Below are 57,437 nucleotides of genomic sequence, written 5' to 3'. Positions count from 1 at the left end.
TGCCGGAGACAAGCAGGCGCGTCGAGGCTTCACCATCTGCACCGGATGCGGCGCCCTGCTCAGCGGAGGCAGGGATTTCAAGCCGTGTCACTCGTATGCGTGTCCCATGAAAAACAAGGCGATGGAGGATATAGAATCCTCGACATGCCTGTTCTTGTATCGCGAAGTCACTTCTGAGGCACTGCGTCTGCTGGTGCCGGGCATCCAGGACAATGCCGCGGGACGTGGTTCGGCGGAATCCTTCACGGCGGCTGTCATGCTGGGATTGCGTAGCAAGTTCGGCAATGTGAACCATCTCAACGTCACTTTGAGCAACGAGCCGGTGCCCGGAACCGGACTGCGAAAAACCTATCTGGTGATTTACGACACCGTGCCGGGCGGCACCGGTTATCTGAAGCAGCTTGCCGGCAGCGCGAACGCTTTGGCGGACGTGCTGCGCCGAGCGTATGACGTCATAGCCTCCTGCGATTGCCGTAGTAATGGGCAGGCCAACAACGACGGCTGCTACCGTTGCCTTTACGCCTATCGGCAAAGCCGCGACCTTGGCGTGATCTCCAAGAAGACGGCCAGGGACATGATCCGTCCAATCATCGCGGAGGGCACGTCGTTCGATGCCATCGCCACCGTGTCCAAGATTAAGGTTAACCATCTGCTTGACAGCCAGCTTGAAGCGCAGTTCATCGAAGCGCTGGGACGTTTGCGCGAGCATCCGCTGGCAGAGGGGGAGAAGCAGGGACGTCGCGCTCGCGTCCGCGAGGAGATCATCCGCAATAAGGAGGGATGGACCATTGACATTGCGGACAGCCGGTGGGAGATCGAACCGCAGGTGTCGCTCGGACCGGATGACGGCGTGGCAGTTTCCTGCAAACCGGACTTCGTGTTGCACTGCGTCAAGTCCGATGACACAGCGGAAGAACGAAAACAAGTGGCGGTGTTCACTGACGGGCTGCGGTTCCACGCCGACAAGGTATGGGATGACACGTTGAAACGCGAGGCGCTTCGGCGGGCTGGATACCGTGTGTGGACGCTGACCTATGAGGATGTATTCGGATTCGTGGATGGTACGAGCACCGATGGTCTCGCCGACCCAATGCTCGACGTGAACCTGCTGCCCGAAACGGAACGGTACCGCAGCAAGGTCAACAAGGCTCATGCGGATTACTTTGATCCAGGACGCGTCTCGACCATAGCGATGCTGGGTGAATATCTGGCCCGCCCACAAGGTGAACGTTTGTTCGTCGCGCAGGCGGGGGCGCTCAGCGAAGCCTGCATACGCAAGGCGGACATGCGTAAGCCGCCATCGGAAGATGATCGTTCAACTCTGGAACGGATGGAAACAGCACTTACTGGTGAAGCTCAGGACTATACGAGCGTCACCCGGCTGTCGATTGGTTCCGGCATGGCGTTGGCTGCCTATGTGGGCATGCGGATATGTATGGAGGAACGTCGTATTGATCTGACTGTGGGACTGATATTCGATGATGCACAGTATGCCACTCATATGCTGCCGCAGAAGGATGATGCCAACCCTATGGATGGTCTGGACGACGATGATCGCGAATCGTTCCACACGCAATGGGCGGGATTCTGGCATTGGACGAACATCATGCAGTACGCGCCCGTTTCCATGTTCGTTTGTACTACTGGGCTGTTGAACGCGGTCTATCAGGCACTGGCAGATGCGGCGATGGCGGCTAGGACTAATAAGGGAACCGACTCCGACAGGGGATGGGATGTCATCTTCGATGATGAAACGTATTCGTACCTCTCTGAGAACGAGCGTCACGTCATCGAGGAGCTTGCTCAACAGGGCGTGCCTGCTCCCGAGGAATTGGGCTATGAGCTTGAGGATCATGGCGAAGTGGCCGGTGAAGCTACGCTGGCCTGGGAAGACGCGCAGGTTGCGCTTATTGTTGGTGGCGACGACGACAGCGATGATGATTATGCGCGAGAAAACCGTGCCGTTTTCGAACGTCTCGGCTGGACCGTCGTTGCGGACGCGACACCGCAATCGATGGATACAATAAAACAGCATTGCAAGGATAGCAAGGAGCGTGCGGCATGACGGGGAATACGGCGACAGTTCCAGTGGTGGCTATGGGCTCGGAGTTTTTGCCGGCCTTTGCCAAGTTGCCGAAATCGGAGCAGAACAAAACCAATGCGTTCCTCACCAAGTTCCGCAACAATCCGCTTGCGGACGGTATCAATCTGGAAAAACTGCATGTGAGTGACGACAAACTGTTCTCCGTGCGCATCGACCAGAAATACCGGGGCATCATCGCGCACCAGAAATCAACGGGTGTGTACCTGCTGCTGTACGTGGCCAATCATGAGGACGCTTATGCGTGGGCGCAAAAGCGGCGCGTAAAAGTCAATCCTGATACTCAGGCCGTGCAGGTGTACCAGCAGATCGACGGTGAGATCGAGGGACAGCCGGTCAGCGCTGATGTCATACGGAATGATGGTGGTTTGCAGAATGTCGGTAACTCGCAGGATTCGCAGAGCGAATGTGACACTTCCTCCCAACAGGAGACGTTGCAGAAAGATACTTCCGCCATGTCACAGACTGCTCACGTTGACAACACCTATCCGCAAGCCGACGGTGGATACGGGCAGCCGAATGCTGGGCTTGCCATATACCATGCAAGCGGTCCCGTCGCCGAAACCTATACCGCTTTGACGGACATGGATATGCGTCAGCTTGGCGTCCGCCGTGAACTCGTGAACATCATGATGAAGGTCACGAGTTTTGAACAGCTGAATCAATGGTCGCGTTTCCTTTCCGACGATGCGAGCGCGTATCTTCAGCTCGCGGCGGAGGGCACAGGCAAGGATGATCTGCTGGCCATGTCCAAGGGCGAAGATGGCCTTTACGAATCGACTCCAGCTTCTGCTTCAGTGCATACCGAACTGGATCATACGGTGACGGAACAGCCTCAGGATGGTAATCTGCGCGATGCGCTGGGCAGCTATGCCAGTCAGCAAATGTTCGTCGTACTCAGCGATGACGAGGATCTGCGGAGGCTGCTAGATGCTCCACTTGAGCAATGGCGAGTATTCCTGCATCCCTCGCAGCGACGTCTGGTGGATCGCGTATGGCACGGTCCGGCTCGAGTACTGGGCGGAGCTGGAACAGGCAAGACCGTTGTCGCCATGCATCGTGCCAAGCGTCTTTCCAAGCAACTGGTGGCTGAACAATCCAATGACCAGATTCTGTTCACTACGTTTACCTCGAATCTCGCCACGGACATCCGCACCAACCTCAGACAGATCTGCAGTGTCGAGGAAATGAAGCGCATCGAAGTCGTCAACCTCGACAAATGGGTGAGCCAGTATCTTGCAGGCAAGGGATATCCCTATGCCATCGAATATGACGATGAAGCGATTCTGGCACGATGGAAGCGAGTGGTGCGTGAATCCGATGTGGCTGGAGTGCTGGAGTTTGCACCGTCGTTCTACCGTGACGAATGGGAACGCGTGGTACAGGAGCAGGGCGTGACCACGGCGGGCGAATACCTTCGAGTGCTGCGCAAGGGACGTGGCACACGGCTGTCGCGTGTGCAGAAAGTCGGCGTATGGAAGGTCATGGAAGGGTACCGTTCCGCGGCGCTCGCCGACGGGCAGTGCGACAAGGACATGGTCCTGAACATGGTGGCGGGACTCCTGCACAAGGACGGTCCGCAATACCGCCATGTGATCGTGGACGAGGCACAAGATCTCTCCGCGCCCGCCTACCGTGTGCTGCGTGCGCTGGTCGGCGAGCATGACGATGACATGTTTATCGTGGGTGATGCCAAACAGCGCATTTACGGACGTCCCGTCGTGCTTTCTCGCTGTGGCATATCCGTCACCGGACGGGCGAGACGATTGAAGATCAACTACCGTACCACCGAAGGCATTCGCGCTGCGGCGGAGGAAGTGTTCGACAGTTCCAGCGAGCATGTTGCGGATTCGATTTTCGATCTGTTGTCGGAAACTTCGGAGCATAGCTACGTTAATATTCCGGTAGAATTCGACGACCTTGACGGCGGCAACGACGAAGCGAACGACAGCCGTTCGCTGGTCAAAGGTCCTCGGCCTGAGGTCCGTAGATTCGGCAACACCCGTGACGAGCACGATTATGTGGCGCAATGGATTGCGGAACTGTGTGGATCAACGCAGACGGACGAGAACGAGAATCGTGTCGATAGCGCCGTTGATGCTGATGCGGCTGATGGAACGAACGCCGGCACTCGCAGAACAGTTGATCCACGCGACGTGTGTGTTGTGGCCCGTACCAAGCGCTTGCGCGACGAGTGGGTCGAAGTTCTTGAATCCACGTTGCCCTACGGCGTCTGCACGCTGGAACGCAACCAGGAGGACGAGCGATCCAAACCCGGTGTGCGTGTGGCCACTATGCACCGTGTCAAAGGCTTGGAATTTGGCTGTGTTGCTGTAGTTGACGTCAGCGAAGAGCACTGCCCCCCGGCCGTCGCGTTACAGGACGCATCCACGGACAGGGAACGGGAGGAAATCTACAAGCAGGAACGCAGCCTCATATATGTATCCCTAACCCGCGCCCGCTACCGTGCCCTCTTGGTGGGGTGCTGATATTGCACTTGAACGATTTAGTGGCGGGGATCTTCCCCGCCAATTCGTTGAACCCGAAAGCTCTTGACGAGTATAACTGTTGTGGATGTGCGTTGTATTCATTTCAAAGGCAGTAAAGAGGAAGAACCGTACTCGGTACCAAAATCCTCACATTTTAAGACGCATGACTCCACAGCCCACGCCCATCGCATACAGTGTGGCTTGAAACCCAATGACGCAAACCAAAGGGAGAGACATGTCGGTACTTGACGAATTGGTGGCGGGAGCCGTCGAGGACGCCAAGGCGCGCGAAGCGCAGGTGAGCCTCGCCGAACTCAAGGAACGGGCGGCCCAAGCTCCCGCTCCGCTCGACGCCAAACGATGGCTCAAGCGCGCCGACGGCATCCCTGTGATCGCCGAGATCAAGCGCGCCAGCCCCTCCAAAGGCCATCTGAGCGACATTCCCGATCCGGCCGGATTGGCCCGCGAATACGAGGAGGGCGGCGCGAGCGCGATCTCCTGCCTGACCGAAGGCCGCCGATTCCTCGGCAGCCTCGACGACTTCGACCAAGTGAAGGCGGCCGTGAGCATTCCCGTGCTGCGCAAGGACTTCATCGTCAACGAGTATCAGGTGTGGGAGGCGCGCGCCCACGGAGCGGACATCATCCTGCTCATCGTGGCCGCGCTCGACGATGAGACGCTGAAGCGTCTGCTCGACCTCGCGCACGAGCTGGGCATGACCGTGCTGGTCGAAACCCACACTCGCGAGGAAATCCAGCGCGCCGTCAAGGCCGGGGCGAAGGTGATGGGCATCAACGCCCGCAACCTCAAAGACCTTAAGGTCGATGTGAGCAAATACCGCGAACTGGCCGACGATCTGCCGGACGACGTGATCCGCGTCGCCGAATCCGGTGTGTTCGGCACGGTCGAATTGGAGGACTACGCCCGCGCCGGAGCCGACGCGGTGCTGGTCGGCGAGGGCGTGGCCACCGCCGATGACCATGTGATGGCGGTGAGCCGTCTTGTGAAGGCAGGAGAGACAGTGAAAGCATCCGAATCCACCCCGTTGAGCGAACACAACGGCCCGTACTTCGGCCAGTTCGGCGGCCGTTACGTGCCCGAAGCGCTGATCCACGCGCTCGACGAGCTCGAAACCGTGTACGAGCAGGCCAAGGCCGATCCCGAATTCCATAAGGAGCTCGCCCGACTGCAGCGGCAGTATGTGGGCCGCCAAAGCCCGCTGACCGAAGCGCCGCGTTTCGCCGCCATGCTCAACGAACGCGTCGGCATCAACGCCCGCGTGTTCCTCAAGCGTGAGGACCTTAACCATACCGGCGCGCACAAGATCAACCACGCGCTCGGTCAGGCGCTGCTCGTCAAGCGCATGGGCAAGACGCGTGTGATCGCCGAAACCGGCGCGGGCCAGCACGGCGTGGCCACCGCCACCGTGTGCGCGATGCTCGGCCTGAAATGCCGCGTCTACATGGGGCAGGTCGACGCGCGTCGCCAAGCCCTCAACGTAGCCCGCATGCGCATGCTCGGCGCGGAGGTCGTGGAGGTCACCACCGGCGACATGATCCTCAAGGACGCCATCAACGAGGCGCTGCGCGACTGGGTCACCAACGTGGCCGACACCCACTATCTGCTCGGCACGGTATGCGGACCCCATCCTTTCCCGTCCATGGTGCGCGACTTCCAGAAGATCATCGGCGAGGAAATCAAAGAGCAGCTCAACGACTGGTACGACATCGACCACCCGGACGCGGTGTGCGCCTGCGTGGGCGGCGGATCCAACGCCATCGGCGCGATGAACGCCTTCCTTGACGACGAACGCGTGAACCTGTACGGCTACGAAGCCGGTGGCCACGGCCCCGAATCCGGCAAGCACGCCATCCGCTTCGCGCCCGGCACCGGCCAGCTCGGCATGTTCCAAGGATCGAAAAGCTATCTGCTGGAGAACGAGGAAGGCCAGACGCTGGACACCTACTCCATCTCCGCCGGCCTCGACTACGCTTCGGTGGGCCCCGAGCATGCCTGGCTCAAGGAGCTCGGCCGCGTCACCTACGACTACGCCACCGACGAGGAGGCCATGAACGCCTTCCGTGATCTGAGCCAGACCGAAGGCATCATTCCCGCCATCGAATCCGCGCACGCCGTCGCCGGCTCCTTCAAGGCCGCCGCCGACCTCAAAGCCAAGGGCTATGAGAACCCGGTGATCGTGATCAACGTCTCCGGCCGCGGCGACAAGGATATGGCCACCGCCGGCAAATGGTTCGGCTACCTGACCGACGAGCAGAGCGCCGCACTGGACGTCACCGGCGCGCACGGCGATGCGGTTGCCTAAACGAACGCGAGCGAGAAGGAACACAACGACAATGACGAACGAAACAGCAACCACCCCGTCCGGCCAGCCCTTGGGAATCAGCCACAAGCCCAGCGCCACCGAAGCCATGTTCACCGCGCTGAGCCCCGAGAACAGGCCCGCCTTCATCGGCTACCTGCCCTACGGCTTCCCGAACCCGCAAGTGTCGCTCGACGCGCTGCGCACCATGGTCGAGCACGGCGTCGACGCGGTCGAAATCGGCCTGCCCTACTCCGACCCGGTGATGGACGGCCCGGTCATCCAAGCCGCCAGCCAGATCGCCCTGCGCAACGGCGAAAGCATCAACGGCGTGTTCAAAGCCGTGGAAACCGTGGCCAACGCGGGCGGCGTGCCGCTCATCATGAGCTACTGGAACCTCATCTTCCATTACGGTGTGGAACGTTTCGCACGCGACTTCGAGAACGCGGGCGGCGCGGGACTGATCACCGCCGACCTCATCCCCGACGAGGCGGGGGAGTGGATCGAGGCCTCCGACCGACACGGACTCGACCGCGTCTTCCTGGTCTCGCCGGACTCCAGCGACGAACGTCTGCGTATCGTCGCCAAGAACACGCGCGGCTTCGTCTACGCCGCCTCCCGCATGGGCGTGACCGGCGAACGCGCCACGCTCAGCGCATCGCCCGAAGCGCTGGTCGAACGCACCCGCAAGGCCGGTGCCAAGAACGTATGCGTCGGCATCGGCGTCTCCACCGCCGAGCAGGGCGCGCAGGTCGGCCGATACGCCGACGGCGTCATCGTCGGCTCCGCGCTGGTGCACACGCTGCTGGGCGACGACAACCGCTCCGCACGCGACGCCGCCGAAGGACTGAAACTGCTCGCCGCCAAAACGGACGAGCTCGCCGACGGCATCCACAACGCGCGCCGCTGAACGCACGGGCACAAACCTCGCGCAAGGACGGAGGGAATTCGCCGGATAAGAACATCCGGTGAATTCCCTCCGTCATGCTGCGCGCCGTCCACCCGCGATACGGGCGGACCTATAGGATAGGGAACCATGAATCTCGCGTATATTCCGTCGCCGACCTTCTCGTCGTTCGACATCGGCCCGGTCACCATCCGCATGTACGCGGTCTGCATCCTCATCGGCGTGTGCTTCGCCGTCTGGATTCTGACCACGCGCTGGAAGCGGGTCGGCGGCACCTTCGACCAGGTGCTCGACACGACGCTGATCGCTGTGCCCTGCGGCATCGTGGGCGCGCGCCTCTACCATTGCATCACCACGCCCAGCATGTATTTCCCGCCGACCGGCGATCTGGTGAACATCCTCAAAATCTGGGAGGGCGGACTGGCGATTTTCGGCGGCATCTCCGTGGGCGCGCTGGCCGCGTTCCTCTGGTGCAGGCACCGCCGCTACCCCTTCGCGCTGCTCGCCGACTGCCTCGCCCCGGGATTGCTGGTGGCGCAGGCCATCGGTCGATTGGGTAACTGGTTCAATCAGGAGCTGTACGGCTGGCCCACCACCCTGCCGTGGGGGCTGAAGCTCAACGACGCGGACGCCATCGGCAAAACCGAGGTGTGCTACACCGGATCGGCCTGCCCGGACGGCGCCGACACGCTGTTCCACCCCACGTTCCTGTACGAGATGATCTGGAATCTCATCGGCGCGGCGCTGATCGTCGTCATCGGCAAGAAGCTCGCCGGCCAGCTCAAGGCGGGCCAGCAGTTCGCCATGTACATGATCTGGTACGGCTTGGGCCGCAGCTGGATCGAGAACGTGCGCATCAACTATTCGACGGTGATTCTCGGCCTGCGCACCAACGTGTGGACCGCGATCATCGTGTTCCTGCTCGGATGCATTCTGTTCGTCACGCTGTACAAATACGGCAGCCGTACGGAGGAATTGGCGGGCCGTCTCGCCGCGGTGAGCGCCGACGAGCTCGAACGCCAGAGGCAGGCCGAAGAGAAAGCCAAGGCTCGCAAGGCCAAATAAACGAAAAGTAGTCGCAAACCAAAGCTAGAGTAGGTAATCATGAGCATTGAAATCGCACCCAGCATCCTGTCCGCCGACTTCTGCAATCTTGAGCGTGACCTCAAGGCCATCGCCAACGCCGATCTGGTCCACGTCGATGTGATGGACCATCATTTCGTGCCGAACCTCACCCTCGGCGAGCCGATCGTCGAGCGCATCTGCCAGGTGACCGACTTGCCGGTCGACGTGCACCTGATGATCGAGGATCCCGACCGTTGGGCCCCCGAATACGCCAAGCTCGGCGCCGCCTCCGTGAGCTTCCACATGGGCGCCACACACGCTCCCGTGCGTCTGGCCCGCCAGCTGCGCGAGATGGGTTGCAAGGCCTGCTTCGCCGTGCGTCCGGCCGAACCGGTCGAGCCGATTTTCGACATCCTCGACGAGTTCGACATGATCCTCATCATGACCGTGGAACCCGGCTTCGGAGGCCAGAAGTTCCTCGACAACCAGATGGCCAAGGTGCGCCGTCTGCGCGACGAAATCACCCGTCGGGGACTGAAGACCAAGATCCAGGTCGATGGCGGCGTGAGCCCCAAGACCGCGCATATCGTGGCCGAGGCCGGCGCCGACGTGCTGGTGGCCGGTTCCGCCGTATACGGCGCGGACAGCCCCGCCGAGGCGATCGACTCGATCCGCGAGAAGGCCGCCGCCGCGTTCAAGGCCTGAACCTACGCCCTGCCGCCCATATCCACCGTCCATACATACGAACGAAAAGAACCGACAACCATGAAGACGTTTGAATCGCTGTTCCAGGAGCTGAGCGAGAAGGCCGCCACCCGTCCGGAAGGCTCGCTGACCGTCGACGAGCTCGACAAGGGCACGCATTTCATCGGCAAGAAGATCGTCGAGGAGGCCTCCGAGACGTGGATCGCCGCCGAATACGAAGGCGCGGACCGCACCGCCGAAGAGATGAGCCAGCTGCTTTACCACGTGCAGGTGATGATGATCAAGCACGGCATCAGCCTGGAGGATGTCTACAAGCATCTGTGAGTTCGCTTCGCCGCGCCGCCGCCAAATGCTTTCGATACCTGACGGCGGCGCGGCGCGCTGGCCGACGACCTGCGTCCGGCATCCGCAAGACGTGTACGCGCGCCGTATGGGTGCGCGACTTTAGGAGGGAAAAATGCTGAGAATCGCCGTGCCCAACAAGGGCATGCTGTCCGAACCCGCGTGGAATATGCTCGCCGAAGCCGGCTACCGTCTGCGTTCCAACCCCCGCCAGCTGGTGGTGGAGGATCCGGACAACGATGTGGAGCTGTTCTACCTGCGCCCGATCGACATCGCCGTGTATGTGGGCCGCGGCACTATCGACGTGGGCATCACCGGCCATGACCTGCTGCTCAACTCGGGCACCGAGGCGCAGCGCCATATGGATCTGGGATTCGGCGCCTCCACCTTCCGTTTTGCCGCTCCGAACGATTCCCCGATCGCCTCGCTTGCGGATATCGAAGGCAAGCGCGTGGCCACCTCCTTCGACAAGCTCGTGCACGACTATCTCGTGCGCAACGGCATCAACGCGGAAACCATCCATCTCGATGGCGCGGTCGAATCCTCCGTGCAGTTGGGCGTCGCCGACCTGATCGCCGACGTGGTCTCCACAGGCACCACCTTGCGTAACGCGGGCCTGCGCATTTTCGGCGATCCGATCATGCAATCCGAAGCCATTCTGATCCGTTCCCCGCGTCTCGACGAGCATGACGAGCGTCTGACGATCCTGAGTCGCCGCCTGCAGGGCGTGCTGACCGCCCAGCGGTATGTGCTGATGGATTACGACATCCCCGTCGAGAAGGTGTCCGCCGCCGTCGCGGTGACCCCCGGCTTCGAAAGCCCGACGATTTCGCCGCTGCACGACAAGCAGTGGGCCGCCGTGCGCGTCATGGTGCCCAAGGCGAAGGTCAACCAGTTGATGGACAAACTGTATGAGGTCGGTGCACGCGGCATCATCGTGACCGCGTTGCAGGCCTCCCGCATGTAGACTGTTGGCTGTTATGAGCAATTCGAAATTCGAGAATCGGTACAGTCCGGAGGCGCGCGACGTCTACTTCACCGTGCCGAACGCCATCAGCATGCTGCGCATCGCGTCGATTCCGTTCATCGCGGTGCTGATCGCCCGCCATGAGATGGTCGCGGCTCTGGTGGTGATTGCCATCTCGGCGATTTCGGATGGTGTGGACGGCATCATTGCCCGCACCTTCAATCAGGTCAGCAAAATCGGGCAGATTCTCGACCCCATCGCCGACCGGTTGCTCATCTTCTGCTCGATTCTCGCACTCGGAGTCGCCGGTATCATCCCTTGGTGGATGCTGATCGTAGTGGGGTTGCGCGACCTATGGATGGCGATTCAGGTGTTGTGTCTCGCCCAATACGACTACGGCCCGCTGCCGGTGCATTTCGTGGGCAAAACCGGCACCGCGCTGCTGATGCTGTCGATTGTGGCCCTGATCTTCGCCGATCTCGGCACGGGGCAGGTATTCTCCATGCTGCATACCGCCGCGCTGGCCACCGGCGTCTGGGGCACCGCCATGTATTGGCTGGCCGGCTACATCTACACCCGTCAGGGCATATCGCTGCTGCGTAAGGAATTGGGGGACCGCCATGGCGCTTGAACCGCTGGCCCCGGGCTCATTCCCCGTTCCACGGGAGAACGAGCCGGTGAAGCGTCGCGCCGTGTTCTCATCCTCATTCGCCTCCCTGGAGTCGCATCACGCCCTTTCCCCGGACGAGGCGCTGGCGACTCCCCGCCGTCGTCGACGCGCGCATGAGGACTCCCTGCAGCTCATCGACAATCTCGTCAACCGTTCCGTCGATCCGATGTTCTCCGACTCGCGTCTGGTGCGCGGGCAGCAGTCCACATTCACGGTGTGGTTCAACCGGTGCGTCGTGTTTCTGATCTGCATCGTCGTGGGCGTGGCGGGCAGTGTATTCGTACAGCAGCTGCACACCGACCCCCGCAAAGCCGTGCGGCAAAGCCTGGCGAGCCAGCTGCAGGAGCGCACCACGCAGATCGAAACGTTAACCGATGAAGTCGAGGAGCTGCGCTCCGAAGTGAACGAACAGTCCAATTCCCTGTCGGGAACGGTGAAATCGCAAACGGCGTTGCAGGACGAAATGGTGAACGGCCAATCGGCGGTTGAGGGGGAGGGCATCACTCTGACCATCGCCGACCCCATCGCGGCCACCCAGTCGGGCAGCGACACGGCGAGCAGCCATATTCGCGTCGTCACCGACCTTGACCTGCAGAATCTCGTCTCGTTGCTGTTCCAGAACGGCGCCGAGGCGATCGCGATCAACGGCAACCGTCTGGGCGTGCAGACCTCGATTCGCGTCGCCGGTGGACACATCCTCATCGGAACCACGGCCGTGGAAAGCCCGTACACCATCGAAGCGATCGGCGACAAGGACGTGTTGGCCGAAGCCATGAGCCAGGAGAGCCAACCGGAATTGTATGAAACCTTCGCACAGGCGGGTATGACGCCACAGGTGCGGAAATCCAATTCGATTACACTAAAGGCAGCGGTAACGAGCGAAGTCTCGTATGCGAGGAGGAGCGAATAATGGCAGCCGTGTTGGGATTGATCGTCGGCGTGGTCGTCGGCGTGTTCGTCAAGCCGGATATCCCCGTCGTGCTCCAACCATATCTTCCGATTATGGTGGTGGCGGCGCTTGACGCCCTGTTGGGCGCGGCCCGCGCGTATTTCGAACGCAGCTTCCACGACCGCGTGTTCGTCATCTCCTTCTTCGCGAACGTGCTGACCGCGACGCTGCTGGTGTTCCTCGGCAACCAGCTCGGCGTCGGATCGCAGCTGCAGACGGCAGTGATCGTCGTGCTCGGCATCCGCATCTTCTCCAACGTGTCGTCCATCCGCCGCTTCATCTTCCGAGGCTGACATGGCCAGACGACGTGAACCGCGCGATGTGCTGGAGAAAATGCACAACCAGCACGCCCAGGACAAAAAGAACGACCGGATGGAAACCGGCTCGTTCCCGCAAGTGCGCAAAAAACCCAAACGCGACCTCAACCGCAACGCCTCGCGCGCCCGTCTGCTGACCAGCGTGCTGGTGATGGTGCTGTGCGCGCTGCTGGGCTTCGGGTACATGACCCAGATCAACAACACCACCTCGACCTATGAGACGATGAGCGAAAGCGAACTCGTGCGTCTCATCACCGAATCGAACACGCAGCTGTCGAATCTCCAACAGCGTAAAAACGAACTGACCAGCCAGCTCAACTCGCTCAAAAGCGCTGTGGACGAGCAGGAGCAGGCCCAACGCATCGCCAAACAGAACGAGGAGACCTCCGGCCTGCTCTCCGGCAGACTGCCCGCCACCGGCGAAGGCGTCATCGTCACCGTCGGCGAAGGGCGCGACGAGAAGGTCGACGCCTCGATCATGTTCAGCATGATCGAGGAGCTGCGCAACGCAGGCGCCGAGGTCATCGCCATCAACGACGTGCGCGTGGTCGCCACCACCTATATCAAAGACAACGACACGGGTCTGATCTCGGACGGCGTGACGTTGACTCCCAGCTATGTGGTGCGCGCCATCGGCAATTCCCAGGACTTGGCGAACGCCGTGAACATCGCCGGGGGAGTGGGCGCCCAACTGCAGGTGAAATACGGCGCGACCGTCACCGTGGAGACGAGCGACACGGTCGAAATCAACCAGGTTCGCGATGATACGCAATACAAGTACGCAAAGACGGTAGAATAGCGATTATGACTGAACCGATTCCAAGCGCAGGCGAGACCACCATCATCGGGTTGCCCGCCATCAACATTCCCATCACCACCAACGGCGACCGTCCGCTGACCCAAGAGGACCTGGACACCATCTTTAAACTGTCCGACGGCACGGCGCTGCTGATCTCCACCAGGGGAGCGGTGTCGGGTTCGCGGTATCTTCTGGACGAGGATGAGATCAGCGTGGGGCGTGACCCCCGTGCGGACATCCTGCTGGACGATTCGACCGTCTCCCGCGCGCATGCTGTGTTCCGCCGCACCGGCGCCACCTTCACGGTGATCGACTCGGGCAGCCTGAACGGCACCTATGTGAACCGTCAGCGCGTCGACCAGAGCACGCTGAAGAACGGCGACGAGATTATGATCGGCAAGTTCCGTCTCGTGTTCTTCACGAAATCCGCCGTTCTCTCCTGACAACCATCACAACCGCCGGGACTACACTGGAGTTCAGGAATTGCAATCGTGTGATTACACCAGTGTGAGTTAGGGGAGTGCGATGGCCGAGAAAAGCTCCGGAGTCGAGTTCCGTCTGCATGTGCCGCTTGAGCAACGCGAGAACCTCAACGACGACGCCATCCAGGGCGAGCTGTTCGCCACCGCGGACAGTGAGGACGCCAAGCGCGGATACCGGGGGACCGTGGCCTCCAAAGTCGCCGGCATCACCTACCGCCAGCTGGATTATTGGGCCCGCAAGCAGATCGTCGAACCGTCGATCACCCCGTCCCGAGGCTCCGGTTCCCGTCGGTTGTACTCCTTTAAGGATGTGGTGATCCTGGCGGTCTCCAAAAAGCTGCTGGACGCCGGCGTCAACCTGCAGAACGTGACGGCGGCCATCGGATTCCTCAGCCAGCGCACCACCAGCCAGCTCGCCAACGTCACCATCATGTGCGACGGCCAGAAGGTGCATGAATGCACCACCAGCGAGCAGATGATCGACCTGCTGCAAAGCGGGACCGCGGTGTTCGGCGTATCCGTCGGCTCGCTGTGGCGCCAGATCGAAGAGGCGCTTGAGCACGAGGATTACGTCGATCTGGAACTCCAGCCGGCGTCCGCCGTTGCTGCCGGCCGCCCCATCGACGAGCTGACCGCCATGCGTATGCGCAAAAAGCTTGAAATGCAGCGCGCCCAGCGCGAGGCCGCCTGACCGGGGCGAACCGCTTGCCGATGATGATGGAGTTGCTGCCTGCGGCCCTGTGGTGTGTGGCCGTGGTCGTTTCGGTGAATGTGTGCGGTGTGTGCGTGATCCGAGGTGGATTCCTGTTGCAAGACAAGCGTCCGCCGGTGCGTCCGGTGAGCTGGGGGATTGTCGGGCTTCATCTTGTTTCGGTGCTGTTGTTCATCGCGCCATATCCGATTTATCTGCTGATCTGCAATGATTTTGACTCCCGAGTGCGGGATTTCTACACGCGTATGGGATGGCCGTCCGTGGTAATCGTCGTGCTGTGCGTCGCCGCGCAACTGGCGTTGATGTATATGCAGGCCAGGCGTGCCATGTTCACCGAAATGGACGAACGGCTCAAGCGCGCAGGCAAATAACACGGTTGTAGACTGTGGAGGTAGCCCGCAGCTACGGGTGGCATGAGCGGGGCATATATTACGTGAGATTATGAGCGAATGGATTCACTCCCGGAATTATAATCTGACATAACGTACATTATCGGCGTAATAAAGATATAAGAGTGGGAAAGCCGTCGATAAGATGTTTGGGTGTCATTTCGCTTCTGATATGCAAATGGCGTGTCCCGTATGTACGGAACACGCCATTATCGATCGCACAAGCGTGCGCATGACGTATCAGGCGAAATACTCGTTCACCGCGTCGCGCAGATCACTGATGTCGTCGATTACACGGTACGCGCCGTGCTGCGCGAGTTCGTCGCCTTCGGCGTAGCCCCAGGCGCAGCCCAAGCAATCCAGTCCGCAGGCGATGGCGCCATCCACGTCGGTCCAGCGGTCGCCGACCATCAGCGCGCGGTCGCCGGCTTCGGCGTCGAATCCGATGTGATCGAAGCAGTATCGAATCACCTGATCCTTATGCAGGCGCGAGTTGTCCGTGCTGGCGCCGTAGATGCCGTCGACCTGTTCGGTCAGATGGAAATGCTCGCAGATCGGCACGGCCTGGTATTCGGGCTTGCAGGTGGCGATGGCGAGCAGATACCCGTCCTCGCGCAAGGCCGCGAGCTGTTCGGGAATGCCGTCGAACACGCTGTTGTACAGGCGTCCGGGAACCTTGTTGCCCGGATTCATCGGATCGTCGAAAATGTTCTGCTTGGCGTAATAATTGCGGTAGATGTCGATGCCGTCTTCAAGTTTGTCTTCGGGAATATTGTTGCGCCGCAGCGATTCGATAATCGCCGGCCCGATGAATCGCTTCAGCTCGGCATCGTCGGGAACCGGATATCCAAGCTCCTCGAAGGTTTTGATCACGCAGGCGATAATGCCCGGCGCCGATTCGGTCAACGTGCCGTCCAAGTCCAGCAGCACGACTTTTTTCGGATGTTCGCTCATAGTCCTCTCCCCTTTTCGTAATTCATACTTAATTCAGGCATGCGAAACCCTGTTCATATGAAATGGCGAGTGTCCGTGTCTACACGGCCCACTCGCCATCAAAAACAATCACTCGTAATCCGGAATCCAACCCTCACGATGCATCTGCAAGCGTTTTTCGAGCAGAACCTTCAGCTCGTCCACCTCGCGACGCTCCAGCAGCATATCCCAGTGGGTACGCGCCGGCTTGGCGAGATCGTCGGCGTTGGCGTCATCATCGCCCTCGCGACGGGCCACAGCGCCGCAACGGCATTCCCATTCGTTGGGCAGTTCGGCACCCTCCGCGAAGGGCAGAATCGTACGATGGCCCTTCGGACACACATACGCCACGTCATTGCGCGCCGCGAAATCCACATTATCGTCGGATTCCAGCGACTTCGCGCCGATGCTCATACCTCGAAGGCTACGTTCAGCCATGTGGTGGTTCCTCCTTAACCTGCGCTAACCGTTCTACGCTACCTAACAGTTCGGACTTGGGGCTTATTCCCGCCTATTCCACGCCGGAATAGGCGACGATGCCGCGGTTGACCAGATCCGCCGCCTCATGGGCGAGCGCGGCGAGCGCCTCTCCCCCGGCATCCGGATACGGTTCCGCCACGGCGACCTGCTGCAGCACATCGGCCAGCCGTTTCGCATTGCGCACGAAGTCGCCGCCGGTCATATCACGATCGCGCAGGCAGGTGGACAGGCTTTCGCCGCCCGCCCATGCGTACATGACGTCCACGAGACCGAAATCCAACTGGCGCGGCGTATCCAGACCATGGTCCTCGCAGATCAGATCGACACGCGTGGAAACCTGCGAAAGACGGGCGCACGATTGGGCGATGGGGCCGCTCACGCCTCCCGGATAATGCCTGGGCTCGCCGCCTTCGCCGCGTCGCGCCTCATACACCAATGCCGAAAGCACTGCGGACAGACCGCGGGCGTCCAATCCGTCGAATACGCCGTCCAGCAGCGCCTCGCAGAGCACCAAATCATGTTCGCTGTAGATTCTGCGCAGAAGCCGTCCGCGGTCCGTGAGCGTCAACGTGCGGTCCGCTCGCTCCGGGGTCTCGTCTTGCAGCAGATAGCCGAGCTGCGCGAGAATGTCGCAGATGCGGTCGAATTGGCGGGCCACCGATCCGGTGCGGGATTCGTATCGGTGGCTGACACGCTGCAGTTCGCGCATCTCCCTCGCCCAGCGATGACCCCATTTGAGATGCTGCTGCAGGTCGGGGCATCGGCGGCAGGGATGCTGCGATTCCTGTGCGCGGGCTTTGCGGATGCGCTCGTCAAGGGAGGCGAAAGCCCGTCTGCGGTCGCGCTCCGATGCGAACACCTCGCGCTTGAGTCGACGCCGACCGTCCTTCTCCAAGTCGGAGAGCGCCATCCGCAGTTCCATCAGCTCACGGAAATCGCCGTGCTCGCAGGTGAAGGCCTGCTCATAGCCTTCGATCGCCTGCTGCAAGGTGGCCATCTGCGCCTCCAGCTGCCAGGCGGACTCGTTGGCCTCCCATTGGGCGAAGGAATGGTCCAGGGTCTGGCGCGCGGTGGCGTAGTCGCTGGTGTTGAGCAGATTCACCGCCATGTTGAAAGTCGGGCGGAAACTGGAATGCAGCGGGTAGACGCGCTTGGACGACAATGCGGCCGCGGTGGCCGGAACGAAGCCGTGATGGTCGACCACGATGGCATGCCCGATGTCGTCGATGCCGCGGCGACCCGCGCGGCCGGTCAACTGGGTGAACTCCCCCGGCGTCAGTCCCACATGGCCGGTGCCGTCGAATTTCTCGAGTTTTTCGACCACCACACAGCGCGCCGGCATATTGATGCCCAGCGCGAGGGTTTCGGTGGCGAACACCATCTTCACCAGACCTTCTTCGAACAGACGTTCGACGATTTGGCGGAACAGAGCCACCATGCCGGCGTGATGGGAGGCGAAGCCCTCCTCCAACGCGAAGCGGAATTTCGAGAACTGCAGCGCCTTGAGATCCTCCTGGCTGAGCTGTCCCTCCACCATCTCGTCCACAATGCGGCGGATGCGGGTCACTTCGGCATCGGTGGTGAGCTCAAGACCGGCGTTGATGCACTGCTCCACCGCCTGGTCGCAGCCGTTGCGGGAGAAGATGAAGAAGATGCCCGGCAGAAGTCCCAGATAGTCGAGCTCGTCGACCACGGCCCAACGGCGTGGGGTATGTCGTTCCGGGCGGGGCGTCCGGACGCGCGACTTGCCGCCGCGCCCCTTGCGCTTATCCGGCCTCTGCTCGCCGCGTCGTCTGGCCGCCTGACGGTCGAGTTGATCAAGACGGTTGACCAACTGCGCGTTGAGTTTCGTCGTCTGCTGTTCCTGCCCGTCCCTGCGGTACAGATCCAGCACCTCCGGCTCGGTATGCTGGTCGGCCTGCACCAGCACATGCTGTTCCAACGGCACCGGACGATGCTCGCTGATCACCAGCGCGGTGTCGCCCCGTACCGAGGAGATCCATGCGGAGAAATCCTCGACGTTCGACACGGTGGCCGACAATCCCACGATTTTGACCTGGGCCGGCAAGTGGATGATCACCTCTTCCCACACGGGGCCGCGGAAGCGGTCGGCGAGGAAATGCACCTCGTCGAGGATCACGTAATGCAGGGCGTTCAATGTGGACGAACGCTCGTACAGCATATTGCGCAGCACTTCGGTGGTCATCACCACGATATCCGCCTCGGAATTGATCGAGGTGTCGCCGGTGAGCAGACCCACGCGCTCCGTGCCGTATTCGGCGACCAGATCATGGTATTTCTGGTTGCTCAACGCTTTGATGGGTGTGGTGTAGAAGGCTTTGACGTTGCGCTCCTGCGCGAGGAATACGGCGAAATCCGCCACCACGGTTTTGCCTGCGCCTGTGGGAGCGGCCACCAGCACATTGCTGTCGTTCTCCAACGCCTCATTGGCCTGCGATTGGAAATCGTCCAGTTCGAACGGCAATGATGAGGCGAAACGCGCGGCGGCCGTACGTGACTGGCGTTGTTTGCGTTGAAAGGACGCGTAGCGTTGCGACGGCGAGGAGGCGGTTTCGGTTTCTGATTGCGCTGCGCCGGAACGGCGGCGGTGACGAGCCATATGCTCCTGTTCTTTCCGGTAGATTCGTTCAGTCGTTGAAGCGGCGCCAAACGGCCCAACGTTCGGCGTGGCGCCGGCGCTTGGCGTCCTGACGGCGAATCACCTCGGCATACGCGTCGATATAGCGCTCGCGGGCCACGTCAAGCGGCTGGGTGAACAGCGGCGCGTCATTGGACTCTTGCGTCTCGCTCTCATCCCCCAGCGCGGCGAACCTCTCACCGATTTTGGCACCGACCTCGCCGGCGTCGCGCAGCGCCCGCAAGCCGTGCAGGCCCGCATAGACCAATCCGGCCACGATCATGGCCAGCATGAACACGACCAGCAGCACCCAGACCCACCATGGCATAGCGGCCGCTCCTTACTCGTCGGATTCGCTCAGACTCAGCTCGCGCTGCGCCCGGGCGACGATCATCGTACGCAGCGTCTCCGGCGCGACCGCGGTGATGTGGCGCGCGTGGGCGATGCAGAAGGCGACGAACCAGGAGTCGGAAGAGACGATAAGATGCACCTTCTCCCCCGTGCCGCAGGATTCCACCTGAGCGCCGGGCAGCGTTTTGATGAACGGCAATCCGCTCTGGTCGGTGATGAACACCGCGGCGGTGCCGTTGTCGAAATTCCATTTGCGCAGTTCGGCCACCGGCACGTCGGGAATGTCGAGTTTGGCGATGGGCTCAACCATCGTGGCATCCTCGATGCGCGCCAGACGCAGCACCTGCCAGGTGCGCGGCTTGCCGTTCGTCTTATCGATGGTCGTGTCTTTGACGACGTGGGATTTCATCTCCTTGGGCGCGGCCTTGGCCACGTCCGTCCACACGGCCGCGTAATACACGCCCTCGTCCACGAAGATCTTCGCCGGCGCAACCAGCTTGCGTCGGGTGCGACCCGCTCCGTCGGTATATTCCATATCGAGCAGGGAACCGGTGGAGATGGCGCGCTTGACGATGGTGAAGCTGCGCGGTTCGATCTCATAACCGGTCAGGCTCAGCCACGGGGTCTGACCCGGCGTGACATGCTTGCGCAGGCGGCGATACAGCGATTCCGCCTGGTCACGCTGGTATGCGGGCAGCAGCGGCGCGTGCGCGAGATAACTCACCGAAGCGGTGAGCATGCTCAGGTACTGCGGCGAAATGCCGGCCAGACGCTCCAAACCAAGCGAATTGGTGGCCGAGACGATGCCCTCGGAATCAAGCAGCGGCCAGTCGATGTCGAAGAACTGGCTGCCGGCCATCTCACCATCGTCCGAGACGGTGGTGAGTGTATTGATGTCCTTATGGATGATGGCGATCTGCTTTTTGAGGTCGTCGTTGCCTTTGGACTTGCCGATGAAGCGTTCCGCCAGTTCGGCCATCGAGAATTCCTCGCCCAGGTGCGCGGAAAGGAACAGCATCAGACGCAGGCGGCGATCCACCTCGCTGCCGGTCTGGAACGAGGAGCTGTTCTTCTTGGCTTGGGCTTTGATCGATTCGGGATCGCCCGGTTCGCTGACGCTGCTGATGGCGTCCGAAACGACGGTGGCGCTGTTGTCGCTGGCGGTTTCGTCGGCCAACGTGAACTGCGTGGCGGCGTGCAGACGACGATGGAAGGCGTCGACCGCCTCCTGAGGGCTCACGATGGACGCGCCGGGATGTTCCAGCACGTACATGGCCAGATCGTCGGAATCCGTGTAGGCGACGTTGAGATGTTCGCCGTCCACATCGACGGTGGCGGCGAAACGACGCGAATCAATCACCTTGACCAGCGCGTCGGGAATGGTCTGCGTGCCCAAGCCGGGCGCGATGGAATCCAGCCCGAGACCGGGAATCGGGGTCTGCGGCACGCGCGGCGTGGTGCGCGACTGGTGGGTGAGCTGCGGCTGCTCGGGCTCGGACGACATGGACATCGAACGGGCCAGATAATTGGCCGCGGCCAGCACCGGCAGGTCCTCAGGCTCGAAATGCAGACGCACACGCGGTTCGTCGCCCAACTGCAGGCGGTAGGACGCGAAATCCTGCCCCTCCGACTTGGACGAGTATTCGGGCTGACGGGATTCGATGGCGATGCCCATGGCGGCGAGCTTGGCACGGTCGCGCTGGAACTGCTTGGCGAACGCGGCCTTGGCCGCCTGATCGGCGAGCTCGCCGTATGAATCGGCGTAGGCCTTGACCCGCTGGGCGATCTGACGTGACGTCAGCCATTGCGGAAAGGCGGATGACAAAACAGCGAGCACATCAAGTTCGTGCTTGCCCCATTTGTCCGAAAAACGCCGGCGTCCGCTGCTACCCTCTGCCATTAGTCCTCACGTATCGTTATCGTTTCGTAGTAAGTGTGCATGCGCTAATCGCACACTTCACTCTATATTAGAGGGTTTTTGCGGCGGATGCTGTCATTTTCCGAAAAAACATCCTTTTTTTGGCTTATCGATGAACGGGTCACACCCAATCATCAGGCTCGATACCAAGCGGACCAACGTATTCGCCGTTGGGAACATAGCTCGGTTTGCCCATGTCTTCGAGCGTGGCGTCCGCGAACATGATCACGTCGCGGCCGAACGTCCAGTCGCCGTGGATGGTCACCGAGTTCGCCGCGGCCAACGACGGCACCGCGTACGGGAAGCGTTCGTCGAAATCGTGGATGTTCTTGTAGTAGCGCTGATCAAGCTCCACGTTGGGGAACTGATAGTTGCCGTCCTCCATCTCATAGGTGTCGGTGAGATGGAAACGGTCGGAGCGCATGATGAACAGGTCGTTCGTGGTTTTCACCGGCAGGAAGCGCATGCGGTCCACCTGCACGCAGATCGCGCCGTTGAACAGGTTGATCGCGGCGCCCATTGCGGTTTCCAGCTGGATCACCGTCTCGGTGTCGGGATTGGTGGGGTCCACGGTTTTGCGGTTGCGAATCACCGGCAGAGGCAGCACGCCGTCGCATTCGGCGAGCTTGGCCTTCAGCGCGTCGATACGCACCCAGATCGAGTTCGTATTGAAATACGGGTGCTTTTTGATGTTCTGGGCGTCCGCCTTGTCATCCGGATGCACCTGGCTCATCTCGCGCAGCATCAAACGGCCGGTGACCTTGTCACGCACGATATGGCCGCCCTTGCGGTCGGCGTAGGTGCGGGTGGCCACCTCGACCATGAACGGCGCTCCCGTGTTCTCGAAATGCTGGGCGAGCGTGCGCGAGGGGCGCGCGCCGAGATTGTCGGAGTTGGAGATGAACAGATATTTGAAGCCCTTTGCCTCCAAGGCGTCCAGCAGTCCGGACTCCCAAATCGTGGAGAACAGGTCGCCGTGTCCGGGCGGGCACCATTCGAGCTCCGGGTTCTCGGGGAACGACACCGGCTCCCCCGTCGCCTCGCTGATCTTCGGCTCGACATGCTGGATGATCTCCACAGGGATGTCGTCCTGCACGAACTTGCGGTTCTGACGGATCACCTTCATGGTGTCCTCGGAGGTGCGGAAGGAGTTCATCAGCGTCAGCGGCAGTTCGACGCCCAGACGGCTGCGGGTGGAGAGCACCTGGCCGAGGATGATATCAATGAAACGCACCTGCTTGGCCTTGTGCCTGCGCACCGGCAGCAGCGACTTGGCGCAGTCGAGACCCATCGAGGTGCCGAGGCCGCCGTTGAGCTTGAGGAAGGCGGTTTTGGCGAAGGCGTCCACGGCCTTGTCGTGGTTGATGGTCTCGTAGACGTCGTGGAAGTTGGGCACGCCGTCCAACGGTTCGACGTCGTCCTCGCGAATCCAGCTGCTGGCCTCCTCATGACGCCACACATCGTACAGGCGCTTGAACTGGCTGATGGCCATCTCGCTCATACCCGCATCGCGCATCTTCGCGGCGGAAACCTCGAACACCTCGTCCTGCTGGTCGCTCACATCGATCCCTTTCTCAAGTCAATACCCCGAACAAGTCTAGCGGACCATGGTGCAGGGCATGTGAATGCCGGCATCAAGCCGGTGAATAATCCGTGGAGAAAGGGGGTATGGAAAAGAAAAAAGACTGGAATCTCTCGATTCCAGTCTTCACCAGTCGGGCCGGCGGGATTTGAACCCGCGACCCCTTGACCCCCAGTCAAGTGCGCTACCAAGCTGCGCTACGGCCCGAACGGAGTGCATCAGCACCGAGTGGATAATTTACCACATCTGTGGATTCATGCAAATTTTATGAGCTTCAAGCGTGTTGTGTCTGATTCTCTAGATTTCACGGGCGCGCTCGCATCGGGCACGTCACCGATACGACGTGGGTTTGAAACAAAAAGAGTTTGGTGTGTCGAATTCGCCGGTTATGGGCGTTTTCGCACACCAAACTCTGAAATCAAACGTTTTACCTGAGCAAGGCTTTTCGGTCCGACACACCAAACTCGAATTTGGGTTTTTCGAGCGGTGCGAAGGGCGTTATTTGCGCTTCTTCTTTTCGCGGATGTTCACCGAGATCTGAATCGGCGAGCCCTCGAAACCGAATTCCTCGCGCAGGGAGCGTTCGAGGAAGCGACGGTAGCCGTGCTCCAGGAATCCGGTGGCGAAGATCACGAAACGCGGTGGGCGTGTGCCGGCCTGCGTGGCGAACAGGATACGTGGCTGCTTGCCTCCGCGCAGCGGATGCGGATGCGCCGCCTGAATCTGCCCGAGGAAGGCGTTGAGCTTGCCGGTGGGCACGCGCTGGTCCCAGGATTGGAGCGCCTCGCGCATGGCCTTGGACAGGCGGTTGGTGTGCCAGCCGGTTTTGGCGGAGAGGTTCACGCGCTGCGCCCAGGTCACGCGGTCGAACTCGGTGGCCCACAGACGTTCGAGACGCTGCTTGTCGAACTCGTCCATCGCGTCCCACTTGTTGAACACAAGCACGATGGCGCGGCCCGCGTCCACCGCGGTGCTCATCACCTTGAGGTCCTGATCGGAGATCGGCTGGGAGGCGTCGAACAACACCAGCGCGAGTTCGGCGCGTTCGATGGCGGCCTGCGTGCGCAGCGACGAATAGTATTCGGCACCGGTGAGCTTGTGCTGGCGGCGTTTGATGCCGGCCGTGTCGATGAACAGCCAATCCTCGCCGTCCATGGTCACGATCTCGTCGACCGGATCGCGCGTGGTGCCCGCCAGATCGTTGACCACGGCGCGTTCCTCGTCGGCAAGCTGGTTGAGCAGCGAGGACTTGCCCACGTTCGGACGACCCACCAAGGCCACGCGGCGCAGATTCGTGGGCGTGAGATAGCCGGAGGTCTTCTCCGCCTTGGCCAGCGAGTCCAGGGCGGCGTCCAGCAGATCGCCCACTCCCCTGCCGTGCATGGCGGAGATAGCGTAGGGCTCGCCGAGTCCGAGTTTCCAGAATTCGGCGGCCATGTATTCGCTGATGGCATCGTCGATTTTGTTGACGGCCAGCGTCACCGGCTTGCCGGAGGCGCGCAGCATCTTGACGATGCGTTCGTCCGTGTCGGTCATGCCCACCTGGGCGTCCACCACGAATACGACGGCGTCGGCCAGCTGCACGGCGATCTGCGCCTGTGAGGCGATGGCCGAGTCGATGCCTTCCACGTCGGCCTCCCAGCCGCCCGTGTCGACGAGTTTGAAGTCGGTTCCGGCCCATTCGGCGTCATAGCTCACGCGGTCGCGCGTCACGCCGGGGGTGTCCTCCACCACTGCGGCGCGACGGCCGAGAATACGGTTGACCAGCGAGGACTTGCCCACGTTCGGGCGTCCCACGACGGCGAGCACGCCGACCTGACGCGGACCGGCGGAGGTGGAATCGTCGGCGAAGCCGCGTCCCTCGATCAACGCCTCGTCGCCCTCATCCAGCTCGTAGCCGGCGAGATTGGCCGCGTACTGCTCGTATTCCTGCTCTTCGATGGCGTCCTCGACGATGGTGGTCAGCACATCCAAAGTCTGGGAGAAGTCCATGTCGGAGTTGTCCACGGTGAGCACGCCGTCGGCGGCGGTCAGGAAGTTCGTCACCTGGGAGTCGGCCTTGTCGCGGGCGACCACATCCTCGGCACCCACGCCGGCGACGGCCTGGCCGGTGCGGCGGGCCTGACGTACCTCCTCGCTGGCGGTGAGCAGGATGCGCACCTCGGCGTCGGGCGCCACCACGGTGGTGATGTCGCGCCCCTCGGCCACGATGCCCGCGCCGCGCGAATACGAGTCGCCCGCCGCCTCACGCGCGATATAGGCGCGCTGCGCGGCAATCAGCACATGGCGTACGGGAATGATGTTCGAAACCTTCGACACGTGCGATGAGACCTCGGACGAGCGGATCGCCTGGCTGATGTCCTCGCCGTCAGCGGTCACGCGCGGATCGTCCGGATCGACGCTGATGTCGAAATGGCCTTCGGTGAAGAAGGCGCCCACCGCTTCGGTGACGGTTTGCTCGTCAACCGTTTCGGCGTCCAAATCGATGCCCTGATTCAGGCACCACCAGGCGCAGGCGCGGTACATCGCGCCCGTGTCGAGATAGGCGAAATCGAAATATTTGGCCAGCGCTTTGGACGTGGACGATTTGCCCACGCCGGCGGGTCCGTCGATGGCTACGCGGATCACAGGCCGACCTCCTTGGACAGCGAACGGATCTCGGTCTGGCTGAGCACACGGTAGGCGCCCGGCTTGAGATCGCCGAGTTTGATCGGGCCGATCTGCGTGCGGACCAGCCGCTTGACCGGGAAACCGATGGAGCCGAAGATACGGCGCACGATGCGGTTCTTACCCGAATGCAGCACGACCTTGACGATGGTGCTGTCTCGGTTGGAGTCGAGAATCGAGCAACGGTCGAGCTTGATCCAACCATCGTCGAGCTGCACGCCCGTGGTCACCAGCCTGCGGCACACCGTGCCGCTGATCTTGCCTTCGAGCGTGGCGATATAGGTTTTCTCCACCTCGTACTTGGGGTGCATCACATGCTGGCTGAGCTCGCCGTCGTTCGTCATGAGCAGCAGACCCTCGGACTCGTAGTCGAGGCGGCCCATATGGAAGATGCGGTCGTATTTATCGCCCACAATGTCGCGCAGCGTGAATCGCCCCTTGGGATCATCCATGGCGGAGAGCACGCGGCGCGGCTTGTTCAACGCGAGCGTGACGTGATTGGTGTTGATACGGACTCGGGAACCGTCGACGCGGATCTGCTGCTTGCTCGGATCTACGCGGCTGCCCAGCTCGGTGACCAGTTCGCCATCGACCTCGACACGGCCGTCGGTGATCATCTCCTCGCATTTGCGTCGCGAGCCAAAGCCTGCCTGAGCGAGCAGCTTCTGCAGACGGATTCCATCGGTATTGTCATCGTGCGCCTTCTGGGCACGGGAATATGCGTGTGGCATCGTTCTCCCAACGTGGCCTGGCAAGGCGGTCGCCTTGCATGGTTTCTTATGCATATGCCGGTGAACCGCCGACTCTTCCAGCGATTCCCAACCTTTCCATTCTATCCTACCGCCGGGTACTGCTACACTGGCAGACGTTCGGCGGGTCCTTTTTCCGCCGTGATCAATAGAACAGAGGTATTCAAACCATGGAAGAAACGAAGCAACAGCCGCTGGCCATCCGAGTGGCCGCAGAATTGGCTGGAAGTTTCCTGTTGTGCTTTGCCATTTACGCGTATTCGACCTGGGGGTCGGCCGTGTTCGGCATCAATGTGGTGTTCGCCGCCCTGGCCACCGGTCTGGCCTACGCGGCCGTGACGGCGATCTTCTCGAAGGTCTCCGGCGGACAGCTCAATCCCGCGGTGACCGTCGCCGCCGTGCTCGCCTCGAAAACCAAGGTGCTCGACGGCGTGCTGTATGTGATCGCCCAGGTGGTCGGCGCCATCGCCGCGGGCTTCGCGGTGGTCACGCTGATCCCCACCAATGAGACGGTGACGATGAGCATCTGGCTGCCCGGTGCGGTCAACGGTTTCGAGGAGGGATCCGTCTCCTACTCCGTGCTCAGCCAGTATGGCATCAGCTTCTCGGTCACGCTGGCGATCGTCGTCGAAGTGATCGCCGCGCTGCTGGTGGTCGCCGCCGCCATGTCGTCCCTGGGCGAGCACGGCGAATCCTCCGACCGCCATGTGGTGGCGATGGGCCTGTCCTACGCGCTCGCCGCCGCCATCACCTACCCGGTGACCGGTTCCGGCCTGAATCCGGCCCGTGCCACGGGTATCGCGCTCGCCGCCCAAGGCCAGGGCCTGACGCAGAATCCGTTGCCCCAGCTGTGGGTGTTCTGGATCTGCCCGGTGCTGGCCGCCGCTGTGGTGGCGCTGGCGATGATCGTCACGCAGATGATCAATGACGCGCTGTCCCGTCCGAAAGCCGTGGTTGCGGTCGAAGGCGACGATGCTGAAACCCTGTCGGGTGAGATGGACGCCGTCGAGGTCGAGGATGGAACGGTTGAAGCCGAGGCGGTCGCCGAGGAGACTTCAGTCGAGGCCGAAGCCTCACATGATGAGGCTGATGCTGAAGTACGTGACGAGCAGTCCGACGCCCAACGCGATGCCGATGAAGGAGTCGAACGCCACTGAGCGCACTTTCCAAGGGCTGCGTTCGCGTAATACCAGACGCAGCACTCCGGTGACGATGGCCGCCGCGGCGAGTACCGCCGTGGCGGCCATCGTGTATCCGAAGAAGGCCGCGACGACGGCAAACGCCACCATGGCGAGCACGATCCATTCGAACCAGGGCTTGCCCTCATTCGTTTCGGAAACGGTCGGATGGTCCTTCATGGTGGTCCTTACCTGTATTGCATTGGACAGCTGGTCTTACGACTGACTGTTGCATTATAGAGGCGTAACGCCCGATGCGGCGAATCGCCGGCGAACACGATATGCGAAGGCCGGCTGGATGGGAATGGCAAATCCCCTCCAGCCGGCCTTAACCGATCAGTGGAAGAAGTGGCGCGTACCGGTGAGGTACATGGTCACGCCGGCCTGCTTGGCCGCCTCGATCACTTCTTCGTCGCGGATGGATCCGCCGGGCTGCACGATCGCCTTGACACCGGCCTTGATCAGAATCTCGGCACCGTCGGCGAAGGGGAAGAACGCGTCGGACGCGGCCACCGCGCCGGTGGCGCGATCGGCGTTGTCAGCCAGCGTGTTGGCGCGCTCGACGGCCAGATGGCAGGAGTCCACGCGGTTGACCTGGCCCATGCCGATGCCGACCGTGGCCTGGTCATGCGCGAGCAGAATGGCATTCGACTTGACGCAGCGGATGGCGCGCCAAGCGAACACGAGATCCTTCAGGGTCTCGGCGTCCGCGGCTTCGCCGGAAACGAGCTTCCAACCGTTCGGGTCGTCGCCGGGAGCGTCGATCAGGTCGGTGTCCTGCACCAGCAGTCCGCCGTCGATGGCGCGGATCTGCTCATGTCCCTTCGGCGGTTCGGCCACCTTCAAGATGCGCAGGTTCTTCTTCTTGGTCTGCAGCAGCTCCAGGGCCTCGGGCTCGTAGGCGGGGGCCACGATCACCTCGGTGAAGATCGGACGCACGCTTTCGGCCATGTCCAGCGTGACGGTGGTATTGCACGCCACCACGCCGCCGTAGGCGCTCACCGGATCGCAGGCGTGGGCCTTCTTATGCGCTTCGGCCGCGGTGGCGCCGATGGCCAGACCGCACGGATTGTTGTGCTTGACGATAGCCACGGCGATGGAGGGGGCCATATCCCACACGGCTCGCCATGCGGCGTCGGCGTCCACGTAGTTGTTGTAGCTCATCGGCTTGCCGCCGAGCTGTTCGGCATGCGCGAAACCGGTCTGGTTCAGCGGATCGAGATACAGCGCGGCCTGCTGGTGCGAGTTCTCGCCGTAGCGCAGCGTGTTGGCGCGGTCCCAGGTGCGCGTGAACTGCGCGGGGAACTTGGCCGTGTCGGTCTGCTCATCGTCAGATGCCACGGTGGCGGGCTTGGGCCACTGCTTGGCGGTCCATTCGTTGATGGTCGCGTCATAGGCGGCGGTGTGCGCGAAGGCCTTGGCGGCGAGCCAACGGCGCTCGTCCAGCGAGAAGCCGGTGCCGTCGGCCACGCGGGAGGCGACCAGCGCGTAATCCTGCGGGTCGGTGACGATGGCCACGGTGGCGTGGTTCTTGGCCGCGCCGCGCACCATGGAGGGGCCGCCGATGTCGATCTTCTCGATGATGGCGTCGGTGTCGGCGCCGGAACGCACGGTGTCGGCGAAGGGATACAGGTTCACCACCACCAGATCGAAGGGCTTGATGCCCAGCTGTTCGAGCTGCGCCACATGGTCGGTGTTGGTCATGTCGGCCAGAATGCCCGCGTGGATATGCGGATCAAGGGTTTTCACGCGGCCGTCCAGGCTTTCGGGGAAACCGGTGACCTCGCTGACTTCGGTGACGCTCACGCCCAGCGCGGCGAGCGTTTTGGCGGTCGACCCGGTGGAGACGACCTCGGTGCCGGCCTTCACGAACGCGTCGGCGAGCACCTCGATTCCTTCCTTATGGAAGACCGACACCAGTGCTCGGCGAATCGGTCGGTTCGTGTTTGTCATCCTGTTCCTCCTTGGGTTGTGAATCTGAAGGTTGCAAGTCGGTTGATTGGCCGGACGCGGCTGCGTCCGCGGTGCCGCTGGCGGTACGCGCGACGGCGGTGGTGCGGGGCGTCCTGTGTTCGTCGTGGTTCTGCGCGTCGCGGGTTTGCGCGTCGCGGGTTTGCGAGATGCGGCGCGATATCCAGCCTATCCCGAAAAACGCGGCCGTGACAACAAGCGCGGTCATCCATGCGGCGAACAGTCCGACGGCGGTGGGCCGTCCGATCGTCTGGGTGGATTGCACCACGTCGACGCCCACATGGGCGAGCCGATGCTCCCCCAGCGAGCCGTTGGACAGGGCGAATACGGCCGCGGAACAGACCGCGACCAGCGCGCCGGCCAGACAGAAGGCCGCCGCCGGATACACCAAATCGAGCACCATGCGCTTGTCGGTCCACTCATGCATCATCCGCATCGGCCGGTACGCGAAACCCTGCGGCAGAAAAACGGCGAGCAACCCGAGTACGAGGGCCGCGGCCAACGGAATCATCATCAGCACGGTACGCAATACATCGTTCTCGACCGGATTCGGAAACAGTCCGAATATCGGCACAGCCGGCAGCCCGCTGGACTGGCCGATCCACAGGGTGAAGCTGCCGAGCTCACCGATTGAGAATCCGGCGCCGAACAGCCACGAGCACGCCCAGACGCACAGATTGGGCAGCCAAATCAGCGAGGCGATGGTGGTGAGCACACGCGAGCCGGTCTGCATGCCCGCCATGTCGAACACCGCGGCCATCGCGTCATGGTTCATCCACACCCACGAAATCACGGTGCCTATGGCGCAAAGCGCGTACACGCCCATCAAGGCGGCGGCCAGTATCAGGCCGCGCTTCAGGCAATGGCGGATGGGTGTGGAAAGACGGTCCCGGATGAGCTGGGCCACGCCATGGATGAGTCGTTTGTTGGCGCAGATAGCGCAGATGACTGCGAATATGTACAGTCCCGCGCATTTGAGCAGGGAGATTCCCAAGTCATCCGTCAACCCCACCTCGACGCCTCGCCTGAACATGGTGTTGATCGCCAGCCATCCCACCAGTCCGCCGACCAATGCCTGCGGAGAGAAGGCGCGCAGACGTGTGATCAGCGAGGCGATGAGCGCGACCAGCAGGGCGGTCAGACCAAGCGGCGTGATCGTCAACGTGATGGACGATGTGGTGAAGCCGATGCCTTGGCTGAGCAGCACCACGGCTTGCGTCAGCGGCACCGTATGGGCGGAGAGGTTGTCCCCGCCCTCCTCCATCGAAACGACCAGCAGGATCAGCGCGATGCAGCAGCCCAGCGATATCGCGAAGATGGCCATGGCGAGGACGGATAGCAGCAGTCCCCTGCCCCACTGTTTGAGGGATTCGATCATAGCAGCGACTGCTTGGCGAGCACCTCGCGCATCAGAGCGGCGGCCTGTCCCGGGGTTTTGCCCACCGGAATGCCGACGGCCTCAAGCGCTTCCTTCTTGTCTTGCGCGGTGCCTTTGCCGCCGGAGACGATGGCGCCGGCATGCCCCATCTGCTTGCCCTCCGGAGCGGTGAATCCGGCGATGTAGGCGACGATGGGCTTGGTCATATGCTCGCTGGCCCACTGGGCCGCGTCCTGTTCCGCATTGCCGCCGATCTCGCCGATCATCATCACGGCCTTGGTGTGCTCGTCGGCCTCGAAGGCTTCAAGCGCCTCCTGCAGGGTGGTGCCGACGATCGGGTCGCCACCGGCACCCAAGCAAGCGGTGAAGCCGATGTCGCTCAGCTCCCCCATCAGCTGGTAGGTCAGCGTGCCGGACTTCGACACCAGTCCCAGCGGTCCGCGCGGCACGATGCCGTCGGGGATGATGCCGAGGTTCACGCCCGGCTCGCCCAGCGTGACCAGACCCGGGCAGTTGGGGCCGACCAGACGCACGCCCTTGCGGCGCGCGAGGGCCACGCAGTAGGCGGAATCAGCGACCGGAACGCCTTCGGTGATCACCACGACCAGCTCGATACCGGCTTCGACGGCCTCGACCACCGCGTTTTTGGTGAAGCGCGGAGGCACGAACACGACGCTGGCTTTGGCACCGGTGGCCTGCTTGGCTTCCTCGCAGGTGGCGAACACGGGAACATGCGCGTCCTGGCCGTTGGCCGCGGGGAAATCGACGGTGGTGCCGGCCTTGCGGGGGTTCACGCCGCCGACGATGTTGGTGCCGGCCTTGAGCATGCGTGCGGTGTGGGTCATGCCCTGATGTCCGGTCATGCCCTGGACGATCACCGGGGCCCCGTCTTCAATGAACAGCGTCATCAGCGCGCCTCCTTCGACTGGACCGCCTCAGCCGCGATGCGGGCGGCCTGGCTGGCGGCTTCTTCCATGGTCTGCGCCACATGGACGTTCGGATTGTTCGCCTTGGCGAGGGTTCTCAGACCCTCCTGCGCCGCGTTGCCGTCGAAACGCACCACCAGCGGCTTGGATCCGCCGCGGGCGGACACCGCTTCGAGGATGCCCTCGGCCACCTGCTCGCAGGAGGTCAGGCCTCCGTACACGTTGATGAACACCGATTCGACCTGCGGGTCGGAGAGCACGATGTCCAAACTGGTGGCCATCACCTGCGCGGATGCTCCGCCGCCGATGTCGAGGAAGTTCGCCGGCTTGATGCCGGTGCCCTGTTCCTCTCCGGCACCGGACACGGCGTCGAGCGAGCTCATCACCAGTCCCGCGCCGTTGCCGATCACACCGACTTCGCCGTCGAGATGCACGTAATGCAGTCCGTATTTGCGGGCGCGCTGCTCGAACGGGTCGGCTTGGACGGCGTCTTCGAAACGCTTCCAGCCGTCATGGCGGAACGCCGCGTTGTCGTCAAGAGAGATTTTGGCGTCGAGCGCGCAAAGCGTCTTCGAGGATTCGTCGTCGGGGTCGCCGATCTTCGCCAAAGGATTGATCTCCACCAGCGTGGCGTCGTTCTCCTTGAAGCATTGCCACATCTTGAGCAGGATCTGCGCGGCCTGATCGACGTCGGCATGGTAGAAGCCGATGCTTTCGGCCATGCGGGTGGCCGCTTCGATGTCGAACTCCTCCAGCGCGCCGATATGCAGGCGCTTGACTGATTCGGGATGCTCCCTGGCGATCTCCTCGACCTCGGTGCCGCCCGCGGCGGTGGCCAGCACATCGTAGTCGCGCGAGGAACGGTCCACCGAAATGGACACGTAATACTCATGCAGGATGTTCTTGGCTTCGGCCACCAGCACGCCGGACACCTTGTGTCCGTGGATGCTCATGGGCAGAATCGCCTCGGAGGCGAGAATGGCCTCGTCGCGGGTTTTGGCGAGCTTGACGCCGCCGGCCTGGCCTCGATGGCCGATTTTGACCTGGGCTTTGATCACACAGGGCAAACCGACCATGTCGACGGCTTCGGCCACTTCATGCGAATTATGGGCGAACACGGCTTTGGGCGTTGGAATGCCCTGCTCTTCAAGCAACTCCCGTGCTTGATATTCGTATAGATCCATGAATGTCTTCCTCAGGATGATGGATGTTGAGGCTGTGCTCGTGGCCAGATGTCGGGCTTAGGCGTGGTCGGGCATGGTGGTGAGCACGCTGGTCGGACGGTCGCCAAGCTGGTTGGTGCCGTTCAACCCGTTGAGTCCCATAACGAAACTGAAGCCCACAACCGTGCCGCCAGCACGTTCGATGAGCTGCGCCGCCGCCTGAGCCGAACCTCCCGTGGCGATGAGATCGTCCACGACAAGCACGCGTTCACCCGGCTTCACAGCATCGGACAGAATCTCGACACCTGTGCTGGCATATTCCATATCGTAGATCTGGCTAAGGGTCTCCGGTGGAAGTTTGCCCGCTTTACGGACGGCGATGAACCCCTTGCCCAGCTGATGGGCCAGCAACGGGCCGAACAGGAAGCCGCGCGCCTCGAGTCCGGCGATGGAATCAAAGGAATCGGCAGGTACCGGCAATGCGGCTTGCAACGCTTCGATGAGGATACGCAAGCCTTTGGCATCGGCGAATACAGGAATGAAATCGCGAAAGAGGATCTCCGGCTTCGGATATCCGGGGATCGTGCGAATCAGCGAGATAAGGTATTCGGCGTCTTCGACGGGAATCTTGTTCAAATCGGCGATGGCGATATCGGCGGACGACATGACGATGGTTGGCTTTCTGCGAATGAACGGATACAACGAGACCGCTCACACCGGATGGTGTGAGCGGATGGAGAGAACTTACTTGATTGTCTCGGGCTGCTGCTCGTCGTTTGTGCTCTCGGCGTCGTCAACGACTTCTTCGGCCGCCTCGATGGACTGATCCATGGGGACCTGCGCCTCGTCGCCGTTCTGCTCAATCGAATCCTGCTCGATCGGGTTGCCGTTCTCGTCCACCTCGTCGTCGGAGACGTAGGCGGGACGTACGTATTCCTTGCTGATCGCGTTGAAGGAGAAGCGAATCAGCGAGCCTTCGGAGTCGATGACGATCTCCTCATACTGGGTGTCGACGGAAACGACCTTGCCGATCACGCCGCCGATGGTGATGACCTCGGTGCCCGGCTGCAGGTTGGTGCGGAAGTCCTGACGCTCCGCCTGCTGCTGCTTGGCTTTACGGGACTGCCACCACATCATGCCGATCATAGCGACCATGATGACGATGAGGAACATATAATCCAAGACGAACTCCTTGCTAGAACTAATAAGCTTTCAAGATTCTAAAAGAGCTTGCTGACATCATCCTGTGGAACCAATCCCAGATGCCTCCACGCTTTTTCGGTGGCGATGCGGCCACGCGGCGTGCGGGCGAGGAATCCCTCACGCACCAGATACGGTTCGCACACCGTCTCCACGGTTTCGGACTCCTCCCCCACCATGGCCGAAAGATTGTTCAATCCCACCGGACCGCCGTTGAAATTCGTCACGATGGCCTTAAGCACGGCGATATCCAAGCGGTCCAGACCTTCCGAATCGATCTGGTAGAGGTCCAGCGCCTCCTTGACATCCGCGGAACGCACCACGATGAGATCGTGCACGATGGCCCAGTCACGCACGCGGCGCAGCAGACGGTTGGCGATACGCGGCGTGCCTCGCGAACGCATGGCCAACTGGGCGGCCGCGCCTTCGTCGAGATTGACGCCCAACACGCCGGCCGAACGGTCGATCAGACGTTCAAGCTCGTCGATCGGATAGAAGTCGAGATGCGCGGTGAAACCGAAACGCGCGCGCAACGGCGAGGGCAGCATGCCTTCGCGCGTGGTGGCACCGATCACCGTGAACCGCGGCAGGGTGAGCGGGATGGACGTGGCGCCCGGCCCCTTGCCCACCATCACATCCACGCGGAAATCCTCCATCGCGATATACAGCAGCTCCTCGGCCGCGCGCGGCAGTCGGTGGATCTCATCGATGAACAGCACTTCGCCGGTATCGAGCGAGCTCAGAATCGAGGCGAGGTCGCCGGCGTGCTGGATGGCGGGGCCCGAAGTGACGCGGATCGGCACGCCCAGCTCGTTGGCCACGATCATCGCCAACGTGGTTTTGCCCAAGCCGGGAGGGCCGGCCAGCAGGATATGGTCGGGCGGCACATCGCGTTTGCGAGCGGCATCGAGGAACAACTGCAGCTGCGCTTTGAGGGTGGGCTGGCCGATGAAGCCGTCGAGCGCGTGGGGGCGCAGCTCCTCGTCGCTCACCGGCTCGTTGCCGATGGGTTGCGAGGACACCATGCGCAGGGATTCCTCGTTCGCTCCGGTGTTCGACTGGCCGTATGCGGGAGTTTCGTTCAATGCTGTCGATGCGTCGCTCATCAGCGTCCCCTATCCATAAGCGTAAGCGCGAGGCGCAGCACGCGCGGCACATCCTCGGCGGCGAGCGGCGTGGCGATGTTGTTGTCGCGGCAGGCTTCGGCCACCGCCTGTTCGGCGTCCTGCTGACGCCAGCCGAGCGACATCAGACCCTCGATCACCTGATGCGTGCCGGCGTCCTCGTCGACCGTCTGGGCGTTCGCGGAGGCGGCGGCACCCTCGACCTGACTGAGGTCGATCGACCCCTTGAGTTCGAGAATGATCTTCTGCGCGCCTTTCTTGCCCAACCCCGGCGCTTTGGCGAGAGCGGTGGCGTCGTTGTCCGCGATCGCGCGGGCCAACTGCCCCGGCGTAAGCGTGGAGAGCAGCGACTGGGCCACCTTGGGGCCGATGCCGGAGACCTTGATCAGCTGCAGGAAGGTTTTCTTCGCGGCGGCGTCGAGAAAGCCGTGCAAGGTGATGGCGTCCTGCGACACATTGAGATAGGTGTGCACGCGCACCTCCTGACCCATGTGGACGCGGCCTAGGTCGGCGGTGGGCATACGCACCTCGTAACCCACTCCCCCAACGTCGATCAGCGCGGAATCGGCCTCCACCGACTCCACGCACCCGGTCAGCATTCCAATCATATGCGCCCTCCAAAGTCGAACAACTGTTCGAAGTGTATCATATGGGGTACTTGGACGGGTTTATCCGGTGTGGGGTTTGTTGTAAGGATGGCTCCGCCGGCACGGAAGCCCACTGGGCTTCCTCTTCGGCCGGCTCGCGTGAACCAATAGTTTTGTTATAAGGATGGCTCCGCCGGGTGAAAGCCCACTGGGCTTTCACTTTTTCCGGCTCGCGTGAACCGCCTTGTGCAATTCCTTTGGAATTGCGGGCGGTTCACATTCCACGGTCTGCGTTGATGCGGCGGCGGTAGGTTTTTTGCGCGGCTTCGGCCCATTGGCGTTGCGCGGGCGTCAGATGCTGTTCGCGTTCGCCGCCTTGCAGCGCGCCGGCCGGGCGCAGCGCATGGCAGATCGCCAATGCCAGCGCGTCGGCGGCGTCGGCCGGAGTCGGCATCTTCGAGAGGTTGAGGATGCGCGTGACCATGCGCTCCACCTGGATCTTCTCCGCTTGTCCGTTGCCGGTGATCGCCAGTTTCGCTTCGGTGGGCGTATGCAGAGCAACCGGAATGCCGCGTTGCGCCGCGGCCAGCATCGCCATGCCGGCGGCCTGCGCGGTGCCGAGCACGGTGTTGCGGTTCGACTGGGCGAACACGCGTTCGATGGACACCGCGTCGGGCGCGAATCGTTCCATCTTCTCCGCCAGACCGTTGTATACCGCCAACAATCGCAGATCCTGCGAGATATCCGGCGAGGAACGCACGACGTCGACGTGGATAAACGAAAGCCGGCGGTGTGCGCCGGCTTCGATCACGCCGACCCCGCAGCGCGTGAGCCCGGGGTCGACGCCAAGGATGATCACGAGGACTACTCCTCGTCGAGCTGGGCCATCACCTCGTCGGAGGCGGTCCAGTTGGAGTAGATGTTCTGCACGTCGTCGAGGTCATCGAGGTTGTCGATGAGCTTGGAGACCTTGCGGGCATCCTCGAGGCTGAGCTCAACCTCGTTCTTCGGGGCCATGACCAGATCGGCGGAGTCGTACTCGTAGCCGGAGTCCAGCAGGGCCTGGCGCACGGTGTGCATGTCGGAGGGGTCGGTGGTGACGACGAACATCTCGCCCTCGTCGGCCACATCCTCGGCACCGGCCTCGGCGGCCTTCTCGAACAGGTCGTCGAAGTCCACGCCCTCGGACGGGATGGCGATCTGGCCCTTGCGCTCGAAGTTGAAGCTCACGGAACCGGTGGTGGCCAGCGAGCCGTTGCCCTTGGTCAGGGTGGAGCGCACGTCGGCGGCCGCGCGGTTGCGGTTGTCGGTCAGACATTCGATGATCAGGCCCACGCCGGCGGGAGCGTAGCCCTCGTAGACGATGTCCTCATAGTTGGCGCCGCCGGCTTCCTCACCGGAGCCGCGCTTGACGGCGCGCTTGATGTTGTCGGCCGGCATGGAGGCCTTCTTCGCCTTGTAGATGGCGTCGGCAAGGCTCGGGTTGCCGTCCGGATCGCCGCCGCCCATACGGGCCGCGATCTCGATGTTCTTGATGAGCTTGGCGAAGAGCTTGCCGCGCTTGGCGTCGATGGCGGCCTTCTTGTGCTTGGTGGTCGCCCACTTGGAATGACCGGACATAATGCTCCGTTCAGATTAGACAATAAGACAAACGAGTTGATTTTAAAGCGGTTCGCCGACAAACGTCGGCGTTTCCTCAGATAGTGGAAGACGCGGGCAGACCGAACCGCGGCGCGAGATCCGCGAATGCCGCCGCGTAGGCGGCCCGCTGGTCGGAGAGCAGAATCGGCATGGTGCGGGTCTGTGCGACGATCGGCATGAAGTTGGCGTCGCCGTTCCACCGCGGCACCACATGCTGGTGCAGATGCGCCGCCACGCCCGCGCCGGCCACCTCGCCCTGGTTGATGCCGATGTTGTAACCGTCGGGATGTGAGACGGTCTCCATCACCTTCATGGCCAATGTGGTCGCCTTCTCGAATTCGAAAAGCTCAGCGTCGTTCAGATCGGTGAGCATCCCCACATGACGGTACGGGCAGACCATGAGATGGCCCACATTGTATGGGTAGAGATTCATGATGGCGAACACGTGCGTGCCCCGCCAGGCGATCAGGCCGTCCTCATCGGACTTGGCCGGTCCCGCGCAGAACGGGCACTCCTTGGCTTTCGGTTTGGCCGGGCGGTCGTCGGAACCACGCAGCACATAGGTCATGCGCTGCGGCGTCCACAAACGTTCGACCGCGTCCTCCTGCGGAGGGAACCCCGCCGGATCGTCGACACGCACATGTTCGTCAGTCATCATTTATTCCTTATTCCGCGGTGGCGGCGGTGAAGTCGTCGGCGGAGTTGACCTGCACGCGCTTGGCGATCGCCTTGAGGATCTTGGCGCGGCCCTCGTCCACCGGCACGCCGTTGAGCTGGCTGCCGTCGCGGAAGCGGAAGCTCACCGCGTTGTTGGTCATGTCCTCGTCGCCCACGATGAGGATGAACGGCACCTTGGACTTGGAGGCGTTGCGGATCTTCTTGCCGAAGCGGTCGGCGGAGTAATCCACCTCGCAGCGCACCATCTCGTCCTCGAGGGACTTGACGAAACCGGCCAGATGCGGCGCGACCTCGTCCGTCACCGGCACGCCGAGCACCTGCACGGGGGCGAGCCACGCCGGGAACGCGCCCGCATAGTGCTCGAGCAGCACGGCGAAGAAACGCTCGAGGGAGCCGAACAGGGCGCGGTGGATCATCACCGGGCGCTGGTGCGTGCCGTCGGCCGCGATGTACTCGAGGTCGAAACGCTCGGGCAGGTTGAAGTCGAGTTGGATGGTCGAGACCTGCCAGGTGCGGCCGATCGCGTCACGGGCCTGCACTGAGATCTTCGGGCCGTAGAACGCGGCGCCGCCCGGATCGGCCACGAGGTCGAGGTGGGACGCCTCAGCCACTTCGCGCAGCGTGTTGGTCGCCTCCTCCCAGATCTCGTCGGAACCGACGTACTTGTGCTCGTCCTTGGTGCTCAACTCCAGATAGAAGTCGGTCAGACCGAAGTCCTTCAGGAGGTTCAGCACGAAGGTGAGCAGGTTGGCCAGCTCGTCCCTCATCTGCTCGCGGGTGCAGTAGATGTGGGAATCGTCCTGCGTCAGACCGCGCACGCGGGTCAGGCCGTGCACCTCGCCCGACTTCTCGTAGCGGTACACGGTGCCGAACTCGAACAGGCGCAGCGGCAGTTCGCGGTAGGAACGCTGGCGCGCCTTGAAGATCAGGTTGTGCATCGGGCAGTTCATGGGCTTCAGATAGTAGTCCGCGCCCGGCTTGGTGATGTTGCCCTCCGCGTCGCGCTCCTCGTCGAGGTGCATGGCCGGATACATGCCGTCCTTATACCAGTGCAGGTGGCCGGAGGTCTCGTACAGGCCGCCCTTGGTGATGTGCGGGGTCTGCACGAAGCTGTAGTGGTGCTTGCGGTGCATCTCACGCGAGTAATCCTCCATGGCGTTGATGATCGCGGCACCCTTGGGGTGGAACACGGCCAGGCCGGGACCGATGTCGTCCGGGAAGGAGAACAGGTCCATGGACGCGCCGAGCTTGCGGTGGTCGCGCTTGGCGGCCTCCTCGAGACGGGTCTGGTAGGCCTTCAGATCATCCTTGGTGAAGAACGCCACGCCGTAGATGCGCTGCAGCATCGGATTCTTCTCGCTGCCGCGCCAGTAGGCCGCTGCGGAACGCTCGATCTTGAACGCCTTGATGAAGCGGGTGTTCGGCAGGTGGGGGCCGCGGCACAGGTCCTTCCACACCACATTGCCGTCGCGGTCCACGTTGTCGTAGAAGCTCAGTTCCTTCTCGTCGATTTCAGTGGCGGCCTCGGGGTCGAGATGCGCCTGCTTGTCGTTGATGAGCTCGATCTTGTACGGCTGGTCGGCCTCTTCGGCCAACGCCTCCTCCTCGGTCACCACACGGCGGCGGAACGACTGGGAGGACTTGATGATGCGCTGCATGCGCTTCTCGATATCCTTGAGATCCTCCGGAGTGAAGGGCGTCTCCACGTCGAAGTCGTAGTAGAAGCCGTTCTCGATCACCGGTCCGACGCCCAGCTTGGCGTTCGGGTAGATCTCCTGCACGGCCTGCGCCATGACGTGCGTGGCCGAGTGACGCATGATGTTCAGGCCGTCCTCGGAGTCGAGGGCCACGGGTTCGACAGTGTCGCCGTCGCTCAGCGGAGTGTAGAGGTCGCGCAGTTCGCCGTTGAGACGCACGGCGATGATGTTCTTGTCGTCCGCGAACAGCTCGGTGCCGGTGATGGTTGCCTCCACCTCCTTCGCTTCGCCGTTGACCGTAATGGAGATGGGGCTTGCAGCCATGATAATGTCCTATCTTTCGGGGTCCGCATTACTAAAACAGACCTGGACTGGTTATATGCAACAGAGGACACGATAGAGGCGCGGGAAGACATCCGCATGGTCCTAACGCAGAGTCTTGTCCCGCTCCATGTAGCGATCGTATTCCCTCTGCCATTCCAGCCTCTGGCCGGCGCGTGCGGAATCCTCCGATTGTGCGCGGACGTATGCGTTCCAAGCCTTGTCGCGATCGTATGGAACCGATGCATTGCATACCTGTTCGGCCAGCCACTGGTCCGTGACGCTCCCGATGCCGGTGCCGCTCGTCGCGGGCAGATACATGCCCATGGGGAATACGCCGTCCGACCCCATGCGACGATAGATTCCCCGATACGGCTTGTCGGCCGCCACATAGCGCTCGCGGGGTTTGTCCCCCGCGATGACGGTTCCAGGGCGAATCCAACCGACGAACGCACGCCCATATCCGAGCGGATACGTGCCGTCCCCCTGCACGCTCACCATGGTCCGGCCGTCCTCATGTGTGATGTCGACGTCCTCCTCTCCATAGAATTGGGCGAGGGAAACCGATTCGTCGAACAGCGCGTCCACGACCCGCAACGCGTCATCCCTATGTCGGGTGTTTGCCCTCACCGATACGCCATTGAGATTGAAACGCACACGGCCGCTGCGGTCCCAGGTGGGTTGGACACCATCATGCTCGGCGGGAATGGGGATGGATTCGTACTGGTCTTCGTTGGGACCGAACGCCGAAGCATCGAAGGCGAACGCCACTCCCACCAACGGGGTCGGCGAGGATAATTGGGATTCGTATTCGGCGAATGTGGTGCCGACGAATGTGGATCCGACGAGCGTTGACGAGCCTGCGCCGCCGGGATCGGAGGGAACCTCTCCCCCGTCCGACTGCATGGCCTCGCGCATCGCCTCGTTGGCTTGTTTCAGCGCGTATGTTCTTGCGAACGATTCCGGGGTAACCAATCCTTCGGACACGAGATCGGCGAGATAATCACCCACCCGTCGCACGGCGCCGGATGCGGAGATGTCCTTTACGGACGAATCCATGCCGGCGAACAGGTTCTGTCCGGCCTGTTCGTTGAGTTGAGTGGGGGTGCCGGTGGCGTTCAGCAGCAGCTGCCATCCGTCGGGCTCGAACGTCTCGGTGCCACCAGGATCGTTGTCCTCGGTAGGCCTGATGGCGAATGGGATTTCGTCCGCCTCGCCGTTGCCGTTGGGATCGCCGTCACGGAAAGCCCTCAGCACGTCGGTCAATTGGTCCCACGTGGTTGGAACGTCCAGTCCCAGCCGTTCCAACCAGGCCCGGTTGATGAACATATGCGCCATGGAACCGTCATAGTCCTCGCCGGAGTCTCCCGGGAGGGAACGGATTGATCCGTCGCTTCGCTGCGCGGCGACGTACGCCTGGGGAGTCTCCGTGAAGTACTGAGTCACATTCGGCATGCGATCGAGATATCGGCGAAAATCGAGATAATCGTCGGCGTATCCGCGGGCGATGGCGTCTGGTCCGGTCACCTGGTCAAATGAGACGAATACGTCGGGAACCGGCAATCCACCCAGTTCGGGATTGCCTTGATAACTGGCCAAACCATATACGGCCCCGGCCTCTGTGCTGTCCGGCGTCACATCGCGCCAGACGATGTCGCAGTCGCATGCGGAGGACACCAGTCGTGCCCAATGGCTGCCCGCCGCGGACTGCTGCCCCTTCTCATGCGCGTAGACCACCACCAGCGGAGCGGCATCCTGGGTTGCCTGCCAAAGCCACCATCCGATGCCGCTCGCTATGACGGTCAAGGAGCATATGACGCACAGGAGTACGCGAACGCCACGTCTCGTCAATGCCTTGGCCATCGTGATCGCCTTTCTTCGTCTACCAGAGTTCCTCGGTCACGCTATCTTCGCTGAAGACGGTGATATCGTTCGCCACCAGACATTGGGACGCTTCTGGCTTGTAGATGTCGAGCGTCAGTTCATCCTTGGAAGCAGCTTCGTACAGGTCGAATCGGAGATCATCCATGGTGTAGCCTTTTGGCGCCACATCATTGCGACGAAGGCAATCCAGTGCGCCCTCGTATTGGTTTTTATATAGATTCGGATTACCGATCTGCATCTTGTACACGTCGGCGATTGTCGCGTATGTGAGTGTGCCACATTCAAGCATGTCTTGTCCGTAGCGAGCATTTTGTTCTTCGGTTCCCGCGCGGTGCGGCGCCTCCTTGTATATTCCGTTAGGCTCTTTGATGAGTTTGATATCCTCATATCCTCGATCCACCATGCACTGCTTGTAATCGGCCCATGCTGACTCGTAATCTGATACGGAGACGCCTCCTTGAGATTTGGCCCGTTCAAGTACTTTCAGTATTCGCCGCGAAGCGTCGCCGGAAGGATCGAATTCCTTCAGTTGCTGGCTGGATTCGAGCATTCGAATGGATTGCTCGATATATTCGGATAAGGACGATGCCGCCTTTTCGCCAACGCCGTCACTCATCATGCGTCCTATATCGTCGGATTGCGCAGTTACGTTGCTGCTTTTCGTGTCGGATACAGTGTTTCCGCAAGACGATGACACCATCAGCAGCGAGGCACATACAGCGATTGCCGTGATATGACGTGCTTTTCGATACATTTTTCGTGGAATCATGGTCGCTTGTCTCCCTGTCATAAATGATTCGGAAAAGACGGCTTCGTCCTTTAAATCTACACAGCGCTACAAATCACCCTGCCAGAGGATAATTTCTGTATAAAGGCCTGCCGCAGCGTTCTCCCGTATACCAGCTGGGATAGCAACTTCCGTTGTCCAGAGGTCCACCGAGAGCATCATCGTTCTGCATGTCCCAAGATCCGAATCCTGAAATCGTGCCAGCATGTTTGCCAGGCGCAACCGATCCGGACGTGACATAGCTGCCATCTTGAACCGCGTATACGTAATGGTAAAGTGTCGCGCTGTCAAGATCTGCCCATGAACGCGTTTCTGTCCCTCCGGCTTGTCCGCTCACCTTCGAATCAGACAATGAAATTCCTCTTTTGCTTTCTTGTGTTGCCGCATTTGCTGTTAAGCATGGAGAAACAAGAAAGACGGTCATGAGCAAGACAATCAAGGCGCATGCATTACGGGATGTATATTTCATAATTTCTCCTTCTACTATGTCGATGACATCAGCTTCTTTGCTTGATGTAGCAAAAACGATAAGCAGGGCGCTTTGCGCGGAGCAAGTGCGGTGCCATGCCTCGTAGACAAACGTCTATAGGCATGGCATCGCGCATAACAAGGACACATATTGAAAGGTAAAGCCTATAGGGAGACCGTTCCTATCGTTGTTTGAAGAATCGGAACAACTGTGATTCCCTGATAAACAATCCAGCTGTGAACACACCAAAAAGAGCACCACAGAACGTTGCGATTGGCGAACGTATTGCGCCCAATATCACTGCTGCTGTATCGGTAAAAGCGAATCGTGCACAATATGCCACGATGATGCTGGTTGAACATGTTGCGCCCAGTCCCGCCCACGTGCATGTCTCTAAAAGCATCCCTAGAAGTTGAGCATGCTTGCGTTGTCCGCAATGAAGCGCACCTGCATATTCAAGTCGTCTGCGAAGTACCGCGAACACTCCTATGAATATTCCGACGGCACAACCAAGCCACGGCACAAAGCGTGTGATTCGAGTGGAGTATGTTGCATAGGCGGAATAATGAGAATCGAATCCTTTATTCAATCTTGTGACCCCTACTTGGGTTTCGATATTCCCCGTCGGTACTCCAGTGGAATAGAGCAAGGATTTCAGGTCGTCATTATCGGGCCATATTTTTGCCCAACACTCGTCATACCATCCTTGGACTGAAGAAGAAGGAACGATTATCGCATAGGCGAAACGTGTATCCCGTCCATCATTTGGCCACTCGAATATGTTTGCGATTTTCATGTCCCCATGATCGGTTTCCAAGATACTGCCGGGTATCAAACCGAAATCCTGCGACACGGAGGATGATACCCAAATACCGGAGATATCTGCAGCTGTGGTGGAGACATCATTCATCAATAGTGGAACCAAGCTGGGAGTGACTTCGTAGGAGCTGAGACCTTTCCCCGGTGTTGACAATGGGGTGACCTGCGGTCCGTCGCGTACGGCTCCTGCGACGGATGGGCCATTCTCTGCTTCGACCAGTCGATCGCATGCCTCGCCGTCTATGTTTTCACTGACAAATGTCATCACATCGGCTTTCGCATGAATACGTGCAATAGCCTCCTGTTCTAAACCAACGACGGAGACGGCTTCATATCCGCCTAACAGGGTGCTTGCCGACAGAACCGCCAGCGTCAGGGTGAAGACATGAGCTGTACCGGAAGAGATATTGCGTATTGCTTCAGAACAAATGGAACGGAGCTTCATGATTGTCCCTTGCGTTGTAAAGGTTCATAAACGGACAGGTCGATGACACGGCTGCATGCGTTACGAGTTGAAGGATCATGGGTGGCGATCATTACAATCATTCCATGTCCGGCGAGATGGCCTAATACACGACTTACGGTGTGTGCAGTGCGCATATCCAATTGCGCGGTGGGTTCATCCACAAGTAGCAGGTCGGGTTGTGAACATACAGCACGTGCCAGCATAAGTCGTTGAGCTTCTCCTCCCGACAGCTCAGAGAATCGTCGTTGCGCAGCATATTCCAAATCGAACAGAGACATGGCTTCCACAGCCTGGGACTCTGCCTCACGCCGCATCATTCCCTGAGCCAGGAGAGGAAACACCACATGATCTAGCGCAGTGCGTCCTGATATTCCATATGGGTTCTGGAATACCCATCTGATTCGCTGAATCCCTTGTCTTTCCACTTTGCCTGCATATGGTTGCTCCCATCCGGCAAGAATTGACAGCAGAGTACTTTTCCCTGATCCGCTGGGGCCGCATACAGCCACTGTCTGCCCTTGATCAGCGGTGAAGTTTAAGTGCTCAAAGAGTAAATCTGTAGCGGGGAATTTATGAGCCAAATCATTTATCTGAATGCGTCGTACTGTCATGACTGTCGCTGTTCTCTTGGAAACCGTGTTATTTGCAAACAAGGCCGCTAAGCGTTTCCCCTAGCATCACTGTTCGGATTTGCTGTATATCGACCTGTTCCGATTTGAGCAGACTGACCCCTAATTCATTGCCAACGATATCCATACGTATCGGTTTCCCTTTGTCTTTACCTGACGCCGGAGCAATGCACCCATACTGTCCATTCACATCGAATACCGCTCCTGCCGGCACCCTCAGTACCAGCAACGGTTTTGACAACGATAATGTCGCGCTGAGACCGGCTGTTAGACTTTCGGGACTCAAAGATGTGACTTCTTCGGAATTGGTGAATTGCTGTAAAAAAACAGAATCTGTAATTGTTGTAGTACCGGCTGGCAACGTAGCTGTTAACTTGGCCACAGTGAGTGTTCTATCTTGTTGCGAAGGCTGTCCGTTTTTGACGGTAAGGGCGGTGATAAAGCCTGGAACCTCTCCGACTTGGCTACCAGCAGTGGTCTGCGTTCCCTGCCTAGCCGTCCAAGCATCAACCGCAACGGTAGTATTGGGAATCCACAGGGTATCAGCAATAAATAATTCCCCGTTGGATTCATTGCCGTTATCCCACATTAGCTGTCGCCAGCCGTCAGAGGTTGACCACTGAAATAGGTCTGATTCAGGCTGGGAGTTGTATCCCAAACGATTGAGCTCGTTATTTACGGCACGTACGTCCTCACCACTGTCGCCTATTTTTAGATTTCGGTACAAAGGCATGGACGTGGATAACGCTATGATGGCACGATCGTTCACAGCAAATGCCGCTTTTCCGGAGACAAGTCCCTGTCCGGACCGGTCAGCGGTCACTATCCCCGAGACATTGCTGAGTAGAGTTTGCGATGCTGATACGGTAGGTACTACTGTAACTGGCTGGTTTCCCGAATAGTCTTGCACACTTGTTGGCGCACTTGCGATGATTTTTGCTTCAGACAACACATTTGGGGTTCGATCAGGCAACCAGAGAGCGCAAGCCCCTACAGTAACTGATGCGGCAATGATCGCTGACATTAACGACCATACGAGGATTTGTGCACCATAATGATGGTTTCCCTGATGTCGCTTCATCGTGCATCCCCTCACTTCACATTTGTCGCGCAGACCGGCAAACAACAATGCTTTACCAGTCTAGAGATATGACGAAGCTTCGGTTAATGGCGGGCTAGACGCATAGACGTTTGTCTATATAGGTATGTTCTTCTTTCGCGCGACCGGACGATACGGGATGTGGATGCCCTTATGCAATCACTGGATGACGAGGGGAATCTCCGCGAAAAGCGAGAAACGTCCGTCCTGCGCGAAGGTGTCGAGCGAGCCGTGGACCTGCTCGATACGTTGGCGTTGACGGGCAAGGCCCGTTCCCGATCCGAGAATGGGCGACATCGACGTGCTCTCGCCCGTCGCGTTCTCCGCATGGATGCGCGCCTCGCCGTTGATCAGGCGGATCTGGACGGCATAGACCCCATCCAACTGGCCGTGCGCCACGATGTTGGCGTATATCTCGTGCATCAGCGACATCACGGCATCCCATCGATCGAGGCTTTCGGAATCTTGTCCGAGTGTGAAGTCGGACGAGGCCAGAACGGTCGTTCCGCCGTCCAGCCCCAACCCTCGCAGATCGGCATCGCATTGCGCGATCATCTTCACCAAATCGGCAGGTACGGTCCCAGATTGCTTCATAGCCGTGTCGGGCATGATGGGATTTGGCGAAGCGGGATATTCAGCCGTACCGTCGGCAAGCGGCGTCTCGTCGCTGAGCATGGCGATGGCCTGACGGGTATGGGTCAGTGCCGCGATGGCATGGTGATGGACCGTTTCGATGCGGTCCGCATCCACCGGCTGACCGGCGTGGGGCCTGGTGATTAATGCGATATAGGAGAGATCGCCGGCGATGGAGTCATGGATCAAGCGTTGCAGATCCACACGAGTCCTCATGCGATCCAGTTTTTCGGATTGTGCTCGCAGACGCAGCAGTTCGTTCTCCTGCGTCTGCTGGTTTTTTAGCTGCGTCTGCAGCCGAAGCGCGTAACCCAAGGCGAAGGCCGCGATGCATTCGAGCACGCAGCCGATGTCCGGCACCAACAGACCTGCCATAGGTATGAGGTAACGATGCGGCAGCACATAGGATAAGCACACCATCACACAGCACGGTAGCGAGATGCCGAGCGTGGCCGAATACGCCAGCGACCCCATCAGATAGGCCACGAGTATCGGTATCACTTCGGCCAGTGAGAACGGCGACTCGTAGACGTTCAGGAACACCACGACGGATACCATCGACAGCACGGCCATGCCGATTCCCGCCACGCGAGGGAATGCGATGTTGACGGTGAGCAGAACCAGCAGCAGCGCATACATGGCGGCGAGATCGGGGCTTGTGATCATGACGCGGCGCAGCGGGCCAGCAAGGAACGCCGCGAACGATACGGCGCAGATAAGCGCGATGAGCGTGCGCAGCCAATGCGCCCGCACATTCTGCGATATGCGCTGCAATACCGTCATGTGCGTGACTTCGGCATCATGTGGAGTCGAGTCGGTGTTATACAGAGTCGCATCAGTATCATCAGTGTTATGTGTCGCAGATGATCGCCGAATTCTGGCGTGTCGTTCCGTCATCGATGTGCCTTCTTCGGCTGGCGTTCATGCCAGGCCACGATCGCTGCCGCTGTACTGGCCGCGCCGAGACGTCGTTTGGCATGATGCATGATGTTGCGCGCGGTGGAATCGCTGATTCCCAGCTGGCTGGCGGTGATCTTGTAGGATCCTGTCCGCTCGTAGCTTTCCAGTACCGTGCGCTCCCGGTCCGTCAGAGGGCTCTCGTCCTTTGCCTTGGCCTTCTGCTGAGCGGTAAACGCCTTGGTCGCGGTGGGGAACGCCACGGATGGCACCTGCGGACAGTATGTTCCACCATCGAGCAATACGCGGATCGCGGACAGCAGCTGACGGTCGGATTCCTTGGTGACCAGTCCCTGCGCGCCAGCCTGGGCAAGAGGTCCGGCATAAATATCCGGAGGGAACGCGGTGATGCCGAGAATGCGGATATCCGCGATGCTACGGCGAATCGACTGACACACATCCACGCCGGATTGCTCGTCAAGCGACATGTCCAGCAACAGCACATCCGGCCGTGTCTGCGTTTGCATGACCAGATGTTCCGCCGCCAGACCGCTGGCCCTGTCCCAGACCACCGAGAAGCCACCGTCCTCGAGAACCTGCCGTATCGCGCGCCTGGTGAATCGGTCGTTGTCCACTATCGCCACTGTGGGCGACTCCCCCAAAGTTCCCATCGTCCGCTCCTTTGCACAGTAATCATATCATCGCCGGGATGGTTGGAAGTGGACGAAAGCGGGGATGATTTCGACAAAGAAACGCGCATCGTTGGGCGAATACGAAAAAACCTCGCCTTTCGGCGAGGCCTCATGGAGCGGACAACGGGACTCGAACCCGCGGTCTCAACCTTGGCAAGGTTGCGCTTTACCAACTAAGCTATGTCCGCAAAGGATTTCCGCCGTGAGAAGCGGAATTCCAGTGGGCGATGTAGGAATCGAACCTACGACCCCTTCGGTGTGAACGAAGTGCGCTAGCCGCTGCGCCAATCGCCCGTAATGCTACGGTATTCAGTTATCACCGGTCGGATTGCTCCGACCTGAGTGGGCGATACAAGATTCGAACTTGTGACCCCTTCCGTGTCAGGGAAGTGCGCTACCACTGCGCCAACCGCCCGGGTCTGCGTCTCAGTCGACTGGTTGCCCAGTCACCTGAGAGGTGGGTACGAGAGTCGAACTCGTCTATACGGCTTTGCAGGCCGCTGCCTAACCGCTTGGCTAACCCACCATATAGGTTCGTCAACTCTTCGGACCTAGAGCGGACAACGGGACTCGAACCCGCGGTCTCAACCTTGGCAAGGTTGCGCTTTACCAACTAAGCTATGTCCGCGTGTGTTCTCAGCGGTTTGTACCCGCCGAAGCACGAGTCACTACTATAACCACATCGGCGTAATTTGCAAAACAGGGCGTGTCGCGCGAGTGTCATACCCTGTTTTCGGCATTATTCCGCGCTTTTCTCTCGCTTACGGCTGAAGCCGGTGCGCGCGCGGAAAAAACGCTACTGTAGAAAACATGACAGAAGATGTGAAGCGACAGTCGGGCACGGTGATGATCGCCGCGTTCGACGGATGGAACGACGCGTGCCAGGCGGCCACCAATGTGATCCGCCATCTGGTCAAGCGTTATGACTCGCGTGAGATCCGTCATATCAGTTGCGACGGATTCTACGACTATCAGGTGGCGCGTCCCATGATGTGCCATGTCACCGGTCGCGCCCGTATCATCTGGCCGCAGACCACCTTCCATGAGATCACGCTTGCGCCGGATGCGCGCGTCATCGCGCAGATCGCGCCGGAACCCAACTACCGCTGGCGGGAGTACTGCCGGCAGAGCCTGCATATCGCCGAAGAGCTGGATATCGACCGTGTGGTCACTTTGGGCGCCATGTTCGCCGACTGTCCGCACACCCGCCCGCTGCCGGTGAACGTCAGCAGCGAGGACTGTCCCTGCGAGGACGACCGCCAATACAACGGCCCGATCGGCATTCCCACGGTATTGGACGCGATGGCCTGCGAATCGGGATTCGACACGACTTCGATATGGGTGTCGCTGCCGCAGTATCTGGGCAACGAGGACTGCGCCCCGGGCACCGTGGAATTGCTGCGCGGCCTCTCCCGGATCACCGCCAAATCGCATTCGACGAAGGCGATTTGGCGGAGAAAACCAAGCGTTGGGAGGCACAGGCCTCCATGCTGCTGCGCTGCAACGACCATCTGGCCGATTACGTGCGCCATCTGGAACGCGAATACGACCTCAGCGCCGAAGCCGACCGGGACGCCTCCATCGCCGCCCCGCAGGCTGAACAACTCGTGCGCGAAACCGAGGACTTCCTGCGCAATATGGAGTGATGGCGCGAGATCCTTCGACTTCGGCTTCGCCTCCGCTCAGGATGACGAGGAAGGGTGCGCCTCGCCCAGGATGACGAGGAGGACGCACCCTGCCCAAGGATGACTTTGATAATGGTTATTCGTCATGCTGAGCGGAGCGTAGCGGAGTCGAAGCATCTCCACGTCGATGGCGCGAGGAACACGGGTTCAGTTTCGAATGGTTTCCTGATACGCGGAAATATGCGGTACACGAAACCGCTAGCGGGTTTTGAAGTGGGTGAACAGGTCGCGTTCCCGGATGGTCAGTGCGGCGGCCATGGTTCCGATCCATGCGCCGAAGAGCACCCATAGGCCTTCCTTGAGTTCGAGCAGGAACACGTCGGGAGCGCTTGTCGTGCCTTGTAGCCGGATCAGGACGTACAGCGCGGCGTAGGCGCAGGCCCAGCCGATCAGGACGGGAACCAGATGCTCCACCACCATCTGCAGCACCACAACCGATCTGCCCGCGCCGGCATGCATATTGCCCGACAATTCCAGCTTCCGTCTTCGGCAGAACGCGGCGGCGACCAGCGCCATCAGCACGCCGGCCGCAGGCACGGCGAATCTGGTCAGACGGGACGAGAACATCCCATGCGCGTCCATCGTGTCCCCCAAGGCGTAGTTCACACGGCCGGTCTGGGAATGCGACGGATCCATGCTGTAGAACACGCTCAGACGCAGCGTGTCGGTTATGTCCGAGGACGGCCACACCGAGGCCCAGCATTCGTCGAAGGCGCCGTACGACGCCACCGGCATCAGCACCGCGTATCCGATGCGGGAGTCGCGCCCGTCCTCGGCCCAGTCGTACACGCCGGCCACCCGAATCTCGCCTTGCGTCGTCTCCAATATCGCGCCTTGCGATACCGCCAGCTTCTCGGCCACCGCCCGCGGCAGCCATACTCCCTGATGGTCGTCGTTGCCGGAGTCCACCACGTCGAGCAGCCCGTCCGTGACCTCGTAGATGACGAACCGATTGTCGGGCAGCGCGTTCAGAGTCATATCCCCGGCCTGACGCAACGCGCCGGACGCCTCGATGCCGTCTTGCGACGCCAGTTGCGCGCAGGCCCGCCCGTCGACGCCATCCTCGTTCTTGATAAGCGTGACGTTCCCCTTGGCATCCCGGTATTCGATCGCCTGACTTTCCACGGCGAGTATCTGCCAGACATCCAGTCCAGCGCAGCACAGCATCAGAAGAAACGACAGCAGCACCAGCGGCACGGCACCGGCCATGCCGGACGTCATATCCCTCCACGCCTCGCGTATGATCTCCCTCAACCTCATCGCTCACTCCGATCTGGCGTACATGTCGAGATCGATGACGCGGTCGCACGCTTCGCGGGTACGCGGGTCGTGCGTGGCGATGATGACCGCGGCTCCGGATCGTGCGAGCTGCGACAACGTGGCATTGACCAAATCGGCCGTACGCGTGTCCAACTGCGCGGTCGGCTCGTCCACCAGCAACACGTCAGGGTGGGCGTTGATGGCCCGCACCAACATCAGTCGTTGCGCCTCGCCGCCCGACAATTCCTGGAACAGACGGTTCTCCAGCGCCGACAAGCCGAAGGAATCCAGCATGATTCTGGCCTGTTCCTCGGCGTATGAGCGCGTGTGTCCGGCCGCGATCAGCGGATAGGCCGCGATGTCGAGCACCGTGCGCCACGCCGCCCCATACGGGTTCTGGAACACCCAGGAGATCCGGCACGGCTCTCCCCTGCGCACCACGCCTTCCGTCGGATTCTCCCAACCGGCGATGATCGACAGCATCGTCGACTTGCCGCAACCCGACCGCCCGCACAGCGCCAGTATCTCACCGTCGCGCACCGCGAACGACACATGCCGCCACAGGAACGGCGAGCCCGCGAACCGGTGCCCCAAATCGTCGACTTCGACGCCGCGGCTCGCCTCGTCACCGCCCGCCATCAGGCTCCCTCCCCGTCGGCATCGCCACTGTCGTCCTTCTCCCCCGCCGTCGCAGGACAGGAGATATCGGAGGAGCTTCCGTCGGCCACATCCACCGACCGCAGTCCGGACGCATCGCCGCCGTCCAACAGGCCGACCATCGCGTATCCGTTTTGCGAGCCGTACAGGCGGACGGGCACCGCCTTGCCATCATGTCTGACGCAACCGACTCCGTCGAGAATCGAGAACACCGAACCTGCGGGCACCTTCAACGCCGTTATCGGCTCCTTGAGTCGTATGGTCGCGTCCAGACCCGAACGTTGCCCTTCGTCCGTCATCAGCCATACGGCGAACTGCGAAGTCCCTTCGACCTTGTCGAGGAACACTTCGTCCACGATCCGACCGTCTTCAGGCAGAGAGGTCTCCTCCCCCGCAACCGTGACGACACGCTCCCCCTGCGCCAGCGTGTCCGGCAGCGTGATGTCGATGGATTGGATGGAGGACGCCATCACACCGATCTCCTGCGGCGCGGCCTGGCCCCGGACCAGCATGCAATCCTCCAACACCGCGGACTGCCGCGGCAGCCACAGCACGCCTTGCAACGACACCACACCGGTCTGTTCCAAGCCGTGGGCCTCCTGCAACGCCGCCACCGCCCACCACAGCGAGGAATCGAACACGTCATGCGACGCGCCGTCCACCTGCGCGGCATAGCCCAGACGGACCAATTCGTCACGCAACGCGCCGACGTCCCCGCCGGACATGCCGGCCTGCAGGTCGCGGTACAACGGCACTTCGGTGTACAGGGCGACCACCGGCGTTCCATCGACCGCGAACGGGGATGATCCCGATTCGATCGTCGACCCATCGGCCACGGAAAACGACGTCACCGTGCCGCCGCCCTGCCAGGCAAGACTCTGTCCCTGGTCCACTTGGGGAATCGCCACGACCGTCCGCTCGTCATCGAACGACTCCTCCACGACGGGCACGCTTTCCGAATCAGACGGCGCGCGAAGCGCATCCGGCACGGGAGATGGAACCAGCGCATAACCGACCGCCAGTCCGACGACCAGACACGTCACGCATAACAACGCCAGAAACGCCGGGCGATTCCGGACCCGAAGCCGCGAATCCCCACCGAACTTTGCGAACCGTCCTTCCTTCTTCCCCACCATGAATTCCCCTTATTCGTCGGAGTCGGAACCGAAATCGCCGCCGAGACTCAAGCCTCCCAACGAAATGCAGAACAGCGTCTGTTCGTCATCCGAATCCACGGGGAAGCCGAACGCCGCCGACGGATTTCCTCCCGATCCCGAGGAACGTGACGACGACAAACGGTCCAAACCGCTGTTGAACTGGGCCGCGGTATAGGAATCATCCACGACTCCGGCCTCGCGCAGGTACTGCACCGCCACGATTCCTCTGTCCTTGTACCGATCAGGATTGTCCTGCTGGTCGCGGTATTCCGCCTCGATGACGGAAGTGGTGCCCTGCGAGCATGTCATCACCGTGTCGAAATACCCGTCATCGGTCTGCGACTCGTCGGACAGCGAATACAACCCGTTGGGCAGCTTGTCGAACACCAGATGGTCGTATCCGCTGGCCTCCATGCACCGCACGTACAACGCCTGGGCCTGCTCGTAATCATCCTGCGAGATCCGGCCGGTTTCGACCGCCCGCTGCAACACACCGCGTTCGAAATCGCTCAAATCCCCCGACTCAAGCTCAGCCTTCCAATCATCGACCAGCGGACCATACCGCTCCGCCGAAGCCACCTCCTCCTCGAACGTCTGCCCCCCCCGCCGGACTAGCGGCACCATCGCCGCCGCAGCCGGACAACGCCGCGACCATCCACAGACTCGCCAGTAGGGCGGCGCTTCCTTTGGACGCAATGCGATACGCGCTACTTCGCGTACGTGCGATGATGCCGCACATATTCGCTCCTATCTTCATGGAACCGATCCCACCTTCATCGCATTTAACTCTTGGACTTGTCGTAGTCTCTCTTCGAGATGGTCCGTAGCGGCAGAACAATACACTGGTATCAGTGCCGCGGCGCACTATCCTGACAACACTGGCCTTCGACCGTTGAATCGAAAACCTTTCCCATCATCCTATTTTAGCAAGGCATCCGATATTTTTGTCCCCTATTTAGGGGACAGCGCTTAATGATTCTGTTATTGGCCAATACGTTTGCGGTCGTTAAACATTGGTGGCCCTTACACACCAACATGCGAAGAGCCTATAATTCACCGGTGTTTGAAGAGGCGGAAGAGTTGGGATTCGCGGATGGTCAGGCCGGTGATGACTACGGCGGCGACCGTGCCGGCGAGCAGGGCCAGTGGCATGCGTATGGATCCCATCAGCACCGTGATGGTGTCGGATGGTACGGCGCGGGCGCAGTAGGCGGCGAGCAGCATGCATGTGCATATGGTGCCCGTGCCGCACCAGATCATGGTTTCGGTGAGTATGCCGAGCAGTTGCGCGCCTTTGGATTGCCCCGAATGCAAGGCGCCGGCGTATTCGAGTCTGCGGCGTCTTACGGCCACGACGCCGATGAGCACGCCGGCGGCCGATGCGAGGTAGGGCATGAGTCGGGTCATGCGCGTTAGGTAGGTCGCTTGAGCGTCGTAATGCGCGTCGAAGCCTTTGTTGAGCCGGGTCACGCCGGGCTGCGATTGCGTGCCGTCGGAGGCATTGGCGGGACTGGCCGTGGTGTACAGCAGCGTGTCCAGTCCGTCGCTTGTCGGCCATTGTTTGGCCCAGCATTCCTGATAGTCGCCGTCGGACGCGGAGGCGGGAACGACGAGCGCGTAGGCGAAACGGGTGTCGCGTCCGTCGTTGGGCCAGTCGAACACTCCCGCGATGCTGATATCCCCCTGATTGGTTTGGACTCGGCCGCCGACCGCCAATCCGAAGTCTTGCGCCACCTCTCGGGACACCCACGCGCCGGACGTGTCGGACCGCATTCCGGTGGTGCCCGAGGCGAGCAGGTCGATGACCCCGCCGGTCACCTCGTAGGAGCCCAGGCTTTTGCCGGGCGTGGCGAGAAATTCGACTTCGGGCCCGTTGCGCATCGCGCCGGATATCGACGGCCCTCCCCCGGCCTCGGACAGCCGTTCGCAGGCCACGCCATCAACCGTTCCGCCGACGATGGTGGCGACGTCCGCGTTGGCGCGGATGCGGGTCACGGCCTCGTTCTCCAACGCGACCACGGACACGGCTTCCGCCCCGCCCAGCAGAACCCCCGCCAATATCACCGCGAGCATGAGCGCGAACGCGCGTGAGGCGCCGCACGAGATATTGCGCAGGCTCTCCGAGATGATGGAGCGCAATCTCATGGCCGACCGTCCCCTCCGTCGGCGTCCGCCGGCGCGTAGTCGGCCAGATCGATCTCCCGGTCGCAGGCGTCGCGCGTGTCCGGGTCGTGCGTGGCGATCACGACGATCATGCCCTGCCCGGCGAGCCGCCCCAACACATGGCTGACCGAATGCGCGGTGCGCGTGTCCAACTGCGCGGTCGGCTCGTCCACCAACAGCAGGTCCGGCCGCGAGCACACCGCGCGGGCCAGCATCAGCCGCTGCGCCTCGCCTCCCGACAGGTCGGAGAACCGACGGTCCGCCGCGTACCCCAAGTCGAACAGGCCCATCGTCTCCAACGCCCGCGGCTCGGCCTCGCGGCGCGTCAGTCCCTTGGCCAGCAGCGGGAACACGACATGGTCCAACGCGCTGCGCTCGGCCACCCCATACGGGTTCTGGAACACCCAGCCGACACGTTCGACGTTCTCCCGCTCCACATGGCCCGCATACGGCTTCTCCCATCCCGCCAGAATCGACAGCAGCGTGCTTTTGCCCGAACCGCTCGGCCCGCACACGGCGACCGTCTCGCCGGGCGCAAGAGCGACATCCAACCGTTCGAACAGCACGTCGGTGCCCGGGAACCGGTGCGCCAAACCGACGGCGCGCACGCAAGCCTCAGCCATGCCCGCCTCCTACCCGCAGGTCATGCCGTCGAGCCGGCCGCCCAGCAGCACGCTAGCGATGTCGCCGGGTGCCATATCCTCGGGAACGACCAGGCTCACCCCCAACTCGCCGCCGATAATCGACACCCTCACCGGCTCGCCCCCGAAGTCGCCGTCGGCGGGGGCGATGCATCCGATTCCGTCCGCGATGCCGAACACCGCGCCCGCCGGCACGCGCAACACCTCAACCGGCTCGGCCAACGACAGCGTGCCGTCAAGACCGACCGCCAACTGATCCCCGTCCAACGACGCGATCTCGGGAACGGCCGCGACCTGCGAGAGGAATCCCGCGTCCGTGATCTCGGTCGAACCGGCCGGCAACGTCGCACTCACGCCGACCACGGTGAGCACGCGGTCCCTGTCGGACGCCTGGCCGCCCTTGATCGAAAGCCGGGTCATCGCGCCCGGCACCACGCCCACCGCGGTTCCGGCCGTGACCTGTGTCTTTTGTCAAGTTCGTGTCGGCTGGATGGTCGTGTTGTTTTCCGCAGGATGTGCAGCGGGTTTTCCGCAGGATGATCGTCCTGTGGGTTCGCCCGCTGCCTTGGTTTGTTTTGGTTATTTGGTCATGAGGGCGTTGCGGCTGCGGTAGCTTTCGCCCTTGAAGCGGATGAGCCTGCCGTGGTGGACGGTGCGGTCCACGACCGCGGCGGCCATGTTCGGGTCGCCGAACACCCTGGCCCATCCGGAGAATTCGATGTTGGTGGTGTAGACGACGCTCCTTGTCTCGTAGGAGTCGGATATGACCTGGAAGAGGAGGCGGCTGCCCTCCTCGTCGATGGGGATGTATCCGAGCTCGTCGATGATGATGAGGCGGGCCTTGGCGATGGCGGCGAGCTCCCTGTCGAGCCGGTTGTCCGCCTTGGCGCGTCTCAGGCGCATGACCAGGCTGGAGGCGGTGAAGAACCTCACCGGTATCCCGGCCCGGCACGCGGCCCTGCCGAGCGCGATGGCGAGATGGCTTTTGCCGGTGCCGACCGGCCCGTAGAGCACGAGGTCCTCGGCTTTCCCGACGAATTCGAGGCCTTCGAGCTGGCTCCGTC

53 protein-coding genes, 6 tRNA genes and 1 pseudogene (1 of these 60 running past the window's edge) are annotated in these 57,437 nt (G+C 61.2%); 17 read left to right on the top strand and 43 right to left on the bottom strand.

All coding sequences use genetic code 11. The annotated features are described in order from the left end of the window. The 15 genes from AC1AV0_RS00300 to AC1AV0_RS00230 form a co-directional block, all read left to right on the top strand. A protein-coding gene (locus AC1AV0_RS00300) for a DEAD/DEAH box helicase (protein ID WP_476570524.1) crosses the window boundary here: on the top strand, positions 1-2,065 show its final stretch. 4,511 nt of this gene lie to the left of the window's left edge; the window shows 2,065 of its 6,576 coding nt (coding positions 4,512-6,576); its start codon lies beyond the left edge, outside the window; the stop codon is at positions 2,063-2,065. After that, on the top strand, positions 2,062-4,590 hold the full coding sequence (locus AC1AV0_RS00295; protein ID WP_476570522.1) for a UvrD-helicase domain-containing protein: 2,529 nt from the start codon (positions 2,062-2,064) through the stop codon (positions 4,588-4,590). Before AC1AV0_RS00300 ends, AC1AV0_RS00295 begins: the two co-directional genes overlap by 4 nt. A gap of 235 nt (positions 4,591-4,825) precedes the next feature. Then, positions 4,826-6,913: a bifunctional indole-3-glycerol phosphate synthase/tryptophan synthase subunit beta gene (locus AC1AV0_RS00290; RefSeq protein WP_476570520.1), complete on the top strand. Its 2,088-nt coding sequence runs from the start codon at positions 4,826-4,828 to the stop codon at positions 6,911-6,913. A 31-nt stretch (positions 6,914-6,944) separates the two neighbouring features. Then, on the top strand, positions 6,945-7,820 hold the full coding sequence (gene trpA, locus AC1AV0_RS00285; RefSeq protein WP_476570518.1) for a tryptophan synthase subunit alpha: 876 nt from the start codon (positions 6,945-6,947) through the stop codon (positions 7,818-7,820). Positions 7,821-7,946: 126 nt separating this feature from the next. Further along, positions 7,947-8,882 (top strand): prolipoprotein diacylglyceryl transferase, encoded by a 936-nt coding sequence (lgt, locus tag AC1AV0_RS00280; protein ID WP_476570516.1) that lies wholly within the window; start codon positions 7,947-7,949, stop codon positions 8,880-8,882. A gap of 36 nt (positions 8,883-8,918) precedes the next feature. Next, positions 8,919-9,587 carry a ribulose-phosphate 3-epimerase gene (rpe, locus tag AC1AV0_RS00275; RefSeq protein WP_476570903.1) on the top strand — a complete coding sequence of 223 codons (669 nt, stop codon included), beginning with the start codon at positions 8,919-8,921 and terminating at the stop codon, positions 9,585-9,587. Positions 9,588-9,647: 60 nt separating this feature from the next. Then, on the top strand, positions 9,648-9,911 hold the full coding sequence (locus AC1AV0_RS00270) for a phosphoribosyl-ATP diphosphatase (protein ID WP_072726087.1): 264 nt from the start codon (positions 9,648-9,650) through the stop codon (positions 9,909-9,911). A 133-nt stretch (positions 9,912-10,044) separates the two neighbouring features. Next, a complete protein-coding gene (hisG, locus tag AC1AV0_RS00265; protein WP_476570514.1) occupies positions 10,045-10,896 on the top strand; it encodes an ATP phosphoribosyltransferase in 852 nt (283 codons plus the stop codon). A 13-nt stretch (positions 10,897-10,909) separates the two neighbouring features. Beyond that, positions 10,910-11,527 carry a CDP-alcohol phosphatidyltransferase family protein gene (locus tag AC1AV0_RS00260; RefSeq protein WP_476570512.1) on the top strand — a complete coding sequence of 206 codons (618 nt, stop codon included), beginning with the start codon at positions 10,910-10,912 and terminating at the stop codon, positions 11,525-11,527. Next, entirely contained in the window at positions 11,517-12,476 is a 960-nt protein-coding gene (locus tag AC1AV0_RS00255) for a DUF881 domain-containing protein (protein ID WP_476570510.1), read from the top strand. Before AC1AV0_RS00260 ends, AC1AV0_RS00255 begins: the two co-directional genes overlap by 11 nt. Continuing rightward, entirely contained in the window at positions 12,476-12,808 is a 333-nt protein-coding gene (locus AC1AV0_RS00250) for a small basic family protein (protein ID WP_072726078.1), read from the top strand. The genes AC1AV0_RS00255 and AC1AV0_RS00250 overlap by 1 nt, the downstream gene beginning before the upstream one ends. A gap of 1 nt (position 12,809) precedes the next feature. After that, entirely contained in the window at positions 12,810-13,631 is an 822-nt protein-coding gene (locus tag AC1AV0_RS00245) for a DUF881 domain-containing protein (protein ID WP_476570508.1), read from the top strand. A 5-nt stretch (positions 13,632-13,636) separates the two neighbouring features. Further along, positions 13,637-14,074, top strand: a complete 438-nt coding sequence (locus AC1AV0_RS00240; protein ID WP_476570506.1) for an FHA domain-containing protein — start codon at positions 13,637-13,639, stop codon at positions 14,072-14,074. Positions 14,075-14,156: 82 nt separating this feature from the next. After that, entirely contained in the window at positions 14,157-14,804 is a 648-nt protein-coding gene (locus AC1AV0_RS00235; protein ID WP_476570504.1) for a MerR family transcriptional regulator, read from the top strand. Between the two features lie 20 nt (positions 14,805-14,824). Then, on the top strand, positions 14,825-15,196 hold the full coding sequence (locus tag AC1AV0_RS00230; RefSeq protein ID WP_476570502.1) for a hypothetical protein: 372 nt from the start codon (positions 14,825-14,827) through the stop codon (positions 15,194-15,196). Positions 15,197-15,454: 258 nt separating this feature from the next. On the opposite strand, the gene AC1AV0_RS00225 is transcribed toward AC1AV0_RS00230, so the two are convergent. The 9 genes from AC1AV0_RS00225 to AC1AV0_RS00185 form a co-directional block, all read right to left on the bottom strand. Continuing rightward, positions 15,455-16,168, bottom strand: coding sequence for an HAD hydrolase-like protein (locus AC1AV0_RS00225; RefSeq protein WP_476570501.1), 714 nt, complete (start codon positions 16,166-16,168; stop codon positions 15,455-15,457). Positions 16,169-16,276: 108 nt separating this feature from the next. Further along, a complete protein-coding gene (locus tag AC1AV0_RS00220; protein WP_476570499.1) occupies positions 16,277-16,624 on the bottom strand; it encodes an RNA polymerase-binding protein RbpA in 348 nt (115 codons plus the stop codon). 73 nt (positions 16,625-16,697) lie between these two features. Beyond that, a complete protein-coding gene (locus AC1AV0_RS00215; protein ID WP_476570498.1) occupies positions 16,698-19,286 on the bottom strand; it encodes a DEAD/DEAH box helicase in 2,589 nt (862 codons plus the stop codon). A gap of 28 nt (positions 19,287-19,314) precedes the next feature. Beyond that, the gene (locus tag AC1AV0_RS00210) at positions 19,315-19,632 is read right to left on the bottom strand and encodes a hypothetical protein (protein ID WP_476570496.1); all 318 of its coding nucleotides are present in this window, start codon (positions 19,630-19,632) and stop codon (positions 19,315-19,317) included. 12 nt (positions 19,633-19,644) lie between these two features. Continuing rightward, the gene (locus AC1AV0_RS00205) at positions 19,645-21,555 is read right to left on the bottom strand and encodes a helix-turn-helix transcriptional regulator (protein ID WP_476570495.1); all 1,911 of its coding nucleotides are present in this window, start codon (positions 21,553-21,555) and stop codon (positions 19,645-19,647) included. A gap of 139 nt (positions 21,556-21,694) precedes the next feature. After that, positions 21,695-23,089 carry a UTP--glucose-1-phosphate uridylyltransferase gene (locus AC1AV0_RS00200; protein ID WP_476570901.1) on the bottom strand — a complete coding sequence of 465 codons (1,395 nt, stop codon included), beginning with the start codon at positions 23,087-23,089 and terminating at the stop codon, positions 21,695-21,697. Between the two features lie 199 nt (positions 23,090-23,288). Then, positions 23,289-23,362: transfer RNA gene (locus AC1AV0_RS00195), tRNA-Pro, on the bottom strand. Positions 23,363-23,653: 291 nt separating this feature from the next. Then, complete coding sequence (gene der / locus AC1AV0_RS00190) at positions 23,654-25,783, bottom strand: bifunctional cytidylate kinase/GTPase Der (RefSeq protein WP_476570494.1); 2,130 nt, start codon at positions 25,781-25,783, stop codon at positions 23,654-23,656. Beyond that, positions 25,780-26,553, bottom strand: coding sequence for a pseudouridine synthase (locus tag AC1AV0_RS00185; RefSeq protein ID WP_476570493.1), 774 nt, complete (start codon positions 26,551-26,553; stop codon positions 25,780-25,782). The genes der and AC1AV0_RS00185 overlap by 4 nt, the downstream gene beginning before the upstream one ends. A gap of 188 nt (positions 26,554-26,741) precedes the next feature. On the opposite strand from AC1AV0_RS00185, the gene AC1AV0_RS00180 reads away from it, so the two are divergent. Then, positions 26,742-27,728, top strand: coding sequence for an aquaporin (locus tag AC1AV0_RS00180; RefSeq protein WP_476570491.1), 987 nt, complete (start codon positions 26,742-26,744; stop codon positions 27,726-27,728). Here AC1AV0_RS00180 and AC1AV0_RS00175 read toward each other — a convergent pair. The 26 genes from AC1AV0_RS00175 to AC1AV0_RS00050 form a co-directional block, all read right to left on the bottom strand. Then, complete coding sequence (locus AC1AV0_RS00175) at positions 27,645-27,929, bottom strand: DUF3017 domain-containing protein (protein WP_476570490.1); 285 nt, start codon at positions 27,927-27,929, stop codon at positions 27,645-27,647. The genes AC1AV0_RS00180 and AC1AV0_RS00175 overlap by 84 nt on opposite strands. Before the next feature lie 156 nt (positions 27,930-28,085). After that, positions 28,086-29,702, bottom strand: a complete 1,617-nt coding sequence (gene purH, locus AC1AV0_RS00170) for a bifunctional phosphoribosylaminoimidazolecarboxamide formyltransferase/IMP cyclohydrolase (RefSeq protein ID WP_476570489.1) — start codon at positions 29,700-29,702, stop codon at positions 28,086-28,088. After that, a complete protein-coding gene (locus tag AC1AV0_RS00165; protein ID WP_476570487.1) occupies positions 29,650-31,098 on the bottom strand; it encodes a cell division protein PerM in 1,449 nt (482 codons plus the stop codon). The genes purH and AC1AV0_RS00165 overlap by 53 nt, the downstream gene beginning before the upstream one ends. Then, positions 31,095-32,006, bottom strand: a complete 912-nt coding sequence (gene sucD / locus AC1AV0_RS00160; RefSeq protein WP_476570486.1) for a succinate--CoA ligase subunit alpha — start codon at positions 32,004-32,006, stop codon at positions 31,095-31,097. Before sucD ends, AC1AV0_RS00165 begins: the two co-directional genes overlap by 4 nt. Continuing rightward, positions 32,006-33,208, bottom strand: coding sequence for an ADP-forming succinate--CoA ligase subunit beta (gene sucC, locus AC1AV0_RS00155; RefSeq protein WP_476570485.1), 1,203 nt, complete (start codon positions 33,206-33,208; stop codon positions 32,006-32,008). Before sucC ends, sucD begins: the two co-directional genes overlap by 1 nt. Before the next feature lie 57 nt (positions 33,209-33,265). Further along, positions 33,266-33,853 carry an adenine phosphoribosyltransferase gene (locus AC1AV0_RS00150; protein WP_476570484.1) on the bottom strand — a complete coding sequence of 196 codons (588 nt, stop codon included), beginning with the start codon at positions 33,851-33,853 and terminating at the stop codon, positions 33,266-33,268. A gap of 78 nt (positions 33,854-33,931) precedes the next feature. Further along, the gene (locus AC1AV0_RS00145) at positions 33,932-34,360 is read right to left on the bottom strand and encodes a preprotein translocase subunit YajC (protein WP_476570899.1); all 429 of its coding nucleotides are present in this window, start codon (positions 34,358-34,360) and stop codon (positions 33,932-33,934) included. 47 nt (positions 34,361-34,407) lie between these two features. Beyond that, entirely contained in the window at positions 34,408-35,472 is a 1,065-nt protein-coding gene (gene ruvB / locus AC1AV0_RS00140) for a Holliday junction branch migration DNA helicase RuvB (RefSeq protein ID WP_476570897.1), read from the bottom strand. 20 nt (positions 35,473-35,492) lie between these two features. Next, a complete protein-coding gene (gene ruvA, locus AC1AV0_RS00135; RefSeq protein ID WP_476570483.1) occupies positions 35,493-36,119 on the bottom strand; it encodes a Holliday junction branch migration protein RuvA in 627 nt (208 codons plus the stop codon). Positions 36,120-36,372: 253 nt separating this feature from the next. Then, on the bottom strand, positions 36,373-36,957 hold the full coding sequence (gene ruvC / locus AC1AV0_RS00130; protein WP_476570482.1) for a crossover junction endodeoxyribonuclease RuvC: 585 nt from the start codon (positions 36,955-36,957) through the stop codon (positions 36,373-36,375). 5 nt (positions 36,958-36,962) lie between these two features. Continuing rightward, the gene (locus AC1AV0_RS00125) at positions 36,963-37,718 is read right to left on the bottom strand and encodes a YebC/PmpR family DNA-binding transcriptional regulator (protein ID WP_476570480.1); all 756 of its coding nucleotides are present in this window, start codon (positions 37,716-37,718) and stop codon (positions 36,963-36,965) included. 76 nt (positions 37,719-37,794) lie between these two features. Further along, on the bottom strand, positions 37,795-38,394 hold the full coding sequence (locus AC1AV0_RS00120; RefSeq protein WP_476570478.1) for an HIT family protein: 600 nt from the start codon (positions 38,392-38,394) through the stop codon (positions 37,795-37,797). 10 nt (positions 38,395-38,404) lie between these two features. Then, a complete protein-coding gene (gene thrS, locus AC1AV0_RS00115; protein WP_476570476.1) occupies positions 38,405-40,438 on the bottom strand; it encodes a threonine--tRNA ligase in 2,034 nt (677 codons plus the stop codon). 102 nt (positions 40,439-40,540) lie between these two features. Then, positions 40,541-42,298, bottom strand: coding sequence for a type 2 periplasmic-binding domain-containing protein (locus tag AC1AV0_RS00110; protein WP_476570475.1), 1,758 nt, complete (start codon positions 42,296-42,298; stop codon positions 40,541-40,543). A gap of 19 nt (positions 42,299-42,317) precedes the next feature. Further along, complete coding sequence (locus tag AC1AV0_RS00105) at positions 42,318-43,088, bottom strand: Sec20 domain-containing protein (protein ID WP_476570474.1); 771 nt, start codon at positions 43,086-43,088, stop codon at positions 42,318-42,320. Between the two features lie 73 nt (positions 43,089-43,161). Beyond that, positions 43,162-43,575 carry a hypothetical protein gene (locus AC1AV0_RS00100; RefSeq protein WP_476570472.1) on the bottom strand — a complete coding sequence of 138 codons (414 nt, stop codon included), beginning with the start codon at positions 43,573-43,575 and terminating at the stop codon, positions 43,162-43,164. Positions 43,576-43,756: 181 nt separating this feature from the next. Further along, entirely contained in the window at positions 43,757-44,839 is a 1,083-nt protein-coding gene (locus AC1AV0_RS00095; protein WP_476570471.1) for a hypothetical protein, read from the bottom strand. Beyond that, entirely contained in the window at positions 44,836-45,471 is a 636-nt protein-coding gene (locus AC1AV0_RS00090) for an ABC transporter ATP-binding protein (protein WP_476570470.1), read from the bottom strand. Before AC1AV0_RS00090 ends, AC1AV0_RS00095 begins: the two co-directional genes overlap by 4 nt. 28 nt (positions 45,472-45,499) lie before the next feature. Then, positions 45,500-46,570 carry a peptidoglycan-binding domain-containing protein gene (locus tag AC1AV0_RS00085; protein ID WP_476570469.1) on the bottom strand — a complete coding sequence of 357 codons (1,071 nt, stop codon included), beginning with the start codon at positions 46,568-46,570 and terminating at the stop codon, positions 45,500-45,502. 177 nt (positions 46,571-46,747) lie between these two features. Beyond that, positions 46,748-48,004, bottom strand: coding sequence for a hypothetical protein (locus tag AC1AV0_RS00080; protein WP_476570468.1), 1,257 nt, complete (start codon positions 48,002-48,004; stop codon positions 46,748-46,750). A gap of 110 nt (positions 48,005-48,114) precedes the next feature. Beyond that, positions 48,115-48,789: a response regulator gene (locus AC1AV0_RS00075; protein WP_476570466.1), complete on the bottom strand. Its 675-nt coding sequence runs from the start codon at positions 48,787-48,789 to the stop codon at positions 48,115-48,117. Between the two features lie 133 nt (positions 48,790-48,922). After that, positions 48,923-48,998 (bottom strand) — tRNA-Gly (locus AC1AV0_RS00070). A 33-nt stretch (positions 48,999-49,031) separates the two neighbouring features. Continuing rightward, a tRNA-Val gene (locus AC1AV0_RS00065) sits at positions 49,032-49,104 on the bottom strand. Positions 49,105-49,153: 49 nt separating this feature from the next. Further along, positions 49,154-49,225: transfer RNA gene (locus AC1AV0_RS00060), tRNA-Val, on the bottom strand. Positions 49,226-49,265: 40 nt separating this feature from the next. Continuing rightward, positions 49,266-49,336: transfer RNA gene (locus AC1AV0_RS00055), tRNA-Cys, on the bottom strand. Positions 49,337-49,365: 29 nt separating this feature from the next. Further along, positions 49,366-49,438, bottom strand: a tRNA-Gly gene (locus AC1AV0_RS00050). Between the two features lie 182 nt (positions 49,439-49,620). Here AC1AV0_RS00050 and AC1AV0_RS00045 point away from each other — a divergent pair. Next, positions 49,621-50,456, top strand: a pseudogene (locus tag AC1AV0_RS00045) (PAC2 family protein). 237 nt (positions 50,457-50,693) lie between these two features. Here AC1AV0_RS00045 and AC1AV0_RS00040 read toward each other — a convergent pair. The 8 genes from AC1AV0_RS00040 to istB all read right to left on the bottom strand — a co-directional run. Continuing rightward, the gene (locus AC1AV0_RS00040) at positions 50,694-51,716 is read right to left on the bottom strand and encodes a hypothetical protein (protein WP_476570464.1); all 1,023 of its coding nucleotides are present in this window, start codon (positions 51,714-51,716) and stop codon (positions 50,694-50,696) included. A gap of 42 nt (positions 51,717-51,758) precedes the next feature. Then, entirely contained in the window at positions 51,759-52,394 is a 636-nt protein-coding gene (locus AC1AV0_RS00035) for an ATP-binding cassette domain-containing protein (RefSeq protein ID WP_476570463.1), read from the bottom strand. Further along, complete coding sequence (locus AC1AV0_RS00030) at positions 52,394-53,455, bottom strand: peptidoglycan-binding protein (RefSeq protein ID WP_476570462.1); 1,062 nt, start codon at positions 53,453-53,455, stop codon at positions 52,394-52,396. Before AC1AV0_RS00030 ends, AC1AV0_RS00035 begins: the two co-directional genes overlap by 1 nt. A 102-nt stretch (positions 53,456-53,557) precedes the next feature. Then, positions 53,558-54,148 carry a hypothetical protein gene (locus tag AC1AV0_RS00025; protein WP_476570461.1) on the bottom strand — a complete coding sequence of 197 codons (591 nt, stop codon included), beginning with the start codon at positions 54,146-54,148 and terminating at the stop codon, positions 53,558-53,560. Positions 54,149-54,622: 474 nt separating this feature from the next. Continuing rightward, positions 54,623-55,714 (bottom strand): hypothetical protein, encoded by a 1,092-nt coding sequence (locus tag AC1AV0_RS00020; protein WP_476570460.1) that lies wholly within the window; start codon positions 55,712-55,714, stop codon positions 54,623-54,625. Beyond that, on the bottom strand, positions 55,711-56,355 hold the full coding sequence (locus AC1AV0_RS00015; RefSeq protein ID WP_476570459.1) for an ABC transporter ATP-binding protein: 645 nt from the start codon (positions 56,353-56,355) through the stop codon (positions 55,711-55,713). The genes AC1AV0_RS00020 and AC1AV0_RS00015 overlap by 4 nt, the downstream gene beginning before the upstream one ends. A 9-nt stretch (positions 56,356-56,364) precedes the next feature. Further along, positions 56,365-56,814 (bottom strand): hypothetical protein, encoded by a 450-nt coding sequence (locus tag AC1AV0_RS00010; protein WP_476570457.1) that lies wholly within the window; start codon positions 56,812-56,814, stop codon positions 56,365-56,367. 138 nt (positions 56,815-56,952) lie between these two features. Continuing rightward, on the bottom strand, positions 56,953-57,437 hold a 485-nt coding region (istB, locus tag AC1AV0_RS00005), incomplete at its 5' end, for an IS21-like element helper ATPase IstB (RefSeq protein ID WP_476570456.1).

Source organism: Bifidobacterium sp. LH_558 (assembly GCF_056356295.1).
The sequence above is the reverse complement of the archived record's forward strand: the minus strand, read 5'-3'. Positions and strand labels throughout refer to the sequence as shown.

Excerpts from the sequence above, each read along its gene's own strand:
- AC1AV0_RS00295 (WP_476570522.1), top strand. The coding sequence starts at position 2,062 with ATGACGGGGAATACGGCGACAGTTCCAGTGGTGGCTATGGGCTCGGAG.
- AC1AV0_RS00290 (WP_476570520.1), top strand. The coding sequence starts at position 4,826 with ATGTCGGTACTTGACGAATTGGTGGCGGGAGCCGTCGAGGACGCCAAG.
- trpA (WP_476570518.1), top strand. The coding sequence starts at position 6,945 with ATGACGAACGAAACAGCAACCACCCCGTCCGGCCAGCCCTTGGGAATC.
- lgt (WP_476570516.1), top strand. The coding sequence starts at position 7,947 with ATGAATCTCGCGTATATTCCGTCGCCGACCTTCTCGTCGTTCGACATC.
- AC1AV0_RS00270 (WP_072726087.1), top strand. The coding sequence starts at position 9,648 with ATGAAGACGTTTGAATCGCTGTTCCAGGAGCTGAGCGAGAAGGCCGCC.
- hisG (WP_476570514.1), top strand. The coding sequence starts at position 10,045 with ATGCTGAGAATCGCCGTGCCCAACAAGGGCATGCTGTCCGAACCCGCG.
- AC1AV0_RS00260 (WP_476570512.1), top strand. The coding sequence starts at position 10,910 with ATGAGCAATTCGAAATTCGAGAATCGGTACAGTCCGGAGGCGCGCGAC.
- AC1AV0_RS00255 (WP_476570510.1), top strand. The coding sequence starts at position 11,517 with ATGGCGCTTGAACCGCTGGCCCCGGGCTCATTCCCCGTTCCACGGGAG.
- AC1AV0_RS00250 (WP_072726078.1), top strand. The coding sequence starts at position 12,476 with ATGGCAGCCGTGTTGGGATTGATCGTCGGCGTGGTCGTCGGCGTGTTC.
- AC1AV0_RS00245 (WP_476570508.1), top strand. The coding sequence starts at position 12,810 with ATGGCCAGACGACGTGAACCGCGCGATGTGCTGGAGAAAATGCACAAC.
- AC1AV0_RS00240 (WP_476570506.1), top strand. The coding sequence starts at position 13,637 with ATGACTGAACCGATTCCAAGCGCAGGCGAGACCACCATCATCGGGTTG.
- AC1AV0_RS00235 (WP_476570504.1), top strand. The coding sequence starts at position 14,157 with ATGGCCGAGAAAAGCTCCGGAGTCGAGTTCCGTCTGCATGTGCCGCTT.
- AC1AV0_RS00230 (WP_476570502.1), top strand. The coding sequence starts at position 14,825 with ATGATGATGGAGTTGCTGCCTGCGGCCCTGTGGTGTGTGGCCGTGGTC.
- AC1AV0_RS00225 (WP_476570501.1), bottom strand. The coding sequence starts at position 16,168 with ATGAGCGAACATCCGAAAAAAGTCGTGCTGCTGGACTTGGACGGCACG.
- AC1AV0_RS00220 (WP_476570499.1), bottom strand. The coding sequence starts at position 16,624 with ATGGCTGAACGTAGCCTTCGAGGTATGAGCATCGGCGCGAAGTCGCTG.
- AC1AV0_RS00215 (WP_476570498.1), bottom strand. The coding sequence starts at position 19,286 with ATGGCTCGTCACCGCCGCCGTTCCGGCGCAGCGCAATCAGAAACCGAA.
- AC1AV0_RS00210 (WP_476570496.1), bottom strand. The coding sequence starts at position 19,632 with ATGCCATGGTGGGTCTGGGTGCTGCTGGTCGTGTTCATGCTGGCCATG.
- AC1AV0_RS00205 (WP_476570495.1), bottom strand. The coding sequence starts at position 21,555 with ATGGCAGAGGGTAGCAGCGGACGCCGGCGTTTTTCGGACAAATGGGGC.
- AC1AV0_RS00200 (WP_476570901.1), bottom strand. The coding sequence starts at position 23,089 with ATGCGCGATGCGGGTATGAGCGAGATGGCCATCAGCCAGTTCAAGCGC.
- AC1AV0_RS00185 (WP_476570493.1), bottom strand. The coding sequence starts at position 26,553 with ATGCCACACGCATATTCCCGTGCCCAGAAGGCGCACGATGACAATACC.
- AC1AV0_RS00180 (WP_476570491.1), top strand. The coding sequence starts at position 26,742 with ATGGAAGAAACGAAGCAACAGCCGCTGGCCATCCGAGTGGCCGCAGAA.
- AC1AV0_RS00175 (WP_476570490.1), bottom strand. The coding sequence starts at position 27,929 with ATGAAGGACCATCCGACCGTTTCCGAAACGAATGAGGGCAAGCCCTGG.
- purH (WP_476570489.1), bottom strand. The coding sequence starts at position 29,702 with ATGACAAACACGAACCGACCGATTCGCCGAGCACTGGTGTCGGTCTTC.
- AC1AV0_RS00165 (WP_476570487.1), bottom strand. The coding sequence starts at position 31,098 with ATGATCGAATCCCTCAAACAGTGGGGCAGGGGACTGCTGCTATCCGTC.
- sucD (WP_476570486.1), bottom strand. The coding sequence starts at position 32,006 with ATGACGCTGTTCATTGAAGACGGGGCCCCGGTGATCGTCCAGGGCATG.
- sucC (WP_476570485.1), bottom strand. The coding sequence starts at position 33,208 with ATGGATCTATACGAATATCAAGCACGGGAGTTGCTTGAAGAGCAGGGC.
- AC1AV0_RS00150 (WP_476570484.1), bottom strand. The coding sequence starts at position 33,853 with ATGTCGTCCGCCGATATCGCCATCGCCGATTTGAACAAGATTCCCGTC.
- AC1AV0_RS00145 (WP_476570899.1), bottom strand. The coding sequence starts at position 34,360 with ATGTTCCTCATCGTCATCATGGTCGCTATGATCGGCATGATGTGGTGG.
- ruvA (WP_476570483.1), bottom strand. The coding sequence starts at position 36,119 with ATGATTGGAATGCTGACCGGGTGCGTGGAGTCGGTGGAGGCCGATTCC.
- AC1AV0_RS00125 (WP_476570480.1), bottom strand. The coding sequence starts at position 37,718 with ATGTCCGGTCATTCCAAGTGGGCGACCACCAAGCACAAGAAGGCCGCC.
- AC1AV0_RS00120 (WP_476570478.1), bottom strand. The coding sequence starts at position 38,394 with ATGACTGACGAACATGTGCGTGTCGACGATCCGGCGGGGTTCCCTCCG.
- thrS (WP_476570476.1), bottom strand. The coding sequence starts at position 40,438 with ATGGCTGCAAGCCCCATCTCCATTACGGTCAACGGCGAAGCGAAGGAG.
- AC1AV0_RS00110 (WP_476570475.1), bottom strand. The coding sequence starts at position 42,298 with ATGGCCAAGGCATTGACGAGACGTGGCGTTCGCGTACTCCTGTGCGTC.
- AC1AV0_RS00105 (WP_476570474.1), bottom strand. The coding sequence starts at position 43,088 with ATGATTCCACGAAAAATGTATCGAAAAGCACGTCATATCACGGCAATC.
- AC1AV0_RS00100 (WP_476570472.1), bottom strand. The coding sequence starts at position 43,575 with ATGAAATATACATCCCGTAATGCATGCGCCTTGATTGTCTTGCTCATG.
- AC1AV0_RS00095 (WP_476570471.1), bottom strand. The coding sequence starts at position 44,839 with ATGAAGCTCCGTTCCATTTGTTCTGAAGCAATACGCAATATCTCTTCC.
- AC1AV0_RS00090 (WP_476570470.1), bottom strand. The coding sequence starts at position 45,471 with ATGACAGTACGACGCATTCAGATAAATGATTTGGCTCATAAATTCCCC.
- AC1AV0_RS00085 (WP_476570469.1), bottom strand. The coding sequence starts at position 46,570 with ATGAAGCGACATCAGGGAAACCATCATTATGGTGCACAAATCCTCGTA.
- AC1AV0_RS00080 (WP_476570468.1), bottom strand. The coding sequence starts at position 48,004 with ATGACGGTATTGCAGCGCATATCGCAGAATGTGCGGGCGCATTGGCTG.
- AC1AV0_RS00075 (WP_476570466.1), bottom strand. The coding sequence starts at position 48,789 with ATGGGAACTTTGGGGGAGTCGCCCACAGTGGCGATAGTGGACAACGAC.
- AC1AV0_RS00040 (WP_476570464.1), bottom strand. The coding sequence starts at position 51,716 with ATGACGTCCGGCATGGCCGGTGCCGTGCCGCTGGTGCTGCTGTCGTTT.
- AC1AV0_RS00035 (WP_476570463.1), bottom strand. The coding sequence starts at position 52,394 with ATGGCGGGCGGTGACGAGGCGAGCCGCGGCGTCGAAGTCGACGATTTG.
- AC1AV0_RS00020 (WP_476570460.1), bottom strand. The coding sequence starts at position 55,714 with ATGAGATTGCGCTCCATCATCTCGGAGAGCCTGCGCAATATCTCGTGC.
- AC1AV0_RS00015 (WP_476570459.1), bottom strand. The coding sequence starts at position 56,355 with ATGGCTGAGGCTTGCGTGCGCGCCGTCGGTTTGGCGCACCGGTTCCCG.